The sequence below is a fragment of the Rhizobium sp. PP-F2F-G48 genome, assembly GCF_004342335.1.
Taxonomy (GTDB): Bacteria; Pseudomonadota; Alphaproteobacteria; order Rhizobiales; family Rhizobiaceae; genus Ferranicluibacter.
On record NZ_SLVH01000004.1, the window covers coordinates 57,026 to 114,696 of the forward strand.

Annotated in this window: 40 protein-coding genes (2 of these 40 running past the window's edge); 20 read left to right on the forward strand and 20 right to left on the reverse strand. The window is 62.8% G+C overall.

Annotated elements, in window-relative coordinates; translation table 11 throughout:
• The 5 genes in view from dnaQ to C8J36_RS11585 are tightly spaced (at most 30 nt apart) and all read right to left on the reverse strand, a layout consistent with a single transcriptional unit that may run on beyond the window.
• A protein-coding gene (dnaQ, locus tag C8J36_RS11565; protein WP_132535056.1) for a DNA polymerase III subunit epsilon crosses the window boundary here: on the reverse strand, positions 1-321 show its 5' portion. The gene continues 378 nt to the left of window position 1, outside the view; the window shows 321 of its 699 coding nt (coding positions 1-321); it begins with the start codon at positions 319-321; its stop codon lies off the left edge, out of view.
• 29 nt (positions 322-350) lie between these two features.
• Positions 351-968, reverse strand: a complete 618-nt coding sequence (gene coaE / locus C8J36_RS11570; protein WP_132535058.1) for a dephospho-CoA kinase — start codon at positions 966-968, stop codon at positions 351-353.
• Positions 965-1,828: a shikimate dehydrogenase gene (locus C8J36_RS11575; protein WP_132535060.1), complete on the reverse strand. Its 864-nt coding sequence runs from the start codon at positions 1,826-1,828 to the stop codon at positions 965-967. The genes coaE and C8J36_RS11575 overlap by 4 nt, the downstream gene beginning before the upstream one ends.
• Positions 1,821-2,462: a Maf-like protein gene (locus C8J36_RS11580; RefSeq protein WP_132535062.1), complete on the reverse strand. Its 642-nt coding sequence runs from the start codon at positions 2,460-2,462 to the stop codon at positions 1,821-1,823. The genes C8J36_RS11575 and C8J36_RS11580 overlap by 8 nt, the downstream gene beginning before the upstream one ends.
• A gap of 30 nt (positions 2,463-2,492) precedes the next feature.
• Positions 2,493-3,314, reverse strand: coding sequence for a pyruvate, water dikinase regulatory protein (locus C8J36_RS11585; protein ID WP_062593557.1), 822 nt, complete (start codon positions 3,312-3,314; stop codon positions 2,493-2,495).
• 406 nt (positions 3,315-3,720) lie between these two features.
• Between C8J36_RS11585 and hemE the strand changes: the two genes are divergently transcribed.
• From hemE to C8J36_RS11625, 8 genes are all read left to right on the forward strand, one after another.
• Positions 3,721-4,752: a uroporphyrinogen decarboxylase gene (hemE, locus tag C8J36_RS11590; protein ID WP_132535064.1), complete on the forward strand. Its 1,032-nt coding sequence runs from the start codon at positions 3,721-3,723 to the stop codon at positions 4,750-4,752.
• The gene (gene hemJ / locus C8J36_RS11595; RefSeq protein WP_132535066.1) at positions 4,749-5,312 is read left to right on the forward strand and encodes a protoporphyrinogen oxidase HemJ; all 564 of its coding nucleotides are present in this window, start codon (positions 4,749-4,751) and stop codon (positions 5,310-5,312) included. The genes hemE and hemJ overlap by 4 nt, the downstream gene beginning before the upstream one ends.
• Positions 5,313-5,495: 183 nt before the next feature.
• A complete protein-coding gene (rho, locus tag C8J36_RS11600) occupies positions 5,496-6,761 on the forward strand; it encodes a transcription termination factor Rho (protein WP_092990171.1) in 1,266 nt (421 codons plus the stop codon).
• A 136-nt stretch (positions 6,762-6,897) separates the two neighbouring features.
• Positions 6,898-8,220 (forward strand): tRNA uridine-5-carboxymethylaminomethyl(34) synthesis GTPase MnmE, encoded by a 1,323-nt coding sequence (mnmE, locus tag C8J36_RS11605; protein ID WP_165915036.1) that lies wholly within the window; start codon positions 6,898-6,900, stop codon positions 8,218-8,220.
• A gap of 59 nt (positions 8,221-8,279) precedes the next feature.
• Complete coding sequence (gene mnmG / locus C8J36_RS11610; protein ID WP_132535070.1) at positions 8,280-10,157, forward strand: tRNA uridine-5-carboxymethylaminomethyl(34) synthesis enzyme MnmG; 1,878 nt, start codon at positions 8,280-8,282, stop codon at positions 10,155-10,157.
• Positions 10,154-10,816, forward strand: a complete 663-nt coding sequence (gene rsmG, locus C8J36_RS11615) for a 16S rRNA (guanine(527)-N(7))-methyltransferase RsmG (protein ID WP_207897498.1) — start codon at positions 10,154-10,156, stop codon at positions 10,814-10,816. Before mnmG ends, rsmG begins: the two co-directional genes overlap by 4 nt.
• Positions 10,803-11,600, forward strand: a complete 798-nt coding sequence (locus tag C8J36_RS11620; RefSeq protein ID WP_132535074.1) for a ParA family protein — start codon at positions 10,803-10,805, stop codon at positions 11,598-11,600. The genes rsmG and C8J36_RS11620 overlap by 14 nt, the downstream gene beginning before the upstream one ends.
• A 33-nt stretch (positions 11,601-11,633) precedes the next feature.
• Positions 11,634-12,521: a ParB/RepB/Spo0J family partition protein gene (locus C8J36_RS11625; RefSeq protein ID WP_132535076.1), complete on the forward strand. Its 888-nt coding sequence runs from the start codon at positions 11,634-11,636 to the stop codon at positions 12,519-12,521.
• A 127-nt stretch (positions 12,522-12,648) separates the two neighbouring features.
• Here the strand turns inward: C8J36_RS11625 and holA are convergent, their stop codons facing one another.
• From holA to leuS, 3 genes are read right to left on the reverse strand one after another with little or no spacing between them, the layout of a single operon-like run.
• On the reverse strand, positions 12,649-13,689 hold the full coding sequence (gene holA, locus C8J36_RS11630; RefSeq protein ID WP_132535078.1) for a DNA polymerase III subunit delta: 1,041 nt from the start codon (positions 13,687-13,689) through the stop codon (positions 12,649-12,651).
• Between the two features lie 12 nt (positions 13,690-13,701).
• Complete coding sequence (gene lptE, locus C8J36_RS11635) at positions 13,702-14,232, reverse strand: LPS assembly lipoprotein LptE (protein ID WP_132535080.1); 531 nt, start codon at positions 14,230-14,232, stop codon at positions 13,702-13,704.
• A complete protein-coding gene (gene leuS / locus C8J36_RS11640; protein WP_132535082.1) occupies positions 14,219-16,846 on the reverse strand; it encodes a leucine--tRNA ligase in 2,628 nt (875 codons plus the stop codon). The genes lptE and leuS overlap by 14 nt, the downstream gene beginning before the upstream one ends.
• Before the next feature lie 216 nt (positions 16,847-17,062).
• On the opposite strand from leuS, the gene C8J36_RS11645 reads away from it, so the two are divergent.
• Positions 17,063-17,743 (forward strand): YggS family pyridoxal phosphate-dependent enzyme, encoded by a 681-nt coding sequence (locus C8J36_RS11645; protein ID WP_132535084.1) that lies wholly within the window; start codon positions 17,063-17,065, stop codon positions 17,741-17,743.
• Between the two features lie 79 nt (positions 17,744-17,822).
• On the opposite strand, the gene C8J36_RS11650 is transcribed toward C8J36_RS11645, so the two are convergent.
• Complete coding sequence (locus C8J36_RS11650; RefSeq protein ID WP_062593582.1) at positions 17,823-18,521, reverse strand: DUF1013 domain-containing protein; 699 nt, start codon at positions 18,519-18,521, stop codon at positions 17,823-17,825.
• Positions 18,522-18,737: 216 nt separating this feature from the next.
• Here C8J36_RS11650 and acs point away from each other — a divergent pair, with 216 nt between their 5' ends.
• Positions 18,738-20,687, forward strand: a complete 1,950-nt coding sequence (acs, locus tag C8J36_RS11655; RefSeq protein ID WP_132535086.1) for an acetate--CoA ligase — start codon at positions 18,738-18,740, stop codon at positions 20,685-20,687.
• Between the two features lie 51 nt (positions 20,688-20,738).
• Here the strand turns inward: acs and C8J36_RS11660 are convergent, their stop codons facing one another.
• Positions 20,739-20,939: a DUF1674 domain-containing protein gene (locus C8J36_RS11660; protein WP_132535088.1), complete on the reverse strand. Its 201-nt coding sequence runs from the start codon at positions 20,937-20,939 to the stop codon at positions 20,739-20,741.
• A gap of 127 nt (positions 20,940-21,066) precedes the next feature.
• Here C8J36_RS11660 and htpX point away from each other — a divergent pair, with 127 nt between their 5' ends.
• The 4 genes from htpX (at position 21,067) to purH (ending at position 27,004) form a co-directional block, all read left to right on the forward strand.
• Positions 21,067-22,026 carry a zinc metalloprotease HtpX gene (gene htpX / locus C8J36_RS11665; protein ID WP_132535090.1) on the forward strand — a complete coding sequence of 320 codons (960 nt, stop codon included), beginning with the start codon at positions 21,067-21,069 and terminating at the stop codon, positions 22,024-22,026.
• Positions 22,026-23,402 (forward strand): RsmB/NOP family class I SAM-dependent RNA methyltransferase, encoded by a 1,377-nt coding sequence (locus tag C8J36_RS11670; protein ID WP_132535092.1) that lies wholly within the window; start codon positions 22,026-22,028, stop codon positions 23,400-23,402. Before htpX ends, C8J36_RS11670 begins: the two co-directional genes overlap by 1 nt.
• A gap of 135 nt (positions 23,403-23,537) precedes the next feature.
• Positions 23,538-25,220, forward strand: a complete 1,683-nt coding sequence (locus C8J36_RS11675; RefSeq protein ID WP_132535094.1) for a heparinase II/III family protein — start codon at positions 23,538-23,540, stop codon at positions 25,218-25,220.
• 170 nt (positions 25,221-25,390) lie between these two features.
• Entirely contained in the window at positions 25,391-27,004 is a 1,614-nt protein-coding gene (purH, locus tag C8J36_RS11680; protein ID WP_132535096.1) for a bifunctional phosphoribosylaminoimidazolecarboxamide formyltransferase/IMP cyclohydrolase, read from the forward strand.
• Between the two features lie 19 nt (positions 27,005-27,023).
• Here the strand turns inward: purH and C8J36_RS11685 are convergent, their stop codons facing one another.
• Together C8J36_RS11685 and C8J36_RS11690 are read right to left on the reverse strand one after the other, a co-directional pair.
• Positions 27,024-28,433: an MFS transporter gene (locus C8J36_RS11685; RefSeq protein WP_132535098.1), complete on the reverse strand. Its 1,410-nt coding sequence runs from the start codon at positions 28,431-28,433 to the stop codon at positions 27,024-27,026.
• Positions 28,433-33,259 (reverse strand): NAD-glutamate dehydrogenase, encoded by a 4,827-nt coding sequence (locus C8J36_RS11690; protein WP_132535100.1) that lies wholly within the window; start codon positions 33,257-33,259, stop codon positions 28,433-28,435. Before C8J36_RS11690 ends, C8J36_RS11685 begins: the two co-directional genes overlap by 1 nt.
• A 219-nt stretch (positions 33,260-33,478) precedes the next feature.
• Between C8J36_RS11690 and pdxY the strand changes: the two genes are divergently transcribed.
• Positions 33,479-34,354, forward strand: coding sequence for a pyridoxal kinase PdxY (gene pdxY / locus C8J36_RS11695; protein WP_132535102.1), 876 nt, complete (start codon positions 33,479-33,481; stop codon positions 34,352-34,354).
• A gap of 120 nt (positions 34,355-34,474) precedes the next feature.
• A complete protein-coding gene (locus C8J36_RS11700; RefSeq protein ID WP_062593600.1) occupies positions 34,475-35,116 on the forward strand; it encodes a carbonic anhydrase in 642 nt (213 codons plus the stop codon).
• Between the two features lie 142 nt (positions 35,117-35,258).
• Here the strand turns inward: C8J36_RS11700 and C8J36_RS11705 are convergent, their stop codons facing one another.
• Positions 35,259-36,074 (reverse strand): lytic transglycosylase domain-containing protein, encoded by an 816-nt coding sequence (locus C8J36_RS11705; protein ID WP_062593603.1) that lies wholly within the window; start codon positions 36,072-36,074, stop codon positions 35,259-35,261.
• 163 nt (positions 36,075-36,237) lie between these two features.
• Entirely contained in the window at positions 36,238-37,272 is a 1,035-nt protein-coding gene (locus C8J36_RS11710; RefSeq protein WP_062593604.1) for an aspartate-semialdehyde dehydrogenase, read from the reverse strand.
• A 452-nt stretch (positions 37,273-37,724) separates the two neighbouring features.
• Here C8J36_RS11710 and C8J36_RS11715 point away from each other — a divergent pair, with 452 nt between their 5' ends.
• A complete protein-coding gene (locus tag C8J36_RS11715; protein ID WP_132535104.1) occupies positions 37,725-39,611 on the forward strand; it encodes an MFS transporter in 1,887 nt (628 codons plus the stop codon).
• 56 nt (positions 39,612-39,667) lie between these two features.
• Here the strand turns inward: C8J36_RS11715 and C8J36_RS11720 are convergent, their stop codons facing one another.
• The 5 genes from C8J36_RS11720 to C8J36_RS11745 all read right to left on the reverse strand — a co-directional run bounded on the left by C8J36_RS11720 (position 39,668) and on the right by C8J36_RS11745 (position 53,065).
• The gene (locus C8J36_RS11720; protein WP_132535106.1) at positions 39,668-40,366 is read right to left on the reverse strand and encodes a phosphatase PAP2 family protein; all 699 of its coding nucleotides are present in this window, start codon (positions 40,364-40,366) and stop codon (positions 39,668-39,670) included.
• Positions 40,367-40,484: 118 nt separating this feature from the next.
• A complete protein-coding gene (gene leuB, locus C8J36_RS11725) occupies positions 40,485-41,597 on the reverse strand; it encodes a 3-isopropylmalate dehydrogenase (RefSeq protein ID WP_132535107.1) in 1,113 nt (370 codons plus the stop codon).
• Positions 41,598-41,736: 139 nt separating this feature from the next.
• The gene (gene opgC, locus C8J36_RS11730) at positions 41,737-42,948 is read right to left on the reverse strand and encodes an OpgC domain-containing protein (protein ID WP_132535109.1); all 1,212 of its coding nucleotides are present in this window, start codon (positions 42,946-42,948) and stop codon (positions 41,737-41,739) included.
• A 112-nt stretch (positions 42,949-43,060) separates the two neighbouring features.
• Positions 43,061-51,676, reverse strand: a complete 8,616-nt coding sequence (locus C8J36_RS11735) for a glucoamylase family protein (RefSeq protein ID WP_245506533.1) — start codon at positions 51,674-51,676, stop codon at positions 43,061-43,063.
• Positions 51,677-52,171: 495 nt separating this feature from the next.
• Complete coding sequence (locus C8J36_RS11745) at positions 52,172-53,065, reverse strand: LysR family transcriptional regulator (RefSeq protein WP_132535111.1); 894 nt, start codon at positions 53,063-53,065, stop codon at positions 52,172-52,174.
• A 126-nt stretch (positions 53,066-53,191) separates the two neighbouring features.
• Between C8J36_RS11745 and C8J36_RS11750 the strand changes: the two genes are divergently transcribed.
• From C8J36_RS11750 to C8J36_RS11760, 3 genes are read left to right on the forward strand one after another with little or no spacing between them, the layout of a single operon-like run.
• On the forward strand, positions 53,192-54,601 hold the full coding sequence (locus tag C8J36_RS11750; protein WP_132535113.1) for a VOC family protein: 1,410 nt from the start codon (positions 53,192-53,194) through the stop codon (positions 54,599-54,601).
• Positions 54,602-54,603: 2 nt separating this feature from the next.
• Complete coding sequence (locus tag C8J36_RS11755; RefSeq protein WP_245506534.1) at positions 54,604-56,034, forward strand: FAD-binding oxidoreductase; 1,431 nt, start codon at positions 54,604-54,606, stop codon at positions 56,032-56,034.
• Between the two features lie 21 nt (positions 56,035-56,055).
• Positions 56,056-57,591, forward strand: a complete 1,536-nt coding sequence (locus C8J36_RS11760; RefSeq protein ID WP_132535115.1) for an aldehyde dehydrogenase family protein — start codon at positions 56,056-56,058, stop codon at positions 57,589-57,591.
• Positions 57,592-57,631: 40 nt separating this feature from the next.
• Here C8J36_RS11760 and phnN read toward each other — a convergent pair whose 3' ends face one another.
• Positions 57,632-57,671 carry the end of a phosphonate metabolism protein/1,5-bisphosphokinase (PRPP-forming) PhnN gene (gene phnN, locus C8J36_RS11765; RefSeq protein ID WP_062593620.1) on the reverse strand. It continues 551 nt past the right edge of the window, so 40 of the gene's 591 nt are visible here — the last part of the coding sequence; its start codon lies beyond the right edge, outside the window — the gene reads right to left on this strand; it ends in the stop codon at positions 57,632-57,634.

Here is a 57,671-nt window from a genome sequence, read left to right on the forward strand (position 1 = left end):
ACGCTCGAGACGGGCCAGTTCGGCATTGATGAACCCCATGTCGAAGGTGGCATTGTGCGCGACCCAGCGCGCGCCTTCGAAGAAGGCCATGAGTTCCTCGACCACGTCGGCGAAGACCGGCTTGTCTTTCAGGAAATCATCGGTGATGCCGTGGACAGCGAGTGCGTCGGGGTGCACCTTGCGATCGCCGGGGTTGATATAGCGATGGAAGGTTCTTCCCGTCGGAAAATGGTCGTTGAGTTCGATGCCGCCGATTTCGATGACGCGATCCTGGCGATTGTCGAGGCCGGTGGTTTCCGTATCGAAGATGATTTCCCGCATGGCTCTTCCTTTCGCTGAACGCGACCCGCTCATCCCTCAAGAGAGCCAGGAGACGTTCCGTCCGCTTTCGCTGTGAGATCGCTGACAATCTCTTCGACCCTTTGACGCGCGACTTCAAGTCCGTGCCCGGTATCGATTACATAGTTTGCACGGGCGCGCTTCTCATGGTCCGGCATCTGCCGCGACAGGATCAGCGCGAACTTCTCGGGCGTCATGCCGGGCCGGGCGAGGACGCGGTCGCGCTGGATGTCGGCATCGCAACTGACGACCGCGACCGTATCCACCCGCGCCGCGCCGCCGGTTTCAAAGAGGAGGGGAATATCGAGGACGACGAGCGGCGTACCCGCCTCTTTCTCCCGCTTCAGGAAGGCCTGTTCTCGCGCGCGGACGAGAGGGTGGACGATCGCCTCCAGGGTCTTGAAGCCGTCCGGATGTCTTGCAAGTGCGGCACTCAGCGCCGCCCTGTCGACCGCGCCGTCTTTCGTGGAGCCGGGGAAAGCCGCTTCGATCGGGCCGACGGCCTGCCCGCGATAGAGATCGTGAACCACGGCATCGGCATCGTTGACGGGAACGCCGAGCGCCTTGAACATGTCGGCCGTCGTCGATTTGCCCATGCCGATTGATCCCGTGAGCCCGAGGACGATCATGTGTGTGCCGCCATGTCCGCGATGACGAGATCGCGGAGCGTTTCGTTCACGACGGGCTTTTGACCGAACCATTTCTCGAAGCCCGGGGCCGCCTGATGCAGCAACATGCCCAGCCCATCCACCACGGTGCGGCCCTGCGCCTGTGCCTGCGCCAGAATGGGCGTCATCAAGGGGACGTAGACGATATCGGTCACAACGGCGTTCGTCGGCATGGTCGTGAAATCGAAGTCGGGAACAGGCGTGCCATCCATTCCGAGAGAGGTGGTGTTGATGAACAGGCGTGCATCGGACAGAAGTTCCGGCAGGGCGTCCAGGGCATGAGGAACCACCCGGGTCCGTCCGAAACGATCGGAGAGTTCGCGGGCGCGCGGCAGCGTCCGATTGACGACATGAATGGTTTTCACGCCTCGATCGCGCACAGCCTGGATCACAGCACGGCTGGCCCCGCCCGCGCCGAGCACGATTGCCGTTCCGGCCTCATCCCATCCAGGCGCGCGCTCGTCGAGATTGGCGGCGAAGCCGATGCCGTCCGTGTTGGTCGCCCTCAGCCGGCCTTCTTCCAGCCAGATCGTGTTGGCGGCACCCATTTCCCGGCTGAGGGGATCGGCCTCGTCGACATGGGCGATGACCGTTTCCTTGTGGGGAATGGTGACGTTGCCGCCGATGAAGCCGGATTGTCCGGATTTAAGGAGCGCGATGAAATCGGGAAAGACAGCGGGCGTGACTTCCCGCGTGGTGTAGCTGCCTGTGAGACCCAGCGTCTTCAGCCAGTGCGCGTGGATCAGCGGCGAGCGCGAATGGCGCACGGGATAGCCCGCGACGAAGGCATGGTTAACAAATGTTTCACGTGAATCACGCATCGATCGCACGCAATCTTCTGAGTTCGTTCAGCAGCGGCAGGAGGGGCAAACCGAGGATCGTGAAATAGTCGCCCTCTATCGCCTCGAACAGCTGGATCCCCTCGCCTTCCAGCTGGTAGGCCCCGACACTGGTCAGCGCCTTGGTGCCGACGCGCTCCAGATGGCGGGCGATGAAGCTGTCATCCAGCGGTCGCATCGTCAGGCGCGCGGTCGAGACATGCGACCACACGGTCCGACCGTCCTGATGAAGCGCGATGGCGCTGTTCAACTGATGGGTCTTGCCCGACAGCGCCCGCAAGTGCTCATGCGCTTCCGCAATCGAGGTGGGTTTGTGAAAGACGCGGGCGCCGAGCGACATCGTCTGGTCCGAGCCAATGACCAGAGGACCGCGACCGGTTTCCGTCTCTTCGGTCTTCCCAGATTGCGCCGCCGCAAGAGCCGAGGCGACGGCTTGCGCCTTCGCCTCGGCCAGGACGGCTGCAACTTTTTCGGGAGAGGCACCTTCTGCTTCGAGCGGCGCTTCCAACGCGCGTTCGTCGATCGCGGCGGCCTGCCACGAAAAGGCGATGCCGGCATTGGCGAGCAGCATGCGCCGGAACGGGCTCGCGGAGGCGAGGACAAGCTGATGCGTCATGAATGATATTCTCCCTGTGCCGATTGCGGACTAGCGCAGGCGCGGCCTCAGGGCAACGATGGCGGCTGCCGTTTCCTCGATCGAACGACGGGTGACATCGATGATCGGCCAGTTGTTGCGCGCGCACAGCGCCCGCGCATATTTCAGTTCCTCGGCAATGGCCGCCCGGTCGGTGTATTCCTGACCGTGAAAGCCCTGCGTGCTGCCGAGCACCCTGTGCTCCCGCACCTGGGACACGCGGTCGGCCGTGGCGATGAGGCAAACGACCAGCGGTTTCGTTGCCTCCATCAGCCGCTCCGGTAGAGGCACGCCCGGAACGATCGGAATGTTGGCGGTGCGAATGCCGCGATTGGCGAGGTAGATGCTGGTCGGCGTTTTCGATGTCCGGCTGATCCCGATCAGGACGACATCGGCATCGTTGAAATCGGCGGGAAGCTGTCCATCGTCATGATCCATCGTGAAATTCAACGCGTCGATCCGTGCGAAATAATCCGCGTCCATCACGTGCTGCGCCCCGGAGCGCCGACGCGACGATGTGCCGAGATAGGTCTGGAACAGATCGATGATCGGCTCCAGCACAGATACGCAGGGCACGCCGATTTGTTGGCACTGGGCATTGATGATGTCGGAGAGTTCGCGATCGACGATCGTATAGAGAACGATGCCCGGCGCCTTGTCGATGGATTCCAGCACCTGCATCAATTGTTTGCGGTTTCGGATCAGCGGATAGACGTGCTCCAGCGCGTGATAGGTCTGGAATTGCGCCGCTGCTGCCCGGCCCGCTGCGATGAGCGTCTCCCCTGTCGAGTCGGAGATCAAATGGAGGTGGAAATAGTTTTTCTGATTGTCCACGCTATTCTCGGCCGCCTGTTGATGATGGTGGATGACGAGAGCCTAGGGGCGAGCCGCCCCGGCAGGCAAGGGGAAAACCTCCGACTTATTCACAAAGAGGCCAGCGCCGGCGTTCTTTTCGGAGAGCTTGTGAAAAAGACTCGCGATGCGACCGATCGCCGCCGACGATCAACAGCTCATCCACAGGCGGAAAATTGAGATGTGGATCTGCAAGTTGCTCCAACAACAGGATAATCCGAGCTTACGCTCTATATTGTCCCTGGAGCGCTCTGTCTTCATACCGCGATCTCCGGCGGGGAGATGCGCTGGGGACAAAAGACCGACAACCTTTAATCCTTGATAGTCACCGACTCTAAGAAATAGAAACCCTTAGATTCAAGATTCTATTTTAAGAGGGAAGCTGTGTGTGACGTCTGAAAACCGCAAACTCGTCCGGGTTCTGAACGGGGAGACACTGACCCCCCCTCCCATCTGGCTGATGCGCCAGGCCGGACGATATCTGCCGGAATATCGCGAGACGCGGGCGCGAGCGGGAAGTTTTCTCGATCTCTGTTACTCCCCGGACTTTGCCACGGAAGTGACGCTGCAGCCGATCCGGCGCTACGCCTTCGACGCGGCCATTCTGTTTTCGGATATCCTCGTCATTCCCGATGCCTTGAAGCGGAATGTCCGTTTCGAGGAGGGAAGCGGGCCGAAGCTCGATCCGATCGATGTCGCGGGAATTCAGGCTCTCGACGGAAGACCGGTTGCCGATCATCTGCGTCCCGTGATCGAGACCGTGGCGCGTCTGCGGCGGGAGCTACCAGATGAGACAGCGCTGCTCGGCTTTTGCGGAGCCCCTTGGACGGTTGCAACCTACATGATCGCCGGGCACGGGACGCCGGACCAGGCGCCGGCTCGCCTGTTCGCCTACCGGCATCCAGAAGCCTTCGACGCGTTGCTCGCCATCCTCGCGGAGCTTTCCGCGGATTACCTGGTTGCGCAGCTCGATGCCGGCGCGGACGCGGTTCAGATCTTTGATTCCTGGGCGGGCGTTCTCGGCGAAGATACGTTCGAGCGCTACGCGGTCGCGCCCGTCCGTCGGATCATCGACAGCGTTCGGGCCCGGCGCCCGGATGCAAAGATCATCGCCTTTGCCAAGGGTGCGGGTCTGCTGCTGAAGGACTATCGCCAGAAGACGCAGGCCGACGCGATCGGCCTCGACTGGTCGGTTCCCCTCTCGTTCGCCGTCGAGCTGCAGAAGGACGGGCCTGTGCAGGGCAATCTCGATCCGATGCGGGTGGTTGCCGGGGGCAAGGCGCTCGAAGAGGGCATCGACCGGATCCTCGATCGTCTCGGACAAGGGCCTCTGATCTTCAATCTCGGCCATGGCATCACGCCGCAGGCCGATCCCGCCCATGTCGCCGATCTCGTCGCCCGTGTCAGGAGGGGCGTATGAGCACCGCTGGGCGCGATGGGGATGGTTCCCGCCAGACCGATGCCCCGGCAGGCCGGAAATCGCGTCTGCGGGCTTTTGTGGCGCTTTCCGTCCTTGTCGCCATCGTCGTCGGCCTGATCGCCTGGCAGCCGGCGGATCTCATGCTCTGGATCAAGGCACTGCATGTCATCGCCGTCATTTCCTGGATGGCGGGGCTTCTCTACATGCCGCGGCTGTTCATCTATCACACCGACGCCGAGCCGGGATCGCAGACCTCCGAGACGTTCAAGGTCATGGAGCAGCGGCTTCTGAAAGTAATCATGCGCCCGGCCATGATGATCACCTGGACGCTCGGGCTCTATCTCGCCTGGAGCGTCTACGGTTTTCAGGGCGGTTGGCTGCACGCGAAAATTCTCGCGGTGATCCTGCTGACGGCCGTCCATCTGCATTACGCCGACGCCGTCGGGCGCTTTTCGCGGGACAGCGCGCGACGGACAGCGCGCTATTGGCGGCTGATGAACGAGGTCCCGACCGTTCTGATGATCGTCATCGTCATCCTCGTCATCGTGAAGCCGTTTTAGGCCATCACAGACATTTTAGCGTCTTGCATCCTTCGACCCCTTGCGGCGCAGACCGGAAGTCGCTAGCCTATGCCATCCCATCTTTCTGGCGCGCGTCCGAGTTCGAGTGGCTATCCCCCTGCCGCTCCCTCGACCCACACAGCGCCAGCCTTTCCATTCCCTCTGCAAGTGTGATTTTCCTTCATGGCTGAAATGAAGCTACAAGACCTCAAGAACAAATCTGCAACCGATCTTCTGGCATTTGCAGAATCGGTCGAGGTCGAAAACGCCAGCGTGATGCGCAAGCAGGAGCTGATGTTTGCCATTCTGAAGATGCTGGCGGCCCAGGACGTCGAGATCATCGGCGAAGGCGTGGTCGAGCTTCTCCAGGACGGCTTCGGCTTCCTGCGCTCCGCCAACGCCAACTACCTCCCCGGCCCCGACGATATCTACATCTCTCCCTCCCAGATCCGACGCTTTTCGCTGAAGACCGGCGATACGGTCGAGGGGCCGATCCGGGGACCGAAGGAAGGCGAACGCTATTTCGCGCTTCTGAAGGTCAACACGATCAATTTCGAAGATCCGGAAAAAATCCGGCACAAGGTTCACTTCGACAATCTGACGCCGCTCTATCCGAACGAGCGCTTCAAGATGGAGCTCGAGGTTCCCACGTCGAAGGACCTGTCGCCACGCGTCATGGATCTCGTGGCACCGCTCGGCAAGGGCCAGCGCGGCCTGATCGTCGCACCACCGCGGACAGGCAAGACCGTCCTGCTGCAGAACATCGCGCATTCGATCACTGCCAATCATCCGGAATGCTATCTGATCGTTCTTCTGATCGATGAGCGGCCGGAAGAAGTGACGGACATGCAGCGTTCCGTAAAGGGCGAGGTCGTGTCCTCGACCTTCGACGAGCCCGCAACGCGCCACGTTCAGGTCGCCGAAATGGTGATCGAGAAAGCGAAGCGGCTGGTCGAACATGGTCGCGACGTCGTTATTCTTCTCGACTCGATCACGCGACTGGGACGCGCTTACAACACGGTCGTCCCATCCTCCGGGAAGGTTTTGACGGGCGGCGTCGATGCCAATGCCCTGCAGCGCCCGAAGCGCTTCTTCGGCGCGGCACGCAATATCGAGGAAGGCGGATCGCTGACGATCGTGGCGACGGCGCTGATCGACACGGGCAGCCGCATGGACGAAGTCATCTTCGAAGAGTTCAAGGGAACCGGTAACTCGGAAATCGTGCTTGATCGCAAGGTCGCCGACAAGCGCATCTTCCCGGCCATGGATATCCTGAAATCGGGAACCCGCAAGGAAGACCTGCTCGTCCCGCGTCAGGATCTCCAGAAGATCTTCGTCCTTCGCCGTATCCTCGCGCCCATGGGCACAACCGATGCGATCGAGTTCCTGATCGACAAGCTGAAGCAGACGAAAACGAACGGCGATTTCTTCGACTCGATGAACACCTGACGTCGCACGATCTGAAGTCGGAGATCGCCGAAACGCTCGGTCTCCGCTCATGCTGGACGAACTCATCATCCCTGGCGTCGTCCAGGGATTTTTTATTGGTCGCAAGGCAGGATTCTGAGCGAGTTTCTGAAGGGCAATGCGGATGGCGGCGGCAAGCGACACGATCTATTCCCTTTCGTCCGGTGGCCTGCCGTCCGGTGTTGCGGTCATCCGGATCAGTGGGTCACTGGCTTTGAGTGTCTGCGACAGCCTCTGTGGCGGACCTGTCATCCCCCGGCTTGCAATGCTCAGAACGATTCGGTCCCGGAACGGAGAACTGCTCGATCAGGGTCTGGTCCTGGCCTTTCCAGCGCCAGCCTCCTTTACCGGCGAAGACTGCGTCGAGCTGCAGATCCATGGCGGGCGCGCCGTTGTCGGCCGCGTTCTTGATGAACTCGCCGGCATCCCGTTCTTTCGTCATGCCGAGGCTGGAGAATTTTCCAGACGCGCCCTTGCGAACGGCAAGCTGGACCTCCTGGAGATCGAGGGTCTCGCCGATCTTCTGTCCGCCGAAACGGACATGCAGCGCCGGTTGGCGAGCGAGCATGCGCGTGGAGATGTGTCGCAGCTTTATCAAAGCTGGGCGAAGCGTTTGACGCACGCCCGCGCGATGATCGAAGCGGAACTCGACTTCGCCGACGAGGACGATGTCCCCGGCTCTGTCAGCGCCTCGATCTGGCGGGACATGACCCACCTGAAAGCGGAGATCGAGCATCATCTCGACGGGGCAAGAGCCGGCGCGATCATCCGCGACGGCTACCGTGTGGTGATCTCCGGTCCGCCGAATGCCGGGAAATCCAGCCTTCTGAATGCGCTTGCGAAGCAAGACATCGCCATCGTCACGGACATTGCAGGAACGACACGGGACGTTCTAAGCGTCGATATTTCATTAGCCGGATTCGCCGTGAAGCTGTTCGACACGGCCGGTTTGCGAGAAACAACCGACGTTGTCGAGCAGGAGGGCATTCGACGGGCGCGGCATATCCAAGCGGATGCAGACATTCTTCTCTGTCTATCGGACACACCGGATGGCTTTCTGATCCCTGACCATCCGCACTTGGATGTTCTCAAGGTGGCCACCAAGATTGATATTTCGGCTGGTTCGTGGGATAGGTCCGGCGCAGATATCTTCGTTTCGGTCGAAACGCAGGATGGCTTGCAGGCTCTTCTAGAGGCGCTCGTGGAGCGTCTTCCGAAAAGAACTGCCGGTGAGGTGCTCGCGCTTCCCTCCCGGCGGAGACATGCGGATCACTTGAGGCAATGCGCGACAGCGCTGAATTTGGCCATCGAGACCATTGATCTCGACATCCAATCGGAGTTGCTGCGGCAGTCCAGCGATGCGTTAGGGCGCATAACAGGGAGAGTGGATGTTGAGGATCTGCTCGATGTTGTCTTCTCAGAATTCTGTATCGGCAAATGATCTGCAACGCATGCGAGTCATACCGCACGTTTCACGTGAAACATTGAATCGGAGTCGAAATGACCGTCTCATATGATGTTGTCGTCGTTGGCGGAGGCCATGCGGGTTGCGAAGCCGCGGCCGTTGCCGCAAGGCTCGGCGCCACTGTCGCATTGGTGACCCACAAGCGCGAGACCATTGGTGTCATGTCGTGCAATCCTGCGATCGGCGGTCTGGGTAAAGGTCATCTCGTTCGCGAGATCGACGCATTCGACGGTCTGATGGGCCGCGTTGCCGACAGTGCCGGGATCCAGTTTCGTCTCCTCAATCGCAAGAAAGGCCCTGCCGTTCGTGGCCCTCGAACGCAGGCCGATCGACGCCTCTACCGCGAAGCCATGCAGGCCGAACTCTCGGGGCTGGAGGGCTTGACGATCATCGAGGGTGATGTGGTCGATCTCGTTTGTGATAACGGCTTGATTGCCGGCGTGACACTCTCGAGCGGAAAGGTCGTCTCTTGTGGCGCGGTTGTCTTGACGACGGGAACATTCCTGCGCGGCCTGATCCATATCGGCGACAAGAAAATTCCGGCGGGACGCGTTGGCGAGGCTCCGTCTCTCGGTCTTTCGAAGGTCTTGCAAGACCATGCGATTGCGCTGGGACGATTGAAGACCGGTACGCCGGCGCGGCTTGATGGGCGCACCATCGCGTGGGACAGAATCGGAAGCCAGGCGGCAGATGCGGAACCTGTGCCTTTCTCCTTCATGACGGATAGGATCACCACGCGGCAGATCGAATGCGGTGTGACACGAACGACAGAGCACACACATCGAATTATTGAAGAAAACCTGCAGCGCTCCGCCATGTATTCCGGACAGATCGCCGGGGTCGGTCCGCGCTACTGTCCGTCGATCGAAGACAAGATCGTTAAGTTTGGAGAACGTGACGGGCATCAGATCTTCTTAGAGCCGGAAGGCCTGGATGATCACACCGTCTATCCGAATGGAATTTCGACATCCCTGCCCGAGGATGTTCAAGCCGCGTTTATCCGGACCATTCCCGGTCTTGAGGACGCGCATATCCTTCAACCGGGCTATGCGATAGAATATGATCATGTCGATCCGCGCGAATTATCAGCGACGCTCGAGGTTAAAAAAATCCCCGGCCTGTTTCTCGCGGGTCAAATCAATGGCACGACGGGCTATGAAGAAGCCGGGGCTCAGGGACTCGTTGCCGGGCTGAACGCAGCGCGGAAAGCGGGCCACCTAGCACCACATGTCTTCTCACGGACGGATTCCTATATTGGCGTCATGATCGATGATTTGATCACCCGCGGTGTTGCCGAGCCCTACCGCATGTTCACCTCGCGCGCGGAGTATCGATTGTCTCTTCGTGCCGACAATGCCGATATGCGTCTGACGCCGGCTGCCATAAAGCTCGGCTGTGTGGGACGAGAGAGGAAAACCCGGTTCGAGGATTGGCAGAGAGACTTCAATGACGCGAAGGAAACGCTTCATCAGCGGACCCTCACGCCGAACGAAGCAGCCACCCACGGTTTAAGTCTGAACAAGGACGGACAGCGACGCTCCGCCTTCGATCTCCTGTCCCACGCCGACATTACCCTATCGCGCCTAGCGGGTATCTGGCCTGACTTGCGCCATGTCGCGCCAAAGCTGGCTGAGGCGATCGAAATTGACGCGCATTATGCCGTTTATATGGAGCGTCAATCCTCCGACATCCTGCGCGCTCGTAAGGAAGAAGATCGAACCATCCCCGGGGACTTCTCCTATAGCAATCTGACCGGGCTTTCGAATGAACTGAGGCAGAAGCTGTCCCGGATCCAGCCCAGGAATTTTGCGCAGTTGCAGGTCATCGATGGTATGACACCATCAGCGGCCACTTTGATCCTGACCCATCTCCAACGCCATGAGCGGCGCAATACAGCAGAGGGTGTACACTGATGGCGAGTCAGACGTCAGGAATAAACGGTCTACGTGTTTCACGTGAAACGCAGGATCGGTTAGAGCACTTCACACAGTTGTTTCTGAAATGGGCGAGGACCATCAATCTTGTCGCGCCGTCCACACTTGGCGATCTTGGCAATCGGCATATCCGCGATAGCGCGCAAATCTACCAGTTGGCTCCCGGCCCGAAGACGTGGATCGACCTTGGCAGTGGTGGCGGCTTTCCCGGCGTCATCACATCCATTCTGCTGGCAGAGATCTCTGACGGGTGGGTTCATCTTGTGGAAAGCAACCAGAAGAAAGCAGCATTTCTCCGCGTCGCGCTCCAGGAGACGGGCGCACGCGGGTCCGTTCATGTTCTGCGGATCGAAGACGCGCCCGCGAAACTTCCCGCCTGCGACGCGATCTCCGCTCGCGCTGTTGCGGATCTCTCGCTTCTCCTTCAGTTCATCGCTCCCTGGATGTCGAGCGGCTCGACGCGCGCCTTTTTCCATAAAGGGCGGGATTATGAGGCCGAGATCGCGAAAGCGCGTGGCCGGTATGATTTCGATCTGGTAAAACATCAAAGCATTGTCGAGGCTGACTCCGTCATTCTCGAGGTCACGCGGATGCAGCAGCTTAGCCAAGGCGCAGGAGCGATCAATGTCGCGGGATAAAAACAGGATCATCACGATCGCCAATCAGAAAGGTGGGGTGGGGAAAACCACGACAGCCATCAATCTGGCGACGGCTCTGGCGGCGATCGGAGAGTCTGTTTTGATCATCGATCTCGACCCTCAAGGGAATGCCAGCACGGGACTGGGTATCCAACGGCGTGACCGACGTTTTTCGTCCTACGATCTGATGATGGGAACGCATTCGATCGAGACGATCGTCCACCCGACCGTTGTGCCAAACCTATCGATCATTCCATCAACGATGGATCTGCTGGGTCTGGAGATGGAGATTTCCGGTCAGAGTGACCGCGTCTTCCGCCTGCGGAAAGCGCTCGCGTCTCCGGAGGCGCTGGCCTATTCCTACGTTCTGGTGGATTGCCCTCCCTCGTTCAATCTTCTAACCATGAACGCCATGGCGGCCGCCCACTCGGTTCTCGTCCCGCTTCAATGCGAATTCTTCGCATTGGAAGGGCTGAGCCAGCTTCTGGAGACGGTCGATCAGATCCGTAGAAGCGTCAATCCGCAGCTCGACATACAGGGCATCGTTCTCACGATGTTCGACTCCCGAAACAACCTTGCGCAGCAGGTCGTGACGGACGTTCGCACGCATCTCGGTGAGAAGGTCTATCACACACTAATCCCGCGGAATGTCCGGGTTTCAGAGGCGCCCTCGTATGGCAAACCGGCAATCCTTTACGATTTGAAGTGCGCCGGTAGTCAGGCCTATTTGCAATTGGCATCCGAAGTCATCCAGCGCGAACGCCAGCGCAAGGCAGCGGCGTAATCGATTCGGCTCCAGAATCATGAGGAGAACGGCATGAACGAAGATCCTGCGCGACGCCGTCTCGGGCGTGGATTGGCAGCATTGATCGGTGAAATGGATCAGCCGATGGCTGCCGAGGCTGCGCCAGTTCCGACGGTGCCAGCTGATCGTCGTGTTCCGATCGAACATATCACACGCAATCCGCGCAACCCACGACGGACATTCGACCAGTCCGAGTTACAGGATCTGGCAAATTCCGTCCGTCAACATGGAATCGTTCAGCCGGTGGTCGTCCGCACGGTTGGTGGCGATCGATTTGAGATCATCGCCGGCGAGCGGCGCTGGCGAGCTGCTCAACTTGCCGGTTTCTCCGATATCCCGGTTATTGTGCGCGATGTCGACGATCGGACGGCCCTTGAGATCGCGATCGTCGAAAACGTGCAGCGCTCGGACCTTAACCCGCTCGAAGAGGCGATGGGGTACGAGCTGCTGATTGCCGATCATGGCTATACCCAGAACGATCTGGGAGAGATCATCGGCAAGAGCCGCAGCCATGTTGCCAATAGTCTTAGGCTGCTGAAGCTGCCGGAGCCCGTGCGGGATATGCTGTCGTCTGGGACATTGTCGGCCGGCCATGCGCGTGCGCTCATCCCGACCTCCGATCCGACCACCCTCGCCCGCGCGATCATCTCAAAGGGTCTTTCGGTTCGCGATACGGAGAAGCTCGCACAGAACGATATCCGGGCGCAGAATGACCCAGGCTTCGGTTCAAAGCCGCGGCCGGAAAAGGACGCCGACACCGTTGCGCTGGAACGGTCTCTCACCGATCGGCTCGGGCTCGAAGTTTCGGTCAATCATCGGGCGAGTGGCGGCCATTTGAAGATCAGCTACACGACGCTCGAACAGCTGGAAGATATCTGCCGGCTGCTTGAACGCCGATAAGCGCATATAGACAGAACGCCATCGACCGTGCGTGAAAATGGGTTCTCGATCCGGTTCGAGCCCCGATGCACCGTTGGCCAGTATGATGACGAGGCCGGCTCCGAGACCCGGCTGGAGCGTCAGCGTCTCAGTTGGAGGCGCGTTGTCTCGCTGCCTGGAATGCGATGGCAATCAGGGCCTGGCTGGCGATATCCGCTTCCAGCGTCTGGCGTCCGCGGCTTTGCAGGATGGCGTTCTGAAGTCTCTGGAGATCACGCCGGATGGTCTGAAGCCCCCAGTTCTTCAACGCCGCCTCGATCAGTGGCTTGCGTCGAAAGTGGATGCCGCGGCCGAGCGTCGCTGTGACCTGTGAGGGTCCGATCCGTTTCGCGTCCATTTCCGCGCGCAGAATATCGAGCTGTTGGAACTGGCGCAGGCAGCTCTGCAGCACGAGAAACATCGATGTCTTCGATGCTTCCACTTTCCTGAGAGAGGTCATGAGGCGGTCCATATCGCCTTGGAGAACGGCGTCCACCGCGTCATCGACCGAGGTGGAGCTGGCATCGCCGATGATCTCCAGGACATGGTGCTCCTCGATCACCGGCTCGTCGCGGCAATAGAGTGCAAGCTTCACGATCTCGTTCCGGGATGCCAGCCGGTCGGCGCCGAGAAGGTCGCGCAGGGCCTCGCGCGCGGCCGGCGTGATGCGAAGGCCGGCAGCCCCCAATTCTTTGTCGATCAAACCATTGATGGCTTTGACGTCGTCCGCATAACAGGCGACGGAGAGGACGCTTCGTGCGGTTTCGCCGATCTTGCGAAGTGCTGCCCCCTTCTTCAGGTCACCCGCTTCGATAATGACGAAGGCATCGCGCGGCGGCTCTTCGGCAAGATAGGATAGGCCTTCGCTGAGAGATTTTTCCGTGCCGGCCGCCCGCACCCAGACAAGCTTGCCGCCGCCGAAGAGGCCAAGAGAATTGGCTTCGTCGGCCAGTCTGCCCGAAGACAGGTCGCTGCCATCCAGCTTGATGAGGGAGAAGGGATCGTCCAGCGCAATCCCGGTCTTTTCGGCGAGCGCTGCAGCGCGTTCAGCGACGAGACCCCGGTCGGGCCCGTAGAAAATATAAAGCCGCTGGCTGGGCAGCGGCCTTTCCACGAAGCTGTCGAACTCGTGGGATTTGATTTCGCTCATGCCGATGCCGGATCAGTTGGCAAGCGCTGCAGCAAGATCCGCGCGGATGATCTCGGCAAGTTCCTTAGCAGCCCGGTTCTCGGCATCGCGGATCGCACGCAGCTTGGCGAATTCCTGAACCGGGAAATCAACAAGGGCCACGGCTTTGCGATGGCCCGACTTCACCGTCTTGCCGGTATCGACCCGCGTCAGATTGTAATCGGCCTCGACCGTCAGGCGGCCGGCGGATGCCGTGTCGTTGTCGTTGCGCTCGTTGAACAGCACGCCTGTTGCCTGGTGGCTGACGGTGAGCGCCAACTGGTATTGCGGCGCGGCGGGTTCGCCCTTGCCACCGGACGTCAGGAAGATCAGTGCGTTGCGAACACGCTGCTCCACCCGGTCGCGGGCCTCGGATATGCCGATCGACGCCAGCGCCGTTGCAGGGGCACCGCTGGGTCCATCGGAGTACAGCGGGCGCACCTGGCAGCCTGCCGCCAGCAGCAGAGAAATGCCGACAACGCCCAGGGCGAGACGACGGCGAGGATCGAACTTAGACGACGACATTTACGATCCTCTGCGGCACGACAATGATTTTCTTCGGCGTCCGGCCCTCAAGTGCGGTCCGCACGGCTTCGAGACCGAGTACGGCGGCCTCGACAGCAGTCTGATCTGCATCGCGTGCGATTGTCAAATCGGCGCGCTTTTTGCCGTTGATCTGCACGGGAAGAACGATCTCGGAAACCGTCACCAACGCTTCGTCGAAACGGGGCCAATCGGCCTGGGCGATGAGACCCTCGCCGCCGATGACGCTCCAGCATTGTTCCGCGAGATGCGGGGTGATCGGCGCCATCAGGTGAATCAGGATCTCGACCGCGTCGCGCATGGCGTTCGTCGTCGCCGCGTCAGCACCCGCCGCAACATCTGCCAAAGGCGAGGCCAAGGCGTTCACCATCTCGTAGAGACGCGCCACGGCCTTGTTGAAGGCGAGCTTCTCGTAGTCCGCCTCGACCGCTTTCAGCGTCCTGTGGGCGACCTGTGAGATCGGGAGCGCCGGACCGTCGCTCGCCGGTAAAGCCTTGGCGGCAGACAGCACGGGCGCGGCCTCGGAGATCAGGCGCCAGACGCGCTGGACGAAGCGATGCGCGCCTTCGACGCCCGCCTCCGACCAGATGACGTCGCGATCCGGTGGCGAATCCGACAGCACGAAGAAACGTGCCGTGTCCGCACCATAGGAGGCGATAATGTCGTCGGGGTCGACGACGTTCTTCTTGGATTTCGACATCTTCTCGATGGAGCCGATGGCGATGTCCTCGCCGGTCTCATTCAAGGTCGCCCTGCGGCCGTTCCCGAGATCCTCGATGGTGACGGCCGATGGGTTGATCCATTCGCGCTGTGCACCTTCGCCGCGGCTATAAGTCTCGTGCACGACCATGCCCTGGGTGAAGAGCCCCTTGAACGGCTCTGACAGCCCCGCATGTCCTGCAGCCTTCATGGCGCGGGTGAAGAAGCGGGAATAGAGAAGATGCAGGATCGCGTGCTCGATGCCCCCAATATACTGATCGACCGGCAACCAGCGATCGACCATGGCGCGGTTGGTCGGCTGCTCCTCCCACGGCGCGGTGAAACGCATGAAATACCAGGAAGAGTCAACGAACGTGTCCATCGTATCGGTTTCACGGCGCGCAGCGGCGCCGCATTGCGGGCAGCCGACATGGCGCCAAGTCGGATGGCGGTCGAGCGGATTGCCGGGCTTGTCGAACGTCACGTCATCCGGGAGCCGGACCGGCAGGTCCTTCTTCGGCACCGGCACGACGCCGCAGACCTCGCAGTGAATAACCGGGATCGGGCAGCCCCAGTAGCGCTGGCGAGAAATTCCCCAGTCGCGCAATCTGAAGTTGATTTTACGCTCGGCCTGTGGACGGCCGTCGACGTTCTGGCTTTCCAGCAGAGCCGCAACGCGCTCGAAGGCAGCCTCCGGCGTCAGGCCATCCAGGAAGCGGGAATGGATCATGACGCCATCGCCCGTATAGGCTTCCGTGCCGATGCTAAACGTGGCGACATCGCCATCGGCGGGCATCACGACGGGTGTTACGGGCAAGTCGTAGCGTCGCGCGAAATCGAGGTCACGCTGGTCTCCGGACGGGCAGCCGAAGATGGCACCCGTGCCGTAATCCATCAGGACGAAGTTGGCGACATAGACCGGCAGCTCCCAGGACGGGTCGAGCGGATGGCGGACACGCAAACCGGTATCGACGCCCCGTTTCTCTGCGGTTTCCAGCGCAGCGAGCGAGGTTCCCGCGCGCCGGCACTCGTCGCAGAAGGCTTCAAGCTCGGCATTGCCGGCAGCAACCTTGCGAGCGAGCGGGTGATCTGCGGCAATAGCGAGGAAGGACGCGCCGAACAGCGTGTCTGCACGGGTGGTATAGACCTCGATCTCGGTTTCACCGGACGCCTGCGCGTCGGGAACCAGTTCCCAACGGATGGACAGGCCTTCCGAGCGACCGATCCAGTTTTTCTGCATGAGCCGGACCTTTTCCGGCCAGTGCTCCAGCGTGTCGAGAGAGTCCAACAGGTCCTGGCTGAAATCGGTAATGCGGAAAAACCACTGCGTCAGCTCACGCTGCTCCACGAGTGCGTTCGACCGCCAGCCACGCCCGTCGATCACCTGCTCGTTTGCGAGCACGGTGTGATCGACCGGATCCCAGTTGACCTTAGACTGCTTTCGGTAAACGAGGCCCTTTTCCATGAAATCAAGGAACAGGTGTTGTTGCTGCTGATAATAGGCTACGTCGCAGGTAGCGAACTCGCGGCTCCAGTCGAGCGACAGACCCATCACCTTGAGCTGTGCGCGCATGGAGGCAATGTTCTGGTAGGTCCATTCCGCGGGATGAACGCCGCGCTCCATGGCGGCATTTTCGGCCGGCATGCCGAAGGCGTCCCAGCCCATGGGATGAAGGACATTATAGCCGCGGGCACGCTTGAAGCGAGCGACGACGTCGCCCATCGCGTAGTTGCGGACATGGCCCATGTGGATACGGCCGGAGGGATAGGGAAACATCTCCAGAACGTAATATTTCTCCCGCGGGTCGTTGTTGTCCGTCTTGTAGACGGATTTCTCATCCCATTCGCGCTGCCAGCGAGGTTCTGCATCGCGCGGGTTATAGCGTTCTGTGGCCATGTGTTCAGTCGTTCCGGAAATTGTGGCGGGGCGCTGCCGCTCGGTCTTATGTGGCGTGACCTTCATCATGAAACAACGGTAGCGTCAAGTTTTGCGGGCCTTTGCAGAGGCCTGGCCTATCCCGCCGCAAGTCCGCTTGGCGGGCTGCTGCGGATTGTCTATATCCGCGCAGACTTGTGGCGCTTCCCGCCACACACCTGCCAGGGAGACCTTCCGATGAGCCGTGTGGACCAGTGGACAGACGTCATATCGCGTATCCGCGCAGCGGAGGATCAAGCCGGGCGTCCCCTTGGATCCGTGGCGCTCGTGGCCGTGTCGAAGACCTTCGATGCGGAGGCCATTCGGCCCGTTATCGCCGCCGGGCAGCGTGTGTTCGGCGAAAACCGCGTGCAGGAATCGCAAGGGAAGTGGCCGGGGTTGAAGGCGGAGACCCCGGGTCTCACGCTGCATCTGATCGGCCCGCTCCAGTCCAACAAGGCGGCCGATGCCGTCGCTCTCTTCGACGTCATCGAAACGATCGACCGCGAGAAGATCGCACGGGCGGTGGCGGCGGAAGTCGCGCGGCAAGGGAAGCCGGTTCGGGTCTATGTTCAGGTGAATACCGGGCTTGAGCCGCAAAAGGCCGGCATCGCCCCGGAGGAGACGGCTGCATTCGTGACGATGTGCCGCGATACGCTCGGCTTGCCCGTGGAAGGGCTGATGTGCATTCCGCCGGCGGACGAAAATCCAGGCCCACATTTCGCTCTGCTGGCAAAGCTGGCAGCCGAGAACGGTGTCGAGAAACTATCGATGGGCATGTCGGGCGATTTCGACGTCGCTATTGCCTTTGGAGCCACCAGCGTCCGCGTCGGCTCGGCGATTTTCGGCCTTCGCGATGTTGCTACGCCGCCTGCTTGAGGCGTGTGAAACCCGAGATCACAAAAAACCCGGCACGTGGCCGGGTTTTTCATACATGGCGCAATGACGCGACTGCGGATCAGTACTTCTCTTCTTCTTCGTCCGGCGTGGAGGACTTCAGCGACTTCAGCTTTGCGAAGACGGCGTCGGCATCCATTTCCTTCTCTTCCTCACGCTCGTAGCCATAGCTGTAGCGTTCGGTTTCCTGCGCCGGTTCCAGCGTTGCGCCGAGATCGGCGGCGGTCGGCAGCGGCCGGCCCTTGGAGGCACGTTCGACTTCGAGATCGAGATCGATCTGGCTGCAGAGGCCGAGCGTGACCGGATCGCTCGCCGTCAGGTTGGCCGAATTCCAGTGTGTGCGCTCGCGGATCTGCTCGATCGTCGACTTGGTGGTGCCGACGAGACGCGAGATCTGGGCGTCCTTCAGTTCGGGATGGTTGCGCACCAGCCAGAGAATGGCGTTGGGGCGATCCTGGCGCTTGGACACCGGCGTGTAGCGCGGACCTTTGCGCTTGGACTCGGGCACGCGGACCTTCGGATCGGAAATCTTCAGCTTGTGGTTGGGATTGCCTTCGGCGCGGACGATTTCATCGCGCGACAGCTGCCCGGTGGCGATCGGATCGAGGCCCTTGATGCCCTGGGCTGATTCGCCATCGGCGATCGCCTTGACTTCCAGCGGATGCAGCTTGCAGAACGTGGCGATCTGCTCGAACGACAGGGCGGTATTATCGACAAGCCAGACCGCCGTGGCTTTCGGCATCAGCAATTGTTGAGCCATAGATATAGTCCTTCTGTCCGCCGCGCCGGTGTCGCGGGCCGTGGAATACCACTGATTTCCGGGAATAGGGCGCTTCTATACCCCTCTTGTCGCAGAATTGCAATTCTTCTCGACGTCCTGACTTTCGTCTCATTGCCGCCGGCTCAGCACCTGATATGTATCGCCTGAAAAGCGCTGTGAGGATGTGCGCGCGCGACAGCAGGGAGAGAGAAAACCATGTCCGACAAGACCTATCCCGTCTCGAAGGAAACGCAGGCACGCGCCCTTGTCGACAAGGCGACCTATGATGCGTGGTACCGTGACAGCGTCGAAAATCCGGATGCCTTCTGGGGCGCGCACGGCAAGCGGATCGACTGGTCGACACCCTATACGAAGGTGAAGAACACCTCGTTTACCGGCGATGTCTCGATCAAGTGGTTCGAGGACGGGCAGACCAATGCGTCCTACAACTGTATCGATCGGCATCTGGAGACGCGCGGCGATCAGGTCGCCATCATCTTCGAAGGCGACAATCCCTATATCGACAAGAAGATCACCTATCGCGAGCTGCACCAGCATGTCTGCCGGCTGGCCAACGTCATGAAGGCGCAGGGCGTCGCCAAGGGAGATCGCGTCACGATCTACATGCCGATGATCCCGGAGGCCGCCTATGCGATGCTCGCCTGCGCCCGCATCGGCGCCGTCCACTCCGTCGTCTTCGGCGGCTTCTCGCCGGATGCTCTGGCCGGGCGGCTGGTGGACTGTGCGTCCACCTTCGTCGTGACCTGCGACGAGGGCATGCGAGGCGGAAAGCCGATCCCGCTCAAGGACAACACGGATAAGGCCGTGGAGATTGCGGCGAAGAACGGCGTCGATGTGAAAACCGTGCTGGTCGTGCGCCGCACCGGCGGCAAGATCACCTGGGCCGACGGGCGCGACATCTGGTACCATACCGCCACCCAGGCAGCGGAGCCGACCTGCGAGCCCGTGCCGATGCAGGCGGAAGATCCGCTGTTCATCCTCTACACTTCCGGTTCCACCGGCAAGCCGAAGGGCGTGCTCCACACGACGGGCGGCTATCTCGTCTACGTCGCGATGAGCCACGAATATGTGTTCGACTATCATCCCGGCGATATCTACTGGTGCACGGCCGATGTCGGCTGGGTGACCGGCCATTCCTACATCGTCTACGGACCGCTCGCGAACGGCGCGACGACTCTGATGTTCGAGGGCGTACCGAACCATCCCGATCAGGGCCGGTTCTGGGAGGTCATCGACAAGCATCAGGTCAACATCTTCTACACCGCGCCGACCGCGATCCGCTCGTTGATGGGCGCCGGCGATGCCTTCGTGAAGCGGTCTTCGCGCAAGAGCCTGCGCGTTCTCGGCACGGTCGGGGAACCGATTAATCCGGAGGCCTGGCAGTGGTATCATGATGTCGTGGGCGACGGTCGCTGCCCGGTGGTCGATACCTGGTGGCAGACGGAAACCGGCGGCCACATGATCACGCCGCTTCCGGGCGCGACGCCGCTCAAGCCCGGTTCTGCCACGCTGCCCTTCTTCGGCATCAGGCCGGAGCTTGTCGATAACGAGGGCAACGTGCTTGAGGGTGCCGCCGACGGCAATCTCTGCATCGCCGACAGCTGGCCGGGCCAGATGCGCACGGTCTACGGCGACCATGAGCGTTTCATCCAGACGTATTTCTCAACCTACAAGGGAAAGTATTTCACCGGGGACGGCTGCAAGCGCGATGCGGACGGCTATTACTGGATCACCGGCCGGGTGGATGATGTGCTCAACGTCTCCGGCCACAGAATGGGCACCGCCGAGGTGGAATCGGCGCTGGTCAGCCATGATGCGGTCTCGGAAGCGGCTGTGGTTGGATATCCCCACGATATCAAAGGTCAGGGCATCTATTGTTACGTCACCCTGATGTCGGGACGGGAAGGGTCTGACGACCTTCGCAAGGCGCTCGTGGCGCATGTTCGTAACGAGATCGGGCCGATCGCGTCGCCGGACAAGATCCAGTTTGCGCCCGGGCTGCCGAAAACCCGTTCCGGGAAGATCATGCGGCGCATTCTCCGCAAGATTGCGGAAGACGACTTCGGCGCACTCGGAGATATATCGACGCTGGCGGACCCGGCCGTGGTGGACGATCTCATCCAGAATCGCCAGAACAGAAAATAGTGCCGATGGCCGTCGGGCGATCCGTCCGCCGGCCTGCGACCTCTTTTCAATTCAGAAATCGATCGCGCGGCCGTTGATTTCCCAATCGCCAAAGCGCACAGGCTCGGCACCGCCGCGCCCGCCGATTTCGGTCGGCAGTTCCAAAGCCTCTTCCGCTGCGCGGCGTGCGGCTGCTTCCTCAAGAGCACGGCGCGCCGCCGGCGAGAGAACCTTGCCCGGTATCTCCTGGTTGTTGTCGTTGTCGTTCAGCATTGTGTGACCTCACTACGCCGTTGAATCCGTGGCATCTCCGCCCCATCATATAGGGTGAAACGCGGCAATCCCACGATGATTCACGTGAAACGCCGTCAAAAATGCACCTTTGTCTTTGGAGATGCGTATGAACCTCCTTCGTACGGCCATGCTTCTGGCTTTCATGACGGCGCTCTTCATGGGGATCGGCCTCCTGATTGGCGGTCGGGGCGGCATGATGATCGCGTTGCTCATCGCCATTGCCATGAACTTCCTTTCCTACTGGAATTCGGACCGACTCGTGCTGCGCATGTATGATGCGCAGGAGGTCGATGAACGAAGCGCCCCGGAATATTTTGGCATCGTTCGCGACCTTGCGGCCAATGCCGGGCTGCCGATGCCGCGCGTTTATGTCATCAACAACCCGCAGCCGAACGCGTTCGCGACAGGTCGCAACCCGCAGAACGCGGCCGTGGCTGCCTCGACGGGCCTCCTCCAGGCTTTGACCTATGACGAAGTTGCGGGCGTGATGGCGCACGAGCTTGCTCATGTGCAAAATCGCGATACTTTGACCATGACGCTGACCGCGACGCTGGCCGGGGCGATATCGATGCTCGGCAATTTCGCTTTCTTCTTCGGTGGCAACCGCGAAAACAACAATCCGCTCGGCTTCATCGGAACGCTCGCTGCGATGATCATCGCGCCTTTTGCTGCGATGATGGTCCAGATGGCCGTCAGCCGGACACGTGAATATTCGGCTGACCGTCGTGGCGCGGAGATCTGCGGGCAACCTCTGGCGCTCGCCTCGGCGCTCCGGAAAATCGCCGGCGCCGCCTCTCATGTCCCGAATGCCGCAGCCGAGCGAAATCCGGCGACGGCCCATATGTTCATCATCAATCCGCTCTCCGGCGAGCGGATGGACAATCTGTTCTCGACCCACCCGGCCACGGAAAATCGTATCGCGGCGCTCGAAGACATGGCGTCCCGGTTTTCCCAGCCCTCGACGCGCACCGCCGCGCCTGCTACGGCGACGCGAAAGACGCGGTCCATTCCCAGCACTGGCTGGGGACGTGATCGCTCCGAACCTCCAAAGGGCCCGTGGTCTTGATGACGAAGACAAAGAACGATTCGGCGACGCAACGATCTTCCCGGCCCGCACCCGGCCCTGAGAAGCCTGGCCTTATTGCACGACAGGCAGCGGCGAAACTGCTCGGTGCCGTCCTCGAGAAAAAGATCTCGCTGGATGGAATGCTCGATCCGATCGGCGGCAACCCCGCCTATCGACAGCTTTCCGACATCGATCGAACGCTCGTCAAAGCCATCCTTCACACGGCACTGCGGCATCTTCCACGAATCGAGTTCATGCTCGATCAACTTCTGAAGACCCCGCTGCCGGATGGGGCGCGGGCCTTGCACCACCAGTTGGTGGTCGCCGCGACACAGATCGTCTATCTCGACATTCCCGACCACTCGGCCGTCGATCTCGCCGTAGAGCAGGCCAATGCCGACCCGCGCAATCGCCGTTTTGCCAGCCTGACGAACGCCGTCCTGCGGCGTCTGTCTCGCGAGAAGGACGATCTGCTTCGAATCGCCTCCGAAACGACACCCTCGCTGCCCAAATGGTACATGGACAGACTCGTCTCGACCTATGGTCGTGAGGAAGCGCGGCGCATTGCCGACGTGCTTCTCGAGCCGGCCGCTATCGACATCACGGTCAAATCCGACCCGGAAGGATGGGCGAAGCGCCTTGGCGGCCTTGTCCTGCCAACCGGAAGCGTGCGCCTTGCATCGTTCCAGGGGGCAGTCTCAAGCCTTGACGGGTTCGACGAGGGCGAATGGTGGGTCCAGGATGCGGCAGCGTCTCTTCCGGCCAAACTCTTCGGCGACATCGCCGGCCAACGCGTCGTGGACCTTTGTGCGGCGCCCGGAGGCAAGACCGCCCAGTTGATCGGCGCGGGTGCACAGGTGACAGCCCTTGACCAGTCTGCCAGCCGATTGAAACGGCTCAATGGCAATCTCGAGCGGCTCGGTCTCTCGGCGGAAACACTGGAATGCAACATGGCGGATTTCCGACCGGAAACGCTGTTCGACGCCGCCCTGCTTGATGCGCCGTGCTCCTCGACCGGCACGATCCGCCGGCATCCCGATGTGCCTTACACCAAAGGTCCTGACGATATTACCAAGCTCGCCGGCCTGCAGGAGCGTCTGCTCCGCCATGCGCTGACCTTGGTCAAGCCAGGCGGGATCGTGGTCTTCTCGAACTGCTCGCTCGATCCTGCCGAGGGCGAGACCATGGTTGCGCGCGTCGTTGCAAGCGGCGGTTGCGAGCGTGTCCCGGTTGAACCCGGAGCGTTTCCCGGTTTCGAAAATGCCGTGACTTCTCTCGGGGAGCTGCGCACCACGCCGGCCATGCTTGCGGCCCAGGATGGATTTTCCGGGGGGCTGGACGGCTTTTATGCCACAGTCCTGCGTAGATCGTTGTAAGGACACACTTTCCATATCGTCAAGGTAAGCGTTCGCTGCGTCCTCCACTGGCGCGACGCGCGGAAACACGTCACTGTGTCCCAATCGTGGACGTTCCGCAGTGCTGTCGGAACGGGGTAGGGCTTCATTTCATTCATGCGTATGGCGGACAATCGACGGCTGATCTATCTCTATGGAAGAGAGGCCTGGTGGCGCCTGTCGCGCCGCCTGGTGCTTGGGCGCGTCTCGTTTCTGCGCTTCTCCGGGAAAACACCGGATCGACTGATCGTCGCGCCGACCGATCTCAGGGTCATCGATCCACATGTCGCGAGCGAGATCGTTGCCGGGCGTTTCCCGCTTGCCGGTCGCATTCTCGAAACGGGCGGCGAGTCTCCGTTCGAAGTCGATCTCCCGTCACGGGAATTCGCCATCCGCCTGCACACGTTCAGCTGGGCCCGGCATATCCGGGCCTTGTCCGAGGAAGACGATCTTGCCCGCGCGCGCCAGCTTGTCAGCCGGTGGATCGCCACGCATGGACGCCTCATGAAGGGGGTTTCCTGGGAGCCCGATGTCGCGGCACAGCGGCTGATCGCGTGGCTGTCGCATTCGCCCGTCATCCTCAAGCAGGCGGATCATGTGTTCTACCGCCGGTTTCTGAAAAGCCTGGCCGTTCATGTGCGCTACCTCCGGCATGTCGCCGATGCGGTGCCGGACGGAGAGGGCCGGCTGCGCGTGCGGGTCGCCATCGCTTTTGCGACGGTGGCGATGCCGGCCTCGGCGTCGTCGATTCGTCGGGCCGCGCGCCATCTCGACGAGGAACTCGACCGCCAGATCCTCCCCGATGGTGGTCACGTCTCCCGCAATCCGCGGGTCGCACTCGATCTGCTTCTGGATCTGCTGCCGCTCCGCCAGACCTATGTCAATCTCGGGCATGACGTGCCGGTCAAGCTGATCCCGTCGATCGACCGGATGTTTCCCGCCTTGCGCTTCTTCCGACATCAGGGCGGCGAGCTGGCGCTCTTCAACGGCGCGACCTCGGCGCAGGCAAACGAACTCATGTCGGTGCTGCGCTACGACGAGACGGCAGGCCAGCCGTTCAAGGGCTTGCCCGACAGCCAGTATGAGCGGCTGGCGGCAAAGGACGTCGTCGTCGTGATGGATACGGGCTGCCCGATCTCGGCGGCGCTTTCGCGAGAGGCCCATGCCGGCTGTCTTTCGTTCGAGCTCTCGTCGGGACGTCACCGCTTCATCATCAATTCGGGTGCGCCGCGTTTTGCCGGCGAACGCTACCGGCAGATGGCGCGGCTGACGGCGGCCCATTCCACCGTCACCGTGGAGGATCGATCCTCTGCCCGCCTCTCGACCTCCCGGTTTCTCGGTCCCATCGTTACCGGCGGCGTGACCAAGGTTGCGGCGAAGCGTTCTGTCAGCGACGGCGGCGACAGCGTCGTTGCACGCCATAATGGCTATGCCGGTACCTTCGGATTGGTCCATGAGCGGGATCTGAGCCTCAATGCGACCGGCACGACCTTGCGCGGCCGGGACCGGCTGGTCACGGAAGACGGGACGGATCCGGGTCCTCATCAGTCCGCACAGGCGGTGGCGCGGTTCCATATCCATCCTTCCATCACCTTGCGCAGAGCCGATGCACACGAGGTGCGACTGGTCGCCCCAGACGGTGACAGCTGGGTGCTGACCTGCCGCGATGGCGAGATCGCAGTGGAGGAGGACATCTTCTTTGCCGACCCGTCGGGTCTGCGGAAGACGCAGATGCTGACGATCAGTTTTTCCGCCGGCGACCAGCCGGAAATCCAGTGGATTTTGTCCCGTCAGACATGAGGCGCGATCCAAAAGCCAACGGACACGGCCGGATTCGTTGGAAATGACGGCCGTCCGCGATCTGCTGCGGTTTCTTCGCGGCGTCAGCTGTGCTAACGCCAGCGGCATCCTGCCGGCCGGGGTTTCGCGTGCCCGCCGGCTTCCCCGCCCCTTGCCGCCAGGAGCCCGTCATGGCCGTTGCCTCCAAGAACATTCCCGCCCCCGACCGCGTCGCCCTGCGCACGGCTCTCCTCTCCGTGTCCGACAAGAGCGGCATCGTGGAGCTTGCCCGTGCCCTGCAGGAAAAAGGCGTCGCCCTCGTCTCGACCGGCGGCACACACAAGACTTTGTCTGAGGCAGGTCTGCCGGTTCGCGACGTGTCCGAGCTGACGGGTTTCCCCGAGGTCATGGACGGCCGCGTGAAGACGCTGCATCCGGGTGTGCACGGCGGCCTGCTTGCGATCCGCGACGATGCCGAGCACGTTGCGGCCATGGAGACCCATGGCATCGCTGCGATCGATCTCGCGGTGATCAACCTCTATCCATTCGAGGACGTGCGCGCCAAGGGCGGCGACTATCCGACGACGGTGGAAAATATCGATATCGGCGGCCCCGCCATGATCCGCGCGGCGGCGAAGAACCATGCCTATGTCACCGTCGTCACCGACCCGTCGGACTATGACACGCTGATCGCGCAGCTTGGCGAGGACGCAGCGACGACCTTCGCCTTCCGGCGCCAGATGGCCGCCAAGGCCTATGCCCGGACGGCCGCCTACGACACGGCGATCTCGGGCTGGTTAGCCGAGGTGCTGGACACGCCGATGCCGCGGCATCGCGCGATTGGCGGCGTGCTGAAGGACGAGATGCGCTACGGCGAGAATCCGCATCAGAAGGCCGCCTTCTATGTCACCGGCGAGAACCGCCCCGGCGTGGCGACCGCGACGCTGCTGCAGGGCAAGCAGCTTTCCTACAACAATATCAACGATACGGACGCCGCCTTCGAACTCGTGGCCGAATTTCCGCCGGAAACCGCACCGGCCTGCGCCATCATCAAGCATGCCAACCCCTGCGGCGTCGCGACGGCGACGACGCTGGTGGAGGCCTACCGGCGTGCGCTGGCCTGCGACAGCACCTCGGCCTTCGGCGGCATCATCGCGCTGAACCAGGAACTGGACGGCGCGACGGCGGAGGAGATCGTCAAGCTCTTCACCGAGGTGATCATCGCCCCTGCAGTCAGCGACGAAGCCAAGGCAATCATCGCCCGCAAGGCCAATCTGCGCCTGCTCGTCACCGGCTCCCTGCCCGATCCGCGCCTGCCCGGCCTGTCGGCCAAGACGGTGGCGGGCGGTCTCCTCGTTCAGACCCGCGACAATGGCATGGTCGAGGATCTCGATCTCAAGGTCGTCACCCGCCGCGCGCCGACGGCGCAGGAACTGATCGACATGAAGTTCGCCTTCAAGGTGGCAAAGCACGTCAAGTCGAATGCCGTGGTCTATGCCAAGGACGGCCAGACGGTGGGTATCGGTGCCGGGCAGATGAGCCGGGTCGATTCGGTGCGCATCGCCGCGATCAAGGCCGAGGAGGCCGCGCGGGCGCTGGGGCTGGACAAGCCGCTGACGATCGGTTCGGCCGTCGCGTCCGAAGCCTTCCTGCCGTTCGCCGATGGTCTTCTCTCGGCCGTTGCGGCCGGTGCCACCGCCGTCATCCAGCCGGGCGGTTCGATGCGCGACGAGGAGGTCATCGCCGCGGCCGACGAGGCCGGCGTCGCCATGGTCTTCACCGGCATGCGCCATTTCCGGCATTAAGCCGCAACGGGCCGAAAACCTATCCTATCCGGTCGCCCTTGTCGGCCGGATAGGGGGTCGTCAGGAGGATCAGCAGCCCGATGACGAGAAACGCAATCAGCGCCATCATGCCGATGCGTGCGGAACCGGTGGCGAGCGTCAGCGTCGCGACGCTGGCGGGTGCTAGAAACGATGTCGCGCGGCCCGATAAAGCGTAAAGGCCGAAATAGCGGCCCGCCTCCTCCGGCGCGACGCTGCGGGCGAGATAGGAGCGGGCGGAAGCCTGCACCGGCCCGAAGGCGATGCCCACCAGCAGGCCGAAGAGAATATAGGCCTTCTCCGCCATCGTGCCGAACAGGCCACCGCTGTCGGCGGACGAGAGTTGCACGAGGCCGAACAGCGTGAAGCCGGGGCCGGTCGAGACGATGCCGATGGTGGCGACGATCAGGCTCACGAGGCTGAGACCGACGACGGCTTTGGAGCCGAGCACCGTGTCGAGACGGCTCGCGAACAGGCATCCGCCGATCGCCACGATGTTGAGGATGATGCCGTAGAGGCCGAGTTCGAGCGTCCGCCAGGCGAACATGCCCGCCGCAAAGGTTCCGCCCAAGGCCAGGAGACCGTTGACGCCGTCCTGAAAGATCATCCGGGCGATCAGAAATTTGAGAATGCCCCGCCGCTCGCGAAGGCCGAGAACCGCGCTTTTCAGGTCTGTGAGGCCTTCCCGGATCGCTCTGCTCGGCGACGCCGCCGTCTTCGGCGCGTCCGGCGTGAAGAGGAACATCGGCAGAATGAAGAGCGCGTACCACGCAGCCGCGAGCGGGCCCGTGATCCGGGCATCGGCGCCGGTTGCCGGGTCGAGGCCGAAGAGCGGGGCGATGCCGAGCGCCGTCAGGCCTGTCTCCGGACTGCCGGCGAGAAGCGCGACGACGGCGATCAGGACGATCATGCCGCCGAGATAGCCGATGCCCCAGGCGATGTTGGAGATCCGGCCGGTCTCCTCCGGTGGCACCAGACGCGGCATCATGCTGTCATTGAAGACGATGGAGAACTCGGCGGCAATCGACGCCAGCACGATGCAGGCGAAGGGCAGGATCAGCGCAGACCCGGGAACCGCGAACCAGAGCGCCGAGAGAGCGGCGATCTTGACGATGGCAAAACCGGCGATCCAGGGCTTTCGCGCGCCGGTGGCATCCGCCAGCGATCCGAGGACCGGCGACATCACCGCGATGACAAGGCCGGAGACGGTCAGCGTATAGCCCCACATTGCCTGTCCCGCTGCCGGATCGTCCGTCAGGCGGGAGACGAAGTAAGGGCCGAAGATGAAGGTGATGACGACGGTGAAGAAGGGCTGGGCTGCCAGATCGAACAGCATCCAGCCCCAGAGGCCCGCGCGTCCGACCTTGGCTTGGCCTGAGCGCGCGGACGCTGCCTCCACCGCATCGGCCATCAGCCGGCCCTGTCTTCGGCGAGATCGCTCAAGAGGCCTGCCGCCACGGTGATCTTCGCGAGCGTCGTTTCGCCCTTCTCCGTCATCTGCGTCAGCTGCGTCACGACGCGGTTGAAGCGGTCGGCAGCCCCTTCCTGCCAGGCAAGCACCGGCTGCTTTTCGCCCTTGCGCTGGGTGAGCGCGGCGATCGTGATCGCGCGGCGGGCATCGGCGATATCGCTGGTGCTGCGGGCAAGCGCCATGGCCTCGTAAGGATCCGTGGTGATGATGCGCTCGGCCGCTGCCAGCAACCGGCCGACCTTGAGGCTCTGCGTCACCGCGAAGTAGCTCTGCGCGGTTCGGCCGAGCGAGGTTCCCGCCACCCCGGAGATCTGCATGATTTCCGGCACGAGCGTGATGAGGAACAGCTGCGAGATATCCCGCGCCAGTGCCTCGGGAACGCTTTTTTCGATCAGAGCTGCAGCGCGCGCCTCGATCTCCGTGCCCGCTTCTTCGGGCACGGCGCCATGTGCGGCCGTCTTCAGGTTTTCCAGAGCCTTGCGCAGCCTGTCGATCGCCTGGCCGAGTGGCCCGGTGGTCGCACGGGTTCGCAAGGTGCGCTCGGTAACGATGGCGAAGATGCGCCCGACATCCTGGTAGAGTTCGTTCTGGACGCTACCCGGCACCTTGTTGTCGAGCGCGTCGATGGCCTTGTAGAGGCGCGGCAGGTCGTAACCGTCACGGGTCAGCACGGCGGCTTTCACCACATCGGCCGGCAGGAAGCCGGTCTGGTCGATCATGGTGGAGACGAAGGCCGGTCCGCCCCGGTTGATGACGTCGTTGCAGAGCAGCGTGGCGATGATCTCGCGCCGCAGGCGATGGGTCTCGATATCGCCCTGATGCGCCTTCTGCATCCTGCCGGGGAAGTAGCCGATCAGCGTCTCGTGAAAATAGGGGTCGTCCGGCAGGTCGCTGTCCACGATCTCGTCGAAGAGAACGATCTTGGCATAGGAGAGCAGCACGCCGATTTCGGCACGGGTCAGCGCCTTGCCGGACTGGTAGCGTTCGCTGAGCGCGCTGTCGTTCGGCAGGACCTCGACCTTGCGGTTGAGCAGCCCTTCCGTCTCCAGTCGCGTCATCAGGCGCGCAAGCGAGGTGCGATTGGCGGCGCCCTGCATTTCCGTCAGCGAAATCGCGAGCGACTGCTGGTAATTGTTGTGGAGCACCAGGGACGCGACTTCATCGGTCATGGATGCCAGCAGCGTGTTGCGCTTGGCGCGCGTCAGGCGGCCGTCGCGCATGGCAGAAGCCAGCGCGATCTTGATATTGACCTCGACGTCGGAGGAATTGACGCCGGCCGAGTTGTCGATGGCGTCGGAATTGCAGCGGCCGCCGGCAAGGCCGAAGGCGATGCGGCCACGCTGCGTGACGCCGAGATTGGCGCCCTCGCCGATCACCCGCGCGCCGACCTCGTCCGCGGTGATGCGGATCGGGTCGTTCGCACGATCGCCGACATCGGAATCGGTCTCGGTCGGTCCGCGGACATAGGTGCCGATGCCGCCGAACCAGAGCAGATCGACGCGCGCCTTCAGAATGGCCGTCATGATTTCGAAGGGGGTTGCCTGCGTCTTCTCAAGCCCGATGGCTGCCGCCGCTTCCGGGGTCAGCTTCACCGATTTTTCCGTTCGCGGAATGATCATGCCGCCCGTCGACAGCGCGGAGCGGTCGTAATCCTGCCAACTTGAGCGGGGCAGCGCGAACAGCCGCTCGCGCTCGGCAAAGGAGGCGGCGATGTCGGGATCGGGGTCGATGATGATGTCGCGATGGTCGAAGGCGCCGATAAGGCGGATCTGGCGCGACAGCAGCATGCCGTTGCCAAAGACGTCGCCCGACATGTCGCCGACGCCGACGACGCTGAAGGGGGTCGTCTGGATGTCGATGTTCATTTCGCGGAAGTGGCGCTTGACGGTCTCCCAGGCACCGCGCGCGGTGATCCCCATCTTCTTGTGGTCGTAGCCAGCGGAGCCGCCGGAGGCGAAGGCATCGTCGAGCCAGAAGCCGGCGTCCTGCGCCAGACCGTTGGCCGTATCTGAGAAGGTGGCCGTGCCCTTGTCGGCGGCGACGACGAAATAGGGATCGTCACCATCCAGCCGCAGCGTGTCGTTCGGGGGCACGATCTGCTGATCGACGATGTTGTCGGTGATCGACAGCATGGTGCGGATATAGGTCTTGTAGGCCTCGGTGCCGACGCGGAAAATCTCGTCGCGCGCGCCGCCGGCCGGCAGCAGCTTGGGGAAGAAACCGCCCTTGGCGCCGACAGGCACGATCACCGCGTTCTTGACCTGCTGCGCCTTGACGAGCCCCAGCACCTCGGTGCGATAGTCCTGTGCCCGGTCCGACCAGCGCAGGCCGCCGCGGGCGACCTTGCCGAAACGCAGATGCACGCCTTCCACCTCGACGCCGTAGACGAAGATCTCGCGGAAGGGCCGCGGTTCCGGCAGGCCGTCCAGAAGCTTCGGATCGAACTTGAAGGCCAGCATGACGCGCGGTTCGCCGGCTTCGTCGCGCTGGAAATAATTGGTGCGCAGCGTCGAAAGCACCGCGTTCATCATGCGCCGGAGAATGCGGTCCTCATCGAGGCTCGGCACCGCGTTGAGCGCGTCTTCAAGGCTTGCCTGGAGCGCGGAGACCTCTCGCGATCGCGCCGTTTCCTCGGTTTTCGGGTCCATCCGGGCAATGAAGAGATGGAAGATAGCGGCTGAAACCCGGGGGTATTTGTTGAGCGTCTCGGCGATCAGACCCTGGGAATAGGGGATGCCGGCCTGGCGGAGATATCGCGCGTAAGCGCGCAGCACCGTCACGTCGCGGGCATTGAGGCCGGAGAGGAGGATCAGCCGGTTGAAGGCGTCATCCTCGATCTTGCCCGTCCAGGCGGACAGAAAGGCCTCTTCCAGAAGCGGTCCCATGGACGAGACGTCGAGCGTTTTTCCGTCGCGGTGGATCAGCTCCATGTCGTGCAAGACCACCAATCGCTCGCCGTCTCCGTCGGAAATGGAGATGTCATGCGTCTGCTCGCTGACGACGCGGAAACCGAGGTTTTCGAGCAGCGGCACGCGCTGGGAGAGGGAAACGGCGTGATCGGCGTGGAAGATTTTCAGCTCGAGCCGATCGGCAGTCTCAGCCTCGGTGGTATCCGGTTCGGCGTCCTGTGCCAGTTGTGGCCTGTGACGCTCGTAGAACGCGATGCGGATCGGGTCGTCCGTCCGCACAGCTGCGATATCGGGCAGGTCGGCATAGGCTTCTGCAGGGGTGAACGCCGCCTGGTAGCCTTCGGTCACGCTCAGCGCGACACCATCGCGACGGGCGAGCAGATGGAAGCGATCGGCCCAGCGCGTGACGATCTCGCGGACGGCGTCTTCAAGCGTGCTCTGGGCAATCCGCGGCGTCGTGCCGCCGGAACGGCCGATGATGAAATGGACGCGGGCGAGACCGCCAGCCGGAAAGGCCGGATAATAGGCGGAAACCCGGCCTTCGTAGAGATCCTTAAAGAGATCGCCGATGCGCTCGCGCACGCGGGAATCATACTGTTCGCGCGGGACGTAGACGATGATCGAGACGAAGCGGTCGAAGCGGTCGATGCGCGGGAGAACGCGGACGCGCGGGCGATCGGCGAGTTCGTTGATCTGCTCGCAGAAGGCCTGCAGTTCCTCGACGTCGATCTGGAAAAGATCGTCGCGCGGATAGGATTCCAGCGTGTTGATGAGCATCTTGCCGGAGTGGCCGTGCGGGTCGAAGCCGAAGTGCTCGATGACCCGCCGCACCTTGAGCCGCAGCAGCGGAATGTCGGAGGCCGAACGCGTATAGGCCGTGGAGGTGAAGAGCCCGACGACGCGCAATTCGCCGATAACGTTGCCCTTGGCGTCGAAGCGCTTGATGCCGATGTAATCCATATAGGCACGGCGGTGGACGACGGCCTTCGTATTCGCCTTGGTGACGATCAGGAAATCCGGACCTTGCAGGAAGGCGAGGATTTCCGGCGTGGTGACCACGGCGTCGAGCCCCTGGCGCAGCACGCGCACATTGGGGTCGGAGAGAATGCCGAGGCCATGGCCGGTGCCGCGGTCGAGCGTCGCTTTCTGCCCGTCGCCGGAATAGCTGTATTCGCGCATGCCGAGGAAGGTGAAATTGTCGTCGCGCAGCCATGTCAGGAAGGCGAGGGCCTCGTCGCGATCGGCCTCGCGCTTGTTTGCGGCATGCCGTTCCAGCTCACCCATGGCCTCGCCAAGGAGCGTCTTCATCGGCTCCCAATCGCCGACGGCCTGGTGGACCTGCGCGAGCACCGTTTCAACCGCCTCGACCAGTGCTTTCGCCTCGTCGGGCGAAAGATGGCTGAGATGGATCTGGATATGGCTCACCCGGTCGGCGGGATCGCTCTCTTCCTCGGGGTCGAACAGGACGGGTTCGGAACCCTTGGAGACCACGAGGATCGGGTGGACGGCAAGCGACAGGTCGCGATGCCGGCTGGTGACCTCGCCCATGACGGAATCATAGAGGAAGGGCATGTTGCGGTCGGTGACGCAGAGGACGGAGATCGCTGCCCCGCCGGGCCTGACGCTTTCCAGATCGGTCACGGTGACGCGGGAGGTGTCTTTCCTGCGGGCTTTGATTTCTCTGTAGGCGTGGACGGCGGCGCTGGCGAGCATGCCGATATCGTAGGCGGCGATATCATCGGGGCTCGCGCGTCCGAAGAGGATGGCCGGCGACAGGAAAGGCTGACCGAGGCGCTCGGCCGCCTGCTCGATGTCGCCGATCAACCGGGTTTTCTTCGGATGATGTCGTGTGCCCATGATTTTGCGTCCTCCGACCGTTGTTTTTCCCTGAACCTAGCAGAAGAATTCGCATTTGCGACCGCAAGCCTGCCAGTTTCTTCCAAAGCGCCGATGTGCCTTAGTGCCGGTGTTCCGCGTCACGTGGTTTCCACCTTCCCTCCCCTCCCATGCACAGTTGACAGCGGTATGACCATTGGGCGATCTGTCGGGAGCGCGCCCGAGAGAAAGACCCGCTGCATGTCCGAGACCGCTGCCGGCACCGTCATCGTCATTTCCAGCCACGTCATGCGCGGCTCCGTCGGCAATCGGGCAGCCGTGTTTGCGCTGGAAACATTGGGCTTCACCGTCTGGGCCGTGCCGACCGTCATCATGCCCTGGCATCCCGGCCATGGCCGCTCGACGCGGATGGCGATCGATCCCGAGACGTTCGATGCCATGCTGGGCGAGCTTGCGGCGTCGCCCTGGATCGGCGAGGTCCGCGCCGTGCTGTCCGGGTATCTCGGCAATGCGCAGCAGATCGAGGCGGTCGCGCGGCTGGTGGAGACGCTGAAGGCGCGCAACCCTCACCTCCTCTATGCCTGCGATCCGGTGATCGGCGACAGGGGCGATCTCTACGTGCCGGAAACGGTGGCCTCGGGCATTCGGGATCGCTTGATTCCGCTCGCGGGGTTGGCCACGCCGAACCGGTTCGAGCTGTCCTGGCTTTCGAGCGCCGCTCTCGACAGCAATGCGGCCATTCTCGAAGCGGCTCTGGCGCTTGGGCCATCGCGGATGTTGGTGACATCGGCGATCGCGATGATGAATGGAAGCACGGGCAACCTCTATCTCTCCGGGCATCACGCGCTGCTTGCCGAGCACAGGCTGGTCGACAATCCGCCCAACGGAACAGGCGATCTGATGGCAGCTTTGTTTCTGGGAAGGATTCTGGAGGGCCACAGCGAGGAGAAGGCGCTGCAGCTTGCGACCGCCAGCGTGTTCGAGATGGTCGCCCGTTCGGCGCGTCGCGGCGCGGACGAGCTGACGCTGCAGCAGGATGCACATTGCCTCACGGGTCCCATGTCGCTCGTGCAGATGCGTCACCTGATGCATCCGGGGCAGGCGCGCAAACGCTGAGAGCCGTCTTCAAGGGCGGTTTGCGTGCTTTCCACGTCCGCATTAACCGACCTGCCGCGATGCTCTTGCCTCATCGCACCATCGGCGTTTAAACACAGGCAGAAAAAAGGGCAAAGTCACATGTATAATTTTCCAGAGAACCTGCTTGGCGGCTACCGGAAATTCATGACCGGCCGTTTCTCCGAGCAGCAGGCCCGCTACAAGACGCTGGCTGAATCCGGACAGCAGCCGAAGACCCTGATCGTCGCGTGCTGCGATTCGCGCGCGGCGCCGGAGACGATCTTCGACAGCGGCCCGGGCGAACTCTTCGTGGTGCGCAACGTCGCCAACATGGTTCCGCCCTTCGAGCCGGACGGCCAGTATCATTCGACGTCGGCAGCACTCGAATTCGCCGTCCAGTCGCTGCGCGTCAAGGATATCGTCGTCATGGGACACGGTCGCTGCGGCGGCATCAAGGCCGTGCTCGATGCCGATGCGGAGCCATTGTCACCCGGCGACTTCATCGGCAAATGGATGAACATGCTGAAGCCGGCGGCCGAGCAGATCGCCGGCAACGCCATCATGACGGCAGCGGAGCGCCAGCGCGCGATGGAGCATGTGTCGATCCGCAATTCCATCGTCAATCTGCGGACGTTCCCCTGCGTGCAGATCCTAGAACAGCGCGGCAAGCTGCAGCTTCACGGCGCCTGGTTCGATATTTCGACCGGGGAACTGTGGGTGATGGATCCGAAGTCGGGTGATTTTTCCCGGCCCGGAACATGATGCGACGCATGACATGAGAGCGTGAAAAGGCTGCCTGGATCAAACCATCGCAGCCTTTTTCACGTCCGAGCCCATGTCCGGATATGAAAAAGCCCCGGACCGTTGTCTGGCCGGGGCTCCGCATAAGACAGGATTGAAGAGATCAGCCGTCGATGTCGGCGGCGATCTGGGCGATTGCCTGCTGGTAGACGCTGGCGGCGTTCCAGCCCTGGATCGCGCCGAAATTGGCCTGGCCCGGCTGGTAGCCGCCCCCTGCCCGCCAGCCATGACCGCGCAGGAAGTTCGCCGTGGAGGTCAGGGCGTCGGCCTTGGACCGAACCATGTCGACATGCCCGTTGCCGTCGCCGTCGACGCCGTACTTCACGACGTTTGCCGGAAGGAACTGCGTCTGGCCGATTTCGCCATGCGCCGCACCGCGGGCGTCCGTCGAGAGATCGCCGCGCTGGACGAGCGTCAGGGCTGCGTAGAGCTGGTCGGTGAAATAGTCGGACCGACGGCAGTCATAGGCGAGCGTGGAGACGGCGGACAGCGTGTGCTCCTTGCCCATGAAGCCGCCGAAGCCGGTTTCCATGCCCCAGATCGCAATCAGCGGTCCGGCGGGCACGCCGTAGCGCTGTTCGATCGACGCGAAGAGCGCCGCATTCTGCGCCTTCATCTTCTTTCCGCGCGAGACGATGGCAGCACCACCGCGCTTCTTCATGAATTCGTTGAGCGAAAGCTTGAAGCTCTTCTGGCCACGGTCGGCGCGGATGGTCGCCGTGTTGTAATTCACATTGGCAAAGGCACGATCGAGAACGGCCGGGCTGATCCGGCCGGAGGCTTCCTGCTTGAAATCCTGCACCCAGGCATCGAAGCCGGCGGAGGTGTTGCCGCAACTGGCGGCAAAGGCTGCTTGCGGTACGAGGGCGGTGGCTGCAGCCAGTGCAAGACCTGCCAGTGCGAACGTCTTCTTCAGCATAAAAAACCCCGTAGCCCTGCTTCTGATGGCTGCCGACTTTGCTCGCAAGCAGAGGCAGCGCCTTGATGTTTCACGTGAATCCGTCCGCAAGCGTTCGTCTTCACATCTGGTCCGGGGCCCGCCAGCCATTCGATTGGCGGGTTCCCTCATTTCTTGCCGGTGATCAGGCAGCCTGCTTCTTGGCCGTGATCAACCCACGTGCAACCAACAGTTCCGCGATCTGGATCGCGTTGAGCGCTGCACCCTTGCGCAGATTATCGGAGACGACCCAGATGTTCAGACCGTTTTCGACGGTCGCATCCTCACGAATGCGTGAAATATAGGTCGCGTCCTCACCGGCGCTTTCGTAAGGCGTGATGTATCCACCATTTTCGTGCTTGTCGATGACCAAGCAACCCGGCGCCTCGCGCAGGATGTCGCGGGCCTGATCGGCAGTGATCTCGTTCTCGAACTCGATGTTGACCGATTCCGAATGGCCGATGAAGACGGGAACGCGCACGGCCGTGCAGGTGACCTTGATCTTCGGGTCGAGCATCTTCTTGGTTTCGGCCAGAACCTTCCATTCTTCCTTCGTGTAGCCGTCTTCCATGAAGCTATCGATGTGCGGAATGACGTTGAAGGCGATCCGCTTGGTGAACTTCTTGCTTTCGACCGGATCGGCGACGAAGACGGCGCGGGTCTGGTTGAAGAGCTCGTCCATGCCGTCCTTGCCGGCGCCCGATACGGACTGGTAGGTCGAGACGACGACGCGCTTGATCTTGGCGAAGTCATGCAGCGGCTTCAGCGCGACGACGAGCTGCGCCGTGGAGCAATTCGGATTGGCGATGATGTTGCGCTTGGTGAACTGGGTGATCGCATCAGGGTTCACTTCCGGCACGATCAGCGGCACGTCGGCATCATAGCGCCATGCCGAGGAATTATCGATGACGACGCAGCCCTGCGCGCCGATCTTCGGGGAATACTTCAGCGACACAGCGCCGCCGGCCGACATCAGGCAGATGTCGGTGTCGGAAAAGTCGTAATTCTCGAGGTTCTTGACCTTCAGCGTCTTGTCGCCGAAGGATACTTCGGTGCCATGCGACCGGGCGGAGGCCAGCGCCACGACCTCATCGGCCGGGAAACCGCGTTCGGAAAGGATGTTGAGCATTTCGCGCCCGACATTGCCGGTGGCGCCTGCTACGGCGATCTTGAAACCCATTGTCTTGCTCTCTTTCTCTTCTCTCCGCGGAAGCTGGGGGAGAAACCCGGACCGCCTGCGGCGCGGGCTTCGCGTCCCCGGCCGTGCCGGGGAGAGAGCGGTGGGCCAGAGACGTCAGACGGTTTTCGTCGTCGTTTTGGCCGTGTTTGTGAAAAGTGCGGACATGGATTCACGCGCTCCTGCCGAAGCAAGACCGTCTGCGCTGCCGATGATGGACATCCGACGAAGCATGAACCCTTCCCTTTCCGTTGCTGCTCATATTCATTCCGCCGATAAAGTCAAGGTTTTTCACCGGCAGGGACGGGCCGGACGCAGCGTAGTCTTAGACGAAAGTCATAAGCCGAAAGCATCGCTGCCCGATGGGTCTGCGATCTGGCATTCTTGCCTATCGGTGCATCCGGTAAACCGATCGAGGAGGATCGTGGCATGCACGTTTTGGGAGGACGACTGCAATGGCAAATGTGACATCCGTGGGCCGAACGAAGGCCGCACCGATGACCGGGGAGGAGCGAAAGGTCATTTTCGCCTCGTCGCTCGGCACCGTGTTCGAGTGGTATGATTTCTATCTCTACGGTTCGCTTGCCGTGTATATCGGCGCAACCTTCTTCAGTCAGTATCCGGAAACGACGCGCAATATCTTCGCGCTGCTCGCCTTCGCCGCCGGCTTCCTCGTCCGGCCCTTCGGCGCCCTCGTCTTCGGGCGGCTCGGCGATCTCGTCGGGCGCAAGTACACCTTTCTGGTCACCATCCTCATCATGGGTCTCTCGACCTTCCTCGTCGGCATCCTGCCGGGTGCCGCGACCATCGGCATCGCCGCACCGATCATCCTGATCCTCCTGCGCATGCTGCAGGGTCTGGCGCTCGGCGGCGAATACGGGGGTGCCGCCACCTATGTGGCAGAGCATGCGCCGCAGGGCCGACGCGGCTATTTCACGTCCTGGATCCAGACGACGGCGACGCTCGGGCTGTTCCTGTCGCTGATCGTCATCCTCGGCGTCCAGTTCGCCCTCGGCAAGGAGGCGTTTGCGGCCTGGGGCTGGCGCATTCCGTTCCTGGTCTCCGTCGTGCTTCTCGGCGTGTCCGTCTGGATCCGCTTGAAGATGAACGAGTCTCCGGCCTTCAAGAAGATGAAGGAAGAAGGCAAGACCTCGAAGGCGCCTCTCAAGGAGGCTTTCGGAACCTGGAAGAACGCCAAGATCGGCATTCTCGCGCTCTTCGGCGCCACCATGGGCCAGGCCGTCGTCTGGTATTGCGGCCAGTTCTATGCGCTGTTCTTCCTGCAGAACATCCTGAAGGTGGATGGTCAGTCGGCCAATATCATGGTCGCGATCTCGCTGCTCGTCGGCACGAGCTTCTTCGTCATCTTCGGTCTGCTCTCCGACAAGATCGGCCGTAAGCCGATCATCATGGCCGGGCTGCTGCTGGCCATGCTGACCTACTTCCCGCTGTTCAAGGCGATGACCTGGACGGCCAACCCGGCGCTGGCCGAGGCTCAGGCGACCGTCCGCGCGACGGTCACGGCCGATCCGGCGGATTGCACCTTCCAGTTCAACCCCACGGGCACGGCAAAGTTCACCACCTCCTGCGACGTCGCAACCGCGTTCCTGACGCGCAATTCCGTGCCCTACGACATCGTTCCCGGTCCGGCCGGACAGGCCGCGACCGTGAAGATCGGCGAGGCCAGCGTGCCGAGCTACGACACCGTGGCTGCCGGTGCGGATGCAAAGACCAAGGCTTCGGCCTTCGAGAAGGGCATCAACATGGCACTTCACGATGCGGGCTATCCCCTGCAGCGTGGTGCGGCGAAGGTGCCGGACAGCAGGCTCGACGGCTTCGTTGCCGGCAATCCGGAACTGTCGCTCGATCCGGCAACGGTCCGCGCGTCGGCGCCGGCGACGATGACGGCCGACCAACTGGTGGCTGCCAAGCTGCTGACGGCCGAGGAAGCGGCCGGCGTGACGTCGATGCCGGTCTACACGGTGGCGAACGGCGGGACCTATTCGATGGTCGCCGATCCGCAGCGCGTGAACTGGATCGGCACGATCGCCATCCTGACGGTGCTGGTTATCTACGTGACCATGGTCTACGGCCCGATCGCGGCGCTTCTGGTCGAGCTGTTCCCGACCCGCATCCGCTACTCGGGCATGTCCCTGCCCTACCACATCGGCAATGGCTGGTTCGGTGGTCTGCTTCCGGCCATGGCCTTTGCAATGAGCGCGGCCAAGGGCGACATCTATTACGGCCTTTGGTACCCGATCATCTTTGCAGGCATCACGCTGGTGATCGGCCTCTTGTTCCTGCCGGAGACAAAGGATCGCGACATCCACGCCATGGATTGAGAAAGTCTGAGTTTCGAAGGATACGAACCCGGCGGGCTTTCCGCCGGGTTTTTTCGTCAGACGTCCCCGTGGTTCGGGAACTGCGTCTTCGGGCGTGGCCAGCCCTTCTCATCAAGCCGGAACACCCAATTCTTGCGAGCAAAGAGGAAGGCGATCATCAGGGCGCTCCAGAGGCCGACGAGAAGACCGGCGGCGACGTCGCTCGGATAATGCGCGCCGACGACCACCCGGGTCACGCCGATGGTGAGCGCGCCGAGCGCAAAGAGGATCCGCAGTCGCGGCGCCAGCATGGCAAAGGCTCCGAAGAAGGAGCCGACGGCCGCCGAATGGCCGGAGGGGAAGCTCTGGAACAGCCAGTCCGACGCGAAGGGGTTCAGGCTGTACGCACCGAGATCGGAAAAGGCCTCCGGGCGGGCCCGGCCGATGAAGAACTTGAGGATGTGCACCACGGCGCTGGCGGTGCCGATCGTCACCAGGAAATAGAGCGACAGGCGGCGCGCCGCCCTCGCCTTTTCGGCGAGCCCGTGGCTGCTGACGACACGCGCGAGGATATAGGCGATGATCACCAGCGTCGCCGAGCCGTAGATCATCCAGGCGAAGGTGCCGAAATCGGTGATGCGCGCGTTGAAAGCGACGAAGGGTTCCGGCAGCGCCTGCGCCGATTGCGAGAGGCGCGGATCGAACGGCACGAGTGCGACGACAAGAAGGATGGCGCTGAGGAGCAGCCAGACGGAGGAGGAAATCGGCCTGTTCATGATGGTCCTTTCGATCTCGCCTGATGTGTTTTCGCTTTTGCTGAAGTCAACCTCCGGACATGAAAAAGCCCCGGTCTCCGCAGGGAGCCGGGGCATTCGACAGGCTTCTCGATGAATATCAGGCCGAAAGCGCCTTGAACTCGGCAAGAATGGCGTCGCCCATTTCGGTGGTGCCCACCTGTCGGGCGCCGGGCGCCATGATGTCGCCGGTGCGGATGCCCTTGTCGAGAACGTTGGCGATCGCCTTTTCCAGACGGTCCGCTTCCGAGATCATGTTGAACGAGTAGCGCAGACACATGGCGAAGGACGCGATCATGGCGATCGGATTGGCGATGCCCTGGCCGGCGATGTCGGGCGCCGAGCCATGAACGGGCTCGTACATCGCCTTGCGTTTGCCGGTGGTCCCGTCGGGCGCGCCGAGCGAAGCGGAGGGCAGCATGCCGAGCGAGCCGGTGAGCATGGAAGCGACGTCCGATAGCATGTCGCCGAACAGGTTGTCGGTGACGATGACGTCGAACTGCTTGGGCTGGCGGACGAGCTGCATGCCACCGGCGTCGGCCAGCATGTGGTCCAGCTGCACGTCCGAATATTTTTCCTTGTGCGTCGCGGTGACGACCTGGTTCCAGAGGACGCCGGACTTCATGACGTTGCGCTTTTCCATCGAGCAGACGCGGTTCGAGCGCGTGCGGGCGAGTTCGAAGGCGACGCCGGCGATCCGCTCGATTTCGTAGGTGTCGTAGACCTGCGTGTCGATGCCGCGTTTCTGGCCGTTGCCAAGGTCGATGATCTCCTTCGGCTCGCCGAAATAGACGCCGCCCGTCAGTTCGCGGACGATGAGGATGTCGAGGCCCTCGACCAGTTCGGGCTTCAGCGACGATGCGGCCGAAAGTGCGGGATAGCAGATGGCGGGGCGCAGGTTCGCAAACAGCTGCATGTCCTTGCGCAGGCGCAGAAGGCCGGCTTCGGGACGCGCTTCATACGGCACGTCGTCCCATTTCGGGCCGCCTACGGCGCCGAAGAGCACGGCATCGGCCGTCATGGCTTTGGCCATGTCGGCATCCGAGATGGCGGCGCCATGGGCGTCATAGGCCGAACCGCCGACGAGACCCGTGTCGGTGACGAAGCCTGCGCCCGTTTCCATGTTCATGTGGTCGATGATCTTGACGACCTCGGCCATGGCTTCCGGACCGATGCCGTCACCCGGCAGAAGGAAAAGTGTGCGCGTGGACAAGGTGGCCTCCCAATGACGTGCCTGACTGATGGCTTTGACCGAAACGAACGGACTGCGGCGATGCCGCTTGCGTGCCGGTTCCTTAGCGCAAGTCGCTCGGCAGGAAAATGCCACTTCGCCAAGAATGAGACCTGTCCTGTCAGGTTTTGACCGGCACGGCCCTGGTGAGACCGCCGAGCCAATCGAGATAACGGGCATAGGCGAAATGCAGTGCGATGCCGACGAGGACGAACAGGGTCCCGAGCATGGGGTCCTTGCCGGTGACGAACAGAAGCACCTGGCCGATCATTGCGAGGATCGTTCCGAAGATGAAGACGGGCAGCGAGTGCCGCCCGATCATGACCAGGGGATGATCGAGGCGAAGGCGCGACAGACGATTGAAGACCGGCGTGATCGCGAGAAGGTAGCCGAGCGCAAGGACATGGAGCAAGCGGGTCAGGGACAGGAAGGTCTTGTCGAAGCCGGTAAGGACGGCGGGCAGCCCGTAGGAGAAATCGATCGACCACCAGGAAAACAGCACCCAGACAAAGGAGATGCCGACATAGAGCGCGGCGACCGAGACGAGGGCCGGGTGGCGCGGAAGGGAGTTGCCGGCCCGGCTGCGCATCATGGCGACGAGGCCGATGGCGAACAGGAACTGCCAGGAAAACGGGTTCAGGAACCAGTAGTTATGATCGAGGAAGTTGATCGGCACAATGTGAAAGAGGCCCGCGAGAAGCCAGACGAGCGAGGACACGCCGAGGAGGAGGGCAGGGCTCACCTTCTGCAACAGGAGCATGGCCGGGAGCATGAGAAAGACCACCGCATACATGGAGAGGATGTTGTTGTAGCCGAATTGGTGACCCAGCAGCACCATGGCCACGACGCCCTGCTCCGTATTGTCGACCATTGGGCGGATATTGATTTCGCCGATCAGATCCTGCCGGTGGAAATACAGCGCACCGCCGGCAAAGATGGCAAGCGTGATGATGCTCGACATGATGTGGGCGATATAGAGCGTGAAGGCGCGACGCCAGATGCGCAGGCTGAGCGCCAGCCTGTTGCCGGGCAGGAATTTGCGCCCATAGGCAAGCCCGGCTGAAAGGCCCGAGATCAGCACGAAGGCTTCGGCCGAATCCGAAAAGCCGAAGTTCTTGGTCGTGAGATATTCGAGATACTGCCCCGGTACATGGTTGATGAAGATCATCAACAGGCAGATGGCCCGGTAGGTATCGAGCCGCGTGTCCCGCTCGGCCGGGACCGGGATTCCGGTGACCGGCCGGCCGGGGAGCGGTGAGGGCACCGGCTGCAACAAGGGTTGCAGCAGGGCAGGAGGCGTGGTGCGCAGCACCGGTGGCGTGTCTTGAAGCATTCGAAGTGTCTCATGCGGATTTTGGCGCCCCAGCCCCTCAACCTCGCCGATATCGTTCAGGCTTCCTTGGTGGCCGGCCCCGGTTCGCCGGGGCCGGCTTTACCTTGAATGGCTAGAGCAAAACGCCATCATGCGCGTTTTTTGTGACAGTCGTATCAACCGTCACGTCAAACACACCATTATCGTCGACGCTTCTCGCCACGGCAACCTCGTGCACCTTGCCATCGATCGTCAGCCGGGCCTTGAAGCCTTGCCAGTCCGAGGGAAGGGCGGGATCGACGATCAGGCGGTCGCCTTCCTTGCGCAGGCCGAGAATGCCTTCGACGGCCACGCGATAGAGCCAGGCGGCCGAACCTGTGTACCAGGTCCATCCGCCGCGACCGGTGAGGTCGCCATGGCCGTAGACGTCGGCGGCCACGACATAGGGCTCGACCCGGTAGACATTGGCGTCTTCGCGGTTCAGCGCATGGGTGACCGGGTTCAGCATCTGGAAGGCCTTCCAGGCGTCGTCGCCTCGCTTGAGGCGGGCAAGCGCCAGCACGACCCATGTGGCTGCATGGGTATACTGACCGCCGTTCTCACGAACGCCCGGCGGATAGGCCTTGATGTAGCCCGGGTCCTGCTCGGTGCCGGACAGCGGCGGGGTAAACAGGCGGATCAGGCGATGTTCGTCGTCGGCAAGTTCCGCAAGCACCGCATCCATGGCCTGCTTGCCGCGGGCCGGGTCGCCTTCGCCGGAGAGCACGCTCCAGGACTGGGCGATCGAGTCGATGCGGCATTCGTCCGATGTGGCCGAGCCGAGCGGCGTGCCGTCGTCGTAATAGCCGCGACGGTAATGCGTGCCGTCCCAGCCGGCCGTTTCGAGCGCCTGCTTGAGCCGCTCGAGATGCGCGGTCCACGCCGTGACGCGGGCGCTGTCGCCGCGTGTCTGGGCAATGCCCGTGAAGGCGCGCAGGGTTGAGGCGAGGAACCAGCCGAGCCAGACGCTGGTGCCCCGGCCTTCAATGCCAACCCGGTTCATGCCGTCGTTCCAGTCGCCGCCGAGGATCAGCGGCAGGCCGTTCTCGCCGGTCCGCTTGATGGCGAGGTCCAGGGCCCGTGCGCAGTGCTCGTAGAGGCTTGCGGTGGTTTCCGAGACCTTCGGCTGGAAGAAGCTGTCGTGCTGGCCGGGCTCGAGCGCCGCCCCTTCGATGAAGGGAATGGTCTCGTCGAGAATGTCCGTGGTGCCGGTCACCTCGCAGTAGTGCTGCGTGGCATGGCCGAGCCAGACGACGTCGTCGGAGATCAGCGTGCGCACGCCGGCGCCCGAACCCGGCAGCCACCAATGCAGCACGTCGCCTTCCGCAAACTGCCGGGCAGCCGCGTTGAGGATCTGCGCCCGCGCCAGTTCCGGCCGGTGCACGATGAAGGCCAGCGTATCCTGAAGCTGATCGCGGAAGCCGAACGCGCCGCTTGCCTGATAGAAGGCCGAGCGGGCGAGGATCCGGCAACCGAGACTCTGGTAGGGAAGCCAGCGGTTGACCAGGTTGTTGAACGCCTTGTCCGGGGTTTCGATCTGCACGACGCCGGTGAAGGCTTCCCAATAGGCGGTCGACGCTTCGAGCACCGCATCGAACGTGTCGGCCTTGGCGGATTCCAGATGTTCGAGCGCCTGGGCGCGGTTGTCGCTGTCGCCCATGTAGAAGACGAGGTCGCGGGTTTCGCCCGGTTTCAGGGTGACGTCGAGCGACAGTGCCGCGCAGGCATCGCCATCGATGTCGGAGCTGCCGGTGAGAATGGCACCGTCGACCACCGCCTGCGGCGCGAGAATGCCGCCCGTGCGGCCGAGGAACTCCCGCCGGCTTGCCGTGAAGCTGGTCGGCGTCTCGCTGACCGCGAGATAGGCCGTCCGTCCGGCATAGTCGATGCTGTAGGGGTTGGTCGCCGACATCATTCCCGCGACGTCGTCATAATGGCAGACGACGAAGGGCGCGGTCTTGGCGCGGTTGTTGCCCAGCACCCATTCGACATAGCCGTAGAGGCGCAGGCGACGGGCTTCGCCGGCGCCGTTCGTGAGGCGCAGGCGGGTGTATTTCACCGGCAGGGTGCGATGCACGGTCTGCGTGGCTTCCACCGTCAGGCCATCCTGCACGCTGCTGAAGGTGGAGACACCCAGGCCATGGCGGGTTTCGAAGGTCACATCCCTGCGGCGCGAGAGCGCACCATAGGGGGTGACGACCGAGCCGCTGGTCATGTCCTTGATGAAGATCGCTTCCCCGGCACGGTTGCCGACGGGATCGTTGGTCCAGGACGTCAGCTGGTAATCGCGCGAATTGCGGCTCCAGGTGAAGGCCGAGCCTTCGGCCGAGACATGGAAGCCGAAGATGTCGTTGGAGATGACGTTGATCCACGGATGCGGCGTCGCCTCGCCACCGCGCAGACGCGTGACGTATTCGCGGCCGTCGGTGGAGAAGCCGCCATAGCCGTTCCAGAAGTCGAGGCCGTCGCCGGAAATCGTGGCGGGTGCGGCGTCGATGGCGATCGGTGCTGCCAGAAGCGGCACGGAGCCCACGGCCGGCTTGTCCTTCTTGATGCTCGGCGTCGAATAGAGGGCTTCGGCGCGGGCCATCTGGTCGGAGATCTTGCCGTTGCGGGCATGAAAGACCGCGCGCGAGGCCGACAGAAGCGCCGCCCATGTCTCGGCTTCCATGATGTCGCGGCGAACCGCGAAGACGTGCTGGCGCGCACCATCGGACTGGCTGCGCAGGCGCAGGTTTTCGCACATGCTGTCGATCGCATGCTGCATGTCCTGGGCGTAGGAGGCGGCACGCTCGTTGATGATCACCAGATCCGCGGTGACGCCGCGCGCACGCATATATTCCTGCGCACGCAGGGCTTCCCGGGCGATGCCCATATCGACATCGTCATTGATGCGGACGGTGAAGATCGGGAAGTCACCGGAAATCGACAGGGGCCACAGGGCCGATTGCGGCCCGAGACCGGCGCGGACGGTGGCCGTGTCCGCGCGCAGCTGCATGTCGGGATAGACGAGGTAGCGGCCAAGGATCTGGAAGCTTGCCGCCTCCTGCGAGGTCACGCCGACATGGCGCATCTGCACCTGGCTGCGCGTCCACGCGTGGATCATCTCATGGCTGAAGCTGTCGGGGTGGCGATAGCGCTCGACGGCGCGGTCGATATCGGACCCGTTCGGTGCCGCGATCGTCCAGAAGATGACGCTGACCTTCTTGCCGGCGGGAACCCGCACGGTGCGTCGAAGCGCCATGACGGGGTCGAGCGTGAATCCGGATGTGCCGGAGAGGCTGACATCGCCATCGAAGGCGCGGGCTTCCGCCAGTGTGCGGCCTTCGCCGATAAAGCGGCGGCGGTCGGTTTCGACCTCCGTCGGCCGGTCGGTGCCGGCATTGTCGACGATCAGGTGCGCGACCTGCATGTCGGGCTCGCTCGGCGTGCGCTTGTTGCGCATCACGCGGATGAGATCGCCCCGCGCGTCGATTTCCGTCTTGAGGAACATCTTGGCAAACAGCGGATGCGCATTGTCGGTGTCGTCGGTCGTCAGGACCGGTTCGGCATAGGAGGTCACTTCGATGAAGCGGTCTTCCGAGCCGGTGTTGACGAGCGTGACGCGCCGGCCTTCGGCATCGTGCTCGGTCGCGACGATGACCTCGACCTCACTGGTGAGATCGCCGACGATCTTGATGAACTCGGCCTTGTCGTCGCCGAACCGGGTCGTCGCCTTTTCGCCTTCCGCACGGCGCGGCTCGGCGGTTGCCGACCACCAGTCGCCGGTGGCGGTATCGCGCAGGAAGATGAAGGTCCCCGTGCGGTCCTCGACCGGGTCCGGCTTCCAGCGCACGACGGTCTGTCCGTTCCAGCGGGAGTAACCGGAGCCGACGGCGGTCAGCATGATCGCATAATGGCCGTTGGACAGGAACACGGTCTCGCGGTCCTTGGCGATCGGATTGGTGACGACGCGAACCTCGGGGCGAAGCAGGTCTTCCTGACCCTTGCCCAGCGCTTCCGGTTCGCGCTTGGCATTGATGATCGGGATGTCCCGCGGCGCCTTTTCCTGGAGCAGGAGTTCGGCGGCCTCGATGACCGGATCGGCGTGGAACCACTCGCGCAGGCGGCCATTGAAGACCACGTTGGCGACGGCGGCGATCGACATGCCATGGTGGTGGGCATAGTAGTTGCGCACGACGGCGCAGGTCTTGCCTTCGGGAACGCGGGTCGGGGTGAAGTCGACCGAGTCGTAGAAGCCGTACATGCCGAGTGCGCCGAAGCCACGCAGACGCTCCAGGTTGGAGAGTGCGGCCTTCGGATCGTACATGCTTGCCAGGATCGAGGCGTAGGGCGCGATGACGGCATTCTGGCCGAGGCCACGCTTCAGGCCGAGCGAGGGCACGCCGAAGTTGGTGTACTGATAGGTCAGCTCATGGTCGCGTGCATTGAACGCGGCTTCCGAGATGCCCCACGGCGTGCCGAGACGGCGACCATGGTTCATCTGCTCGCGCACGATCAGGTTGTTCGTCTGGTTGAGGATGCCGCCCTGGCGTTCCTGCATGACGAGCGGGGGCATCAGATATTCGAACATCGAGCCGGACCAGGAGACCAGCGCGCCGCGCGCGCCGATCGGCACGACCGGACGGCCGAGCTTGTACCAGTGCTCCGTCGGAAGGTCGCCCTTGGCGATCGCAAACAGGCTGGTCAGGCGGCATTCGGAGGCCAGAAGATCGTAGCAGGCTTCGTCGAGCTCGCCGCTGTTGACGCGGTAGCCGATCGAGAGCAGGCGGCGCTCCTTGCGGAAGAGGAAGGTGAAGTCCATCGAGAAGGCGATGTCGCGGCTGCGGTTGCGCAACACGACGAGGCGCTGGCGCAGAGCATCGATGGCACCGAGATCGAAGGTGCTGTCGGCGATATGCGCTTCGCAGGTCTGGACCAGAAGGCTCGCCCACTTGACGACTTCGCCGCTCGCGCCGCTCTTGACCTCGTGGTCGAGGTTCAGCGAGAGTTTTTGGATGTCGCGGGCAAGGACCGAGAGGTTGATGACGCGGATCGAGGCGAACTCATGCTCGCGCTTCACCGCCTGCAACGCGCTCTGGAAGCCGATCAGGCGTTCCTCGATGCGGCGGCGCAGCGGGCGGACCGTCTTGCGGTCGTCGGGAAGAGCGGCCAGCATTTCGGCAAGGATCGACACCACGTCGCCGATGCCGTCCAGGCTGCCCTGCACGTGAGCGGAAGGCGCTTCCGCCCATTCGCGGCACATGGAGGAGACGGCGATGAGATGGCCGGCAAGATTGCCGCTGTCGACAGCCGAGATGTATTTCGGCTCCATCGTTTCCAGGCGGTTGGTCGTGTACCAGTTGAACAGATGGCCGCGATATTTCGGCATGCCATCGACGGTCGCGATGGTTTCCTCGAGCCGACGGATGGTTTCCTCGAAACCGATCCAGCCGAAATCGCGGGCCGACATGACCGAGAGCAGGTAGACGCCGATATTGGTCGGAGACGTGCGTTCCGCAAGGATCGGATGCGGGATTTCCTGGAAGTTGTCCGGCGGCAGGAAGTGCTGCTCTGCGGTGACGAAGTCCTCGTAGAAGCGCCAGGTGCGGCGCGCGATCTTGCGGAACTCGGCCTTCACCTCATCGGAAACGTCAAGCTGGTCCTCGGTTTCGGCCGACTGGCTGACCAGCCAGGCAATGGCGGGAGACAGGGCCCAGAGAACGGCAAAGGGAATGCCGATGAAGGGCAGGCCGGTGGCCGAAACGGCGGCCAGCGCGAGCGAAACCACGGCGATGACCGGCGCGATCCACATGGCGCGGTAGTAGTCGAGCACGGAGCCGGTCGCAGCACTCTGGACCTGTGCCGCCGTGCGCCATTCCAGCATCAGCTTGCGGCTGACGAAGGTGCGGTAGATGGCACGAGCGATCGCATCCGCCATCATGCCGGCGGAATGGGCGATGAACACGATGCGCAGCGCGACCTGCGCATTGGCGGCGCTGATTTCCGACAGGACGGCATGGAAATGGGCGCGGGCGACGATGTCGTTGCGTCGCGGCATCAGGCCGGAGATGAGCGACAGGGTGGGAGCGACGAAGAGCGAGAAGATCAGCACGACCTGCCAGATCAGCGCCTGCGTCGGTTCCATGTAGTACCAGCCGAGCACGGACGCGATCAGCCAGGCGACGGGGATCAGCGAGCGGCGCAGATTGTCGTACATCTTCCAGCGGCCGAGCATGGACAGGCCGTTCGAGGGGCTGAAGATGTAGGGAAGGAGCTGCCAGTCGCCACGCGCCCAGCGATGCTGGCGCGAGGTCTCGACCTCGTAGCGGGTGGGGAAGTCCTCGACCAGCTCGACGTCCGTCACCAGCGCGCAACGCGCGAGCGATCCTTCGAGAAGGTCGTGGCTGAGAACCGCGTTCTCGTCGATGCGGCCCTTGATCGCCGCCTCGAAGGCGTCGACATGGTAGAGACCCTTGCCGGTGAAGGTGCCTTCCGAAACGATATCCTGATAGACGTCCGACACGGTGAAGACATAGGGGTCGATGCCGCGATTGGCGGAGAAGATGCGCTGGAAGGACGAGGCTTCGCTGCCGGTCGTCAGCGACGGGGTCACGCGCGGCTGCAGGATCGAGTAGCCCGACAGGATCTTCTGGTTCTTGGCGTCGATCACCGGACGGTTGATGGGGTGGTACAGCTTGCCGACAAGCTTGGTGACGGCATCGCGCATCAGGCGCGTGTCGCTGTCGAGCGTCATGACGTACTGGACGTTTTCCGGCACCTTGTCGGCGCCGGCGATGAACGTCGTGTCGCGATCGCCACGCAGGAGAAGGTTGAGCTCGTGCAGCTTGCCGCGCTTGCGTTCCCAGCCCATCCACGCGCCTTCGCCCTCGTTGTAGAGACGGCGGCGGTGCAAGAGATAAAAGCGGGTGCGGCCATCATGCGCGTAGCGCTTGGAGAGCGTCGCGATCTCGCCCTTGGCATAGTCCAGCACGTCGAGGTCCGCGTTCGTTTCCTCGGTCTGGCTGTCGGCCCAATCGCTGACCAAGGCGAAGTATATCTCGCCCTTGGGGTTTGCGAGGTAATGAACCTCGATATTGCGAACGAGTTCATCGACGTGATCGCGCTTGGAGATCAGGCAGGGGACGACGACGAGGGTGCGGGCGTCTTCGGGAACGCCGGAGAGGAACTCGTATCCGACCAGTCGCGACGGGGTCAGGAAGAAGGTCACGACGGTGTTGAAGAGGCCGGCCGCACCTTCCGAGGCGGGCAGGGCGAAAAGCAGCAGGATGATCAGCTTGGCGCCGGTCGGCATCTCCATCGGGCTAATGAAGTCGTAGACGAGCACCATGGCAAGGATGGTCAGAAGGATATTGGGCAGGGCGATGGCGAGCCAGCCCATGCGGCGCGCGATGCGCACCACCGACTGGACGAGCGTCGGCCGATAGCCGATCGCCTCCTCGAAGGCATCCGTCCTGTTGCCGACCAGGAAGTCGCCGACGTTGCTGGAATGGGGCTGGATATCGTCCGGTACGGGCTCCGTGCCCGTCCGGTTCTCTGTCCCGTCCTCCGGCACGATCGCGTCCGACGACGTGCGGGTCGGCACGGCACGGGTTCCAGCGGTCGTCTCGCTGGCTGGCGCGTCTGCGGCACCACCTGCAGCCATGGCGATCGCGCGCTGGGTGACGTCCAGCTCTGTCAGGCCGGAGCGCTTGGCGAGCCGTTCGATCGTCGTGCGGTACTTGTTGCGCGAGCCGAAATCGAGCGACATGTAATCGGAATGCTCGCGCAGCTCGGCATCGAGCTTGCTGACGCTTTCGAACCAGACGGCCCAGTCATTGTCGTCGATTTCGCGGAGCGAGCGGATAATGTTGCTCATCGTCGCGTTGCCGGACGACAGGCGGTTCTGTTCGGCGACCAGGGCGGCCTCGACATCGCTGCCGCGCTTTTCCAGTTGCTCCTCGAGCCAGGCGATCACGACGCGGCCGCTCTGCGAGCCGTCGCGCAGGCGGTAGAGAAGCTGGGCGACGAAGGAATTGTCGGCCGTCAGGTCTTCATAGTCCTTGAGAAGCGTCGCGGATTTGTCCGGATCGCTCAGGCGGACGATCTGGTCGGCGACATCGTTCGCCTTGTTGCGCATGGCCCGCGAGCGTTCGACGCGGATGGCGATGCGACGCAGATTTTCGATCAGGATGAAGCGCAGGATGGAGGGGAGGGCCCAGAGCTCGCCGATCTTGAACGTGGCATGCTCGTGGAAGCCTTCGACCATGGCGGTCAGGCTCTCGCGCGAGACGGTGGAATGCGTGTGGGCCGTATAGAGCCAGGCCAGCGCCATGGTGCGGGGAATGGACGAACCGGCGACGGGTATCGTCGGCAGCTGGCGATAGAACTTGCGGGGAAAGTCGCGCCGCACCTCCTGAATAGCCTCTTCCACGACATAATGGTTGTCGAGCAGCCATTCCGCCGCCGGCGTGATGGTGGCGCCGCCTTCCACGTCGGCCGCCGTGATCTTGTAGACCCGGAAGATCTCGCCTTCGTTCTCGCGATGACGCTGGTGGAACTCGAACGGGAAGAAGCTCGGCAGGCTCGTTGCGCCATCCCGTGCCAGTGCTGCCCCTGCCGCCCGAAGTTCGTCGTTCGTGAAATAGGTCGAACGGATCGAGTCGTTGGTGTCGAGGAGGGCGGGCTGGGCTTCGCGCGGCGAGGTCGTGTGTGTGTCTTGCAGGGCCATGGAGGGGGTTCTGGATCCAACCGTTGAGTTAAGATGAGGCGACTGTACGGGGCACAGTCGGTCGGCGTGAGGCGTGGCCTCTCATTCGGGCGCTTTCACGGCGCCGGTATCGTTTGCAGTTATACCACCGCCGGGAGAGACCGGCTTGGGCAATCCGCCACCACCATAACGCCGCTCCGCAGGACGCGGTTTGCAGAGACGATCTCCGCTGCCGACCGTTGAGAGAACCGATCGAATGTGCGGAAACTGAATTTAAGGCTTTGTTTTCTAGCGGGATGCCGGTGCGCTTGCAAGGTAAAGCGCGGCTTCGGCATGGCTTGAAACCGGTCTGGACGCCGGACGGGGACAGGCGCGGTCAAAGATGTTTTCGGATGAAATTCGATGACCGCCACCTCCCGGGCTCGAAGCGAAGCATGGCCGTTCTCTCGGCGCGACAACGCGGCTCAGGCAGTTTTGTTCCGTAAGCCATGCACAAAGTTCCGCGGTCTCGTCACATCACGTGACCTGGCCCATGATCCAGTCCCGGAAGGCGAGGCCCGCCTGGTTCTCCATCTTTCCTTCTGGCACGACGAGGTAATAGCTGTTCTCGGTCTTCATCGGCCGGTCGAACACCACGACAAGACGTCCGATGGCCAGTTCGTGCTCGATCAGATAGCGCGGCAGGAGCGCGAAGCCGAGCCCGGCGATCGCCGCTTCGATCACCATGGCGAACTGGTCGAAGCGGCTGCCGCGATAGGCGCTGCGCGCCGTCGTGCCGTTCGCCTCGAACCATTCCGCCCACATTTTCGGCCGGGTCGCGAGATGGAGCAAAGGTGCCCCGTCGAGATCGACAGGGGCGCCGGCTGGATGCCGCGCGAGAAGCTCGGCGCTTGCCACGGGCACGATGACTTCGCTGCAGAGATAGTCGCAGATCGCATGCGCCCAGACCGATTGCCCGTAGTGAATGGCGACATCGAAGTTTTCTTCTGCAAAGTCGAATGGCTGCGACCTTGCTGCGATGTTCAGGATCGTATCGGGGTACAGGCGGAGAAAGTCGGAGAGGCGCGGCGTCAGCCAGCGACTGCCGAAGGTCGGCAGCGTCGCGATCGACAGGGCATTGTCGGACCGGGCGGCACCCATGGCCCGCACCATCAACTCTTCCGATTGGCGCAGCAACCGGCGCACCTCGGGCAGAAACTTCTGTCCGGCATCCGACAGGATGACCCGCTGGCGGATGCGCTCGAACAGCAGCACGCCGAGCTGGCTTTCAAGATCCTTGATCTGGCGGCTGACGGCGCTCTGGGTGAGGCTGAGTTCGGCAGCGGCCTGCGTGAAGCTGCCGTGACGTGCGGCGCATTCGAACGCCTGCAGCGTGGCGATGTCGGGAACCAGTCGTCGGCTCAACTTCATTCCGCCCCCGCATGATCATAGTCAAAACAGTCGCAATCAAAGCGCATTTCGGGGTAGTATCATACGAAACCAGAATGATCAGCGCGCCACATCCTATCGTGACGCCATATCGTGAGGCAAGCTGCCATGACCGAGACGACCTTCGTTCAGAACGACGACATCCGTTCCGCCTTTTCCGCCGCCATGTCGGCCATGTACCGCACGGAAGTGCCGGCCTATGGCACGCTGATGGATCTCGTCGCCGAGGTGAACGGAGAGGTGCTGTCCTCGCATCCCGATCTTGCCGAGCGGCTTGCCGAAACCGATGCGCTGGAACGGATTTCGCAGGAGCGGCATGGCGCCATCCGGCTCGGGACGCCTGCGGAACTCTCGATGATGCGACGCGTCTTTGCGGTCATGGGCATGTTCCCGGTCGGCTACTACGACCTCAGCACCGCGGGTGTTCCTGTTCATTCCACGGCGTTCCGTCCCGTCGGTGCGAAGGCGCTGAGCCGCAACCCCTTCCGCGTCTTCACCTCGCTGCTGCGGCTCGACCTGATCGACGACGCGGACCTGCGGGCCGAAGCCGAGCGCGTGCTTGAGACGCGCGCGATCTTCACCCCCACTGCTGTCGCGCTGACCGAAAAGGCCGAGAGCGAAGGCGGTCTTGACGCTCAGGACGCCGCCGCGTTCGTCGAGGCGGTGCTCGAGACGTTCCGCTGGCACGACAAGGCGATCGTCGATGCGGGTCTCTACAAGCGTCTGCACGATGCGCATCGCCTGCTTGCCGACGTCGTCTCGTTCAAGGGGCCGCATATCAACCATCTGACGCCGCGCACGCTCGATATCGATGCGGTGCAGGCGCGCATGCCGGAGAAAGGCATTGCGCCCAAGGCCGTCATCGAAGGCCCGCCGACGCGGGCCTGCCCGATCCTTCTGCGCCAGACGTCCTTCAAGGCGCTGGACGAGCCGGTCTCCTTCCAGGACGAGACCGGCGCCTGGGTTGCCGGTTCTCACACCGCCCGTTTCGGCGAGATCGAACAGCGCGGCATCGCCCTGACGCCGAAGGGGCGGGCGCTTTACGATGCCCTGCTCGACCGCTCGCGCAACATTGTCCGCCCGGCAGCCGACGGCTCAAACGCCGCGGCCTACGAGCAGGCGCTTTCGGATGCGTTCAAGGATTTTCCCGACACGTGGGCGGGTATCCGCGCGGAGGGTCTCGGCTATTTCACCTACAGCCTGACGGATGCGGGCCGGCGCGTCGACATGTCCGGCGATCTCGACACGCGTCTTCGCGACGGGCTCGTGCGGTTCGATCCGATCGTCTACGAGGACTTCCTGCCGGTGAGCGCGGCCGGCATCTTCCAGTCGAACCTTGGCGATGCCGCCGCGCAGGATTTCTCCGCAAGCCCCAGCCAGCAGCAGTTCGAGGCCGATCTCGGCCAGGCGGTGTTGAACGAATTCGACCATTATGCCGAGATCGAAGCGGCATCGATCGCAGCCTGCCTTGCCGGCATTTCGGGACAGGCGACATCGCGCGCCGAGGCGGCAGAGTGACCGTGCGCGTCGTTCTGGGCGACGAGCATGTGCAGGCGCTGACGGCGCTGGTGGGCGAGCGCGGTTTCGTGTCCGACGCCGGCGATATGGCGGCCTACGAGACCGGCGCGCGTTACGATGCCGGCCGGGCGCTGGCCGTCCTGCGGCCGCGGACGACGGAAGAGGTGTCGGCCGTTCTTTCCTATTGCGTGCGACATGGCCTGCCGGTCGTGCCGCAGTCGGGCAATACCGGGCTCGTCTCCGGCTCGACGCCGGACGCGGCCGGCGGGCAGGTGGTGCTCAGCCTCGACCGGATGACCGGGCATTTCGTGCTCGATACCGACAATCGGTCGCTGGAGGCCGATGCCGGTCTGTTGCTGTCGGACGTCAACCGGCGGCTGGAGGCGTCCGGCCTGTTCTTTCCGATCGACCTTGGCGCCGATCCGCGCCTCGGCGGCATGATCGCCACCAATACCGGCGGCTCGCGTTTCCTGAAATATGGCGATGTCCGGCGCAATGTGCTGGGGCTGACGGTGGTGCTGGCCGATGCCGAGGGGACGATCCTCGAATTCGGGCAGGCGCTGCGCAAGAACAACACGGGCGTGGACTGGAAGCAGCTTTTCATCGGCACGTCCGGCGTGTTCGGCGTCGTCACCCGCTGCGTGCTCAATCTGGAACGCCTGCCGCTGCAGACCGCAACCGCCTATCTGGTGCCGGCAGGGCCGGAGTCGGTCATGCCGCTTCTGCGACGGATGGAAGAAAGACTGGGCACGACCCTGTCGGCCTTCGAGGGCATGTCGCGCAATGCCATCTCGGCGGCGCTCGATCATGTGCCGTCGCTGCGCAACCCGTTCCAGAACGGCGAAATCCCGGACTATGTGATCCTCGCCGAGGTCAGCCGGACGTGGCAGACGCGCGAAAGCGAGGAGCCTCTGGGCGATATGCTCGAATCCGTGCTGGCTGAAATCTTCGAGACGGAGGAGGCGCCGCTCGCCGACGCCTTCATCGGCCCGGCGCATGAAATGTGGGCTTTGCGGCATGCTCTGTCGGAAGGCGTCAAACAGTCCGGCCGCCTCATCGCCTTCGACGTCGCCTTCCGTCGCGGGGATATCATGGCATTCTGCGAGAGGATGAAGCGCGACATGCCGGAGCGCTTTCCGGAGGCGCGGATCTGCGATTTCGGCCATATCGGCGACGGTGGGGTCCACCTCAACATCGTCTTCCCGCGGGACGCGGAAGGGCTTTCCGACGGTTCGCTGGAAACGGCGCTTCGTGACTGGGTCTATGCCGTCGTCGTCGAGGATTTTGCCGGCAGCTTCAGCGCCGAGCATGCCATCGGCCGCAAGAACCAGCACTATTACGATCTCTATACGCCGCAGAAGATCAAGGACATGGCCTGCGGCCTTCTCCCCCTCACCTCGCCCGGCGGGCTCGGCACCGTTCGCTTCGGCTGATACAGTTTCAGGAGTTAAACCATGAATATCGCCCACAAGCCGCTCGATGTGGTTGCAGAGACAGGTCGATTGCTCGGCCTTCTCGGCGTCGATCCGTCCCTTCACACAGGCGGCGACATGGCGTCCTTCTCCCCGGTGACGGGTCAGGAGATCGCGCGCCTGAAAACCATCTCGGCAGACGAGACTGCCACGCGGATCGAGGCGGCGCACGAGGCCTTCAAGGCCTGGCGGCTGATCCCGGCGCCGCGCCGCGGCGAACTCGTCCGCCTGCTCGGCGAGGAGCTTCGCGCGCACAAGGCCGATCTCGGCCGCCTCGTGTCGCTCGAAGCCGGCAAGATTCCGTCCGAGGGCCTCGGCGAAGTGCAGGAGATGATCGACATCTGCGATTTCGCGGTCGGCCTCTCCCGCCAGCTCTACGGCCTGACGATCGCGACCGAGCGCCCGGGCCACCGGATGATGGAAACCTGGCATCCGCTCGGCGTCATCGGCGTCATCTCCGCCTTCAACTTCCCCGTCGCCGTCTGGGCCTGGAACTCGGCGCTCGCCCTCGTCTGCGGCAATGCCGTGGTCTGGAAGCCGTCGGAAAAGACGCCGCTGACGGCGCTGGCCTGTCAGGCCGTTCTCGAAAAAGCCATCAAGCGGTTCGGCGCGGACGCACCGTCCGGCCTGTCGTCCGTGCTGATCGGCGACCGGGGGATCGGCGAGGTTCTGGTCGATCATCCCAAGGTGCCGCTCGTGTCTGCCACCGGCTCCACCCGCATGGGCCGCGATGTCGGTCCGCGGCTGGCCAAGCGCTTCGCCCGCGGCATTCTGGAACTCGGCGGCAACAATGGCGGCATCGTCTGCCCGTCCGCGGATCTCGACATGGCGCTGCGCGCCATCGCTTTCGGTGCCATGGGCACGGCCGGCCAGCGTTGCACGACGCTGCGGCGGCTGTTCGTGCATGACAGCGTCTATGACGCCCTGCTGCCGCGCCTGAAAAAGGCCTATGGCAGCGTGTCCGTCGGCAATCCGCTCGAAAGCACGGCCCTCGTCGGCCCCCTGGTCGATCGCCCGGCTTACGAGGGCATGCAAAAGGCGCTTGAGGACGCCAAGGCACATGGCGGCAGCGTGACAGGTGGCGAGCGTGTCGATCTCGGCCACGCCGAAGCCTATTACGTGAAGCCGGCGCTGGTCGAAATGCCGGAGCAGGCAGGGCCGGTGCTGGAGGAAACCTTTGCGCCGATTCTTTATGTGATGAAGTACAGCGACTTCGACACGGCGATTGCGGCCCACAATGCGGTCGCGGCCGGCCTGTCCTCCTCGATCTTTACCCGCGACCTGCAGGAATCCGAGCGGTTCCTGTCGGCCGACGGATCGGATTGCGGCATTGCCAACGTCAATATCGGCACGTCGGGTGCAGAAATCGGCGGCGCGTTCGGGGGTGAAAAGGAAACCGGCGGTGGTCGCGAATCCGGCTCGGATGCCTGGAAGGCCTATATGCGTCGGGCGACCAACACGGTGAACTATTCGAAGGCGCTGCCGCTCGCCCAGGGCGTGTCGTTCGACATCGAGTAAACCGAACAATGGATAAGGGCGCGTTTGACGCCCTTATCCGTCAACTGGCTTCGGCCTTCGCCAAGGACAGCACGAAGGCG

Bases quoted from the DNA above. Each gene is read 5' to 3' on its own strand.
- coaE (WP_132535058.1), bottom strand. From the start codon at position 968: ATGATCGTCCTCGGGCTCACGGGATCAATCGGCATGGGCAAATCGACG.
- C8J36_RS11575 (WP_132535060.1), bottom strand. From the start codon at position 1,828: ATGCGTGATTCACGTGAAACATTTGTTAACCATGCCTTCGTCGCGGGC.
- C8J36_RS11580 (WP_132535062.1), bottom strand. From the start codon at position 2,462: ATGACGCATCAGCTTGTCCTCGCCTCCGCGAGCCCGTTCCGGCGCATG.
- hemJ (WP_132535066.1), top strand. From the start codon at position 4,749: ATGAGCACCGCTGGGCGCGATGGGGATGGTTCCCGCCAGACCGATGCC.
- rho (WP_092990171.1), top strand. From the start codon at position 5,496: ATGGCTGAAATGAAGCTACAAGACCTCAAGAACAAATCTGCAACCGAT.
- mnmE (WP_165915036.1), top strand. From the start codon at position 6,898: ATGCGGATGGCGGCGGCAAGCGACACGATCTATTCCCTTTCGTCCGGT.
- mnmG (WP_132535070.1), top strand. From the start codon at position 8,280: ATGACCGTCTCATATGATGTTGTCGTCGTTGGCGGAGGCCATGCGGGT.
- C8J36_RS11620 (WP_132535074.1), top strand. From the start codon at position 10,803: ATGTCGCGGGATAAAAACAGGATCATCACGATCGCCAATCAGAAAGGT.
- C8J36_RS11625 (WP_132535076.1), top strand. From the start codon at position 11,634: ATGAACGAAGATCCTGCGCGACGCCGTCTCGGGCGTGGATTGGCAGCA.
- holA (WP_132535078.1), bottom strand. From the start codon at position 13,689: ATGAGCGAAATCAAATCCCACGAGTTCGACAGCTTCGTGGAAAGGCCG.
- lptE (WP_132535080.1), bottom strand. From the start codon at position 14,232: ATGTCGTCGTCTAAGTTCGATCCTCGCCGTCGTCTCGCCCTGGGCGTT.
- leuS (WP_132535082.1), bottom strand. From the start codon at position 16,846: ATGGCCACAGAACGCTATAACCCGCGCGATGCAGAACCTCGCTGGCAG.
- C8J36_RS11645 (WP_132535084.1), top strand. From the start codon at position 17,063: ATGAGCCGTGTGGACCAGTGGACAGACGTCATATCGCGTATCCGCGCA.
- C8J36_RS11650 (WP_062593582.1), bottom strand. From the start codon at position 18,521: ATGGCTCAACAATTGCTGATGCCGAAAGCCACGGCGGTCTGGCTTGTC.
- acs (WP_132535086.1), top strand. From the start codon at position 18,738: ATGTCCGACAAGACCTATCCCGTCTCGAAGGAAACGCAGGCACGCGCC.
- C8J36_RS11660 (WP_132535088.1), bottom strand. From the start codon at position 20,939: ATGCTGAACGACAACGACAACAACCAGGAGATACCGGGCAAGGTTCTC.
- htpX (WP_132535090.1), top strand. From the start codon at position 21,067: ATGAACCTCCTTCGTACGGCCATGCTTCTGGCTTTCATGACGGCGCTC.
- C8J36_RS11670 (WP_132535092.1), top strand. From the start codon at position 22,026: ATGACGAAGACAAAGAACGATTCGGCGACGCAACGATCTTCCCGGCCC.
- C8J36_RS11675 (WP_132535094.1), top strand. From the start codon at position 23,538: ATGCGTATGGCGGACAATCGACGGCTGATCTATCTCTATGGAAGAGAG.
- purH (WP_132535096.1), top strand. From the start codon at position 25,391: ATGGCCGTTGCCTCCAAGAACATTCCCGCCCCCGACCGCGTCGCCCTG.
- C8J36_RS11685 (WP_132535098.1), bottom strand. From the start codon at position 28,433: ATGGCCGATGCGGTGGAGGCAGCGTCCGCGCGCTCAGGCCAAGCCAAG.
- C8J36_RS11690 (WP_132535100.1), bottom strand. From the start codon at position 33,259: ATGGGCACACGACATCATCCGAAGAAAACCCGGTTGATCGGCGACATC.
- pdxY (WP_132535102.1), top strand. From the start codon at position 33,479: ATGTCCGAGACCGCTGCCGGCACCGTCATCGTCATTTCCAGCCACGTC.
- C8J36_RS11700 (WP_062593600.1), top strand. From the start codon at position 34,475: ATGTATAATTTTCCAGAGAACCTGCTTGGCGGCTACCGGAAATTCATG.
- C8J36_RS11705 (WP_062593603.1), bottom strand. From the start codon at position 36,074: ATGCTGAAGAAGACGTTCGCACTGGCAGGTCTTGCACTGGCTGCAGCC.
- C8J36_RS11710 (WP_062593604.1), bottom strand. From the start codon at position 37,272: ATGGGTTTCAAGATCGCCGTAGCAGGCGCCACCGGCAATGTCGGGCGC.
- C8J36_RS11715 (WP_132535104.1), top strand. From the start codon at position 37,725: ATGGCAAATGTGACATCCGTGGGCCGAACGAAGGCCGCACCGATGACC.
- C8J36_RS11720 (WP_132535106.1), bottom strand. From the start codon at position 40,366: ATGAACAGGCCGATTTCCTCCTCCGTCTGGCTGCTCCTCAGCGCCATC.
- opgC (WP_132535109.1), bottom strand. From the start codon at position 42,948: ATGCTTCAAGACACGCCACCGGTGCTGCGCACCACGCCTCCTGCCCTG.
- C8J36_RS11735 (WP_245506533.1), bottom strand. From the start codon at position 51,676: ATGGCCCTGCAAGACACACACACGACCTCGCCGCGCGAAGCCCAGCCC.
- C8J36_RS11745 (WP_132535111.1), bottom strand. From the start codon at position 53,065: ATGAAGTTGAGCCGACGACTGGTTCCCGACATCGCCACGCTGCAGGCG.
- C8J36_RS11750 (WP_132535113.1), top strand. From the start codon at position 53,192: ATGACCGAGACGACCTTCGTTCAGAACGACGACATCCGTTCCGCCTTT.
- C8J36_RS11760 (WP_132535115.1), top strand. From the start codon at position 56,056: ATGAATATCGCCCACAAGCCGCTCGATGTGGTTGCAGAGACAGGTCGA.